Here is a 57671-nt window from a genome sequence, read left to right on the forward strand (position 1 = left end):
GGTGCGTGTGCCGCGCAAACACGGTGCCAGAGGGGTATTCGCGCAGCGTCACCAGCGCGTCGGGGCTGTCGGCATCAAAAGTCGGCATCATGGCCCGATTCTGTCAAAAGTTGACCTGACATAGCAAGCGGGCCATTGCCCTGCCGCCTAACATCGACGCCTTTGAAGCTGCACTCTGCCTAAAAGGAAACCCCATGCAGAAAAAACACCTGGTGCTTGCTGTGCTGGTTACGTTGGTCTGGGGGGTGAACTTCCCCCTGACAAAATTGGGCCTGCGTGCAATCGACCCCTTTGTCCTTACCGGCATACGCTTTGCCCTCGCCGCCCTGCCGCTGGTGTTTTTCATCAAGCGCCCCGCCGTGGGCTTCCACTATGTAGCGGCTTATGGGCTTATCTTCGGGCTGGGGATGTGGGGCGTGATCAACTATGGCATTCAGGTCGGTGTCAGCCCGGGAATCGCCTCGCTGATCATCCAACTCAGCGTGTTTTTCAGCATGGGTTGGGGCTATGTGCTGTTCCAGGAAAAAATCCGCAGGGCCCAAGTGCTCGGCGCCGTGCTCGCGGTGACCGGCTTGGCGGGGATTATCGCGACGCAACACGGCGACCACGCGCTGCTGGGTATTCTGTTGATCGTCTTCAGCGCGCTGGCCTGGAGTGTCGGCAACGTGATCATCAAGCAATCGGGCGTGAAAGAGATCTTCTCGTTCATGGTGTGGGCCAGTCTGTTCCCACCAATTCCGCTGTGGCTCATGGCCTGGTGGCTGCACGGCAGCGCAGCGTTCGCCAACGTGGGCGCCAACCTCGACCTGACGGCGGCGGGTTCCATCCTGTTCCAGGTCTACCTGGCCACGCACTTTGCCTACTGGGGCTGGAACTCACTGCTCAAGGCATACCCGGTATCCACCGTAGCGCCGCTGTCCCTGCTGATTCCGGTGTTCGGCATGACCAGTTCGATGCTGATCATCGGCGAGCGCATATCCACGCCCAACCTGCTCTCGATCGCACTCATCATCACCGGGCTGGCCGTGGGGTTGTACCGCGCGCCCGCCAGTGCGCCTGGAAAAACACTCAGCCAGTGAAAGACACGCCCGCGAGAACGCAGTCGCCCAGCAAAAAAAACCGCGCCCAGCACGATCCCACACTGCAAAAACACAATTATCGACATGTAAAAAGCGCTCTAATAGCCGCCTGTTGATTGGCTTTAAAGATTTTGGAGTTCGCAATGCCCCATGAAGGCAACCTGTTACAAGCAGCCGTGGTGTTCCTGCTCGCCGCCGTGCTGACCGTGCCCCTGGCCAAGCGCCTGCAGTTGGGCGCGGTGCTGGGCTATCTGTTCGCCGGTGTGATCATCGGCCCGTCGGTACTGGGCCTGATCGGCAACCCGCAAAGCGTCGCGCAGTTCTCGGAGTTGGGCGTGGTGCTGCTGCTGTTCATCATCGGCCTGGAGCTGTCGCCGAAACGTTTATGGGTGATGCGCAAGGCGGTATTCGGTGTCGGCCTGGCCCAGGTGCTGCTCACCGGCCTGGTGATGGGCGGGGTCGCGCTGTGGCTGTTTGGCCAGTCGTGGAACAGCGCAATCGTGCTGGGCCTGGGCCTGGCGCTGTCGTCCACCGCCTTTGGCCTGCAAAGCCTCGCCGAGCGCAAGGAGCTGAACCAGCCCCACGGGCGCCTGGCTTTTGCGATTCTGCTGTTCCAGGACATTGCGGCGATCCCGCTGATTGCCATGGTGCCGTTGCTGGCCGGGGGCGATCACCCAAGCACCCAGGCCCAGGGCGTGCAGCACGTGTTGCAGATCCTCGGCAGCATCGCCGTGGTGATCATCGGCGGGCGCTATCTGTTGCGCCCGGTGTTTCGCGTCGTCGCCAAGACCGGCCTGCGCGAAGTGTCCACGGCCACCGCGTTGCTGGTAGTGATCGGCACCGCCTGGCTGATGGAGTTGGTCGGCGTGTCCATGGCCCTGGGCGCGTTCCTGGCCGGCCTGCTGCTGGCGGACTCGGAATACCGCCACGAACTGGAATCCCAGATCGAACCGTTCAAGGGCCTGCTGCTCGGCCTGTTTTTCATCAGCGTGGGCATGGGCGCCAACCTCAGCCTGCTGCTCAGCTCGCCGCTGGTGGTGATCGGCCTGACCCTGCTGTTGATCGGTTTGAAACTGCCGCTGCTGTATGCCGTCGGCCGGCTGGTGGGCGATCTCAACCGCGAGAGCGCCTTGCGCCTGGGCGTGGTGCTGGCGGCAGGCGGTGAATTCGCCTTCGTGGTGTTCAAGATCGGCCGCGACCAGGGCCTGTTCGAACCGCACCTGTACGACATCCTGGTGCTGACCATCACCCTGTCGATGGCCGTGACGCCGCTGCTGTTGCTGGTCTGCCCGAAGCTGTTCAAGCCCAAGGTCAAACCCGTGGAAGTCCCCGAGGAATACCGCACCATCGAAAGCGATGCGCCGCGCGTGGTCATCGCCGGCATGGGCCGCATGGGGCAGATCGTCGCGCGAATCCTGCGCGCGCAGAACATTTCGTTTATCGCCCTGGACACCTCGGTCGAAACCATCGAGCTGACCCGCAGTTTCGGCGGCATGCCGGTGTTCTACGGCGACCCGCAACGTCCGGAGATCCTGCACGCGGCCAAGGTCGACCGGGCGGAGTTCTTCGTCATCGCGATGGATGACCCGGAGATCAACATCAAAACCGCCGAACTGGTGCGCAGCCTCTATCCGCACATGAAGATCATCGCCCGCGCCCGTAACCGCCAGCACGTCCACCGTTTGGTGGACCTCGACGCGTCACCGGTGCGCGAAACCTTCTATTCCAGCCTGGAAATGAGCCGCCGCACCCTGGTGGGTCTCGGCCTGAGCCAAGCCCAGGCCGACGCGCGCATCACCCGGTTCAAGAACCACGACCTGCAGGTCCTCGCCGCCCAGCACGCGGTGTACGACGACGCGGCCAAGGTCATGCAGACCGCCCAGGAAGCCCGTGCGGAACTGGCGCGGTTGTTTGAAATGGACCGTCTTGAGGAAGAGTCCGACAAGGTGTGATGGTGCGGATGAACGATCTTGCGAATTTTCTGACAGAATACGGCGCAATTTCGTTCATCTACCGGAGCGCTTCTTCATGGCCACTTTCACCAAGACCGCCGTCCTGCTGGCCCTGGCGCTTAGCGCCGGCAGCGTATTCGCCGCGGCCAAGCCGGCGGATCAGACCATCTCCACCTTGGGCGGCAAGTTCAGCTTCGACCTGCCCAAGGCCTATGTCGCCGACACCCTGCCAGCCGGCAAGGCAGCAGACGGCACCGGGGATACCCAAGGTACGATGTACGCGAACCAAACCACGAAAAGTGTGGTCATCGTCGCCGAAACCGTGCGCAACGACGGGGTGACCATTAAAGATAATGACCCGCAGTTTCTCGACGGCGCAGTCGCCGGCTTCGTCAAGGACCAGAGCGCCGCCCTGCCCGACTTCAAGAAACAGAACGAAAAGAAACTGACCTTCAAGGGCCTCGGCCTGCGCCAGGTGGACAGCACGGCCACCCAAGGCGGCGGCAAAACCTTGAACTCCACCTTCCTCGGCGGTTCCGGCAATCACTTACTGGTGATCCAGGCGATTTCGCGGGCGGATGATGTGAAGGGGCATGCACAGTTGGTGAAACTGATTACCGGCGGCAAGTAAACCGACCGTTAAAACCACACCGATCAACTGTGGGAGGGGGCTTGCATCCCGATGGCGGTGCATCAGTCATGCATGTGTTGGCTGACACACTGCTATCGGGAGCAAGCTCCCTCCCACATTTTTAGCGGTGTTCACTTCACATTGGTTTCCAGCCAGGCCTTCAAGTCCTGCACTTCCGCTGCGCTGATGGTGTGGTTCATGCCCGGATAAGTATGAAACTGCGGCTTGAGCCCCAACCCCGACAACACCTCGTTCGCCCGCGTCGCCGAGGCATACGGCAGCGCTTGGTCCAACGTGCCGTGGCCGATGAAAATCGCCAGCTGGCCCAATCGCTCATCCGGCTTGAGCTGCGCCTTGAGCACCGGCAACACGCTGCCACTGAGCGCCGCAATCCCGCGCACCAACTCAGGGTCACGTAACGCCACCTCGTAAGACATGATCGCGCCCTGGCTGAACCCCACCAGGAACACCCGGTCAGGCTGGGTGTGGTATTTGACGGTAGCCTTGGCGACAAACGCCTTGATCAGCGTGGCGCTGCTCTGCAGGTCGTCGGTCATCCCATCGTAATCGCCGTCACCCGGCGTCTTGGTGAACCAGCGGAACCCTTGGGCGTCCACCGGCATCGGCGCGCGCGCCGACAGGTAGGTCCAGGTGGACGGCAGCGCATCCTTGATGCCGAACAGGTCTTCCTCGTTGCTGCCAAAACCGTGCAGGAAAATCACCAGCGGCTGGTTGCGCGCATCGCCCTGGGTCTGTTCCAGGTACAACAACGGCAAGTCGGTGTGCAGGTCGGAATCGGCGTGGGCGGCACCGGCCACCAGGGTCAGCACCAGCGCGAACAGTTTGAACATGGAGATCGACCTCAGGGTTTGCGCAGCAAATAAGTGTCCATGATCCAGCCGTTGGCCAGACGCGCAGCCTTGCGCACCCGTTGGATGTCTTCAGCGACTTCACTCACCTTGCCGCTGATGAGGATTTCATCCGGCGTGCCGAGGTAGGCCCCCCAATAAATGTCCAGATCCTGATCGACCACGGTGCGGTAGGAATCTTCGGCGTCGAGCATCACCACCAGGGTGTCGGCATCGCTCGCCTGCCCCGCCGCCAAGCGGCGCCCGGTGGTGATCTCGATGGAGCGGCCGATGCGGTTCAGCGGCACTTTGTGCTGGGCCGCCAGGGCCTGCACGCTGGTGATGCCGGGGATCACTTCGAATTCAAAGACGCAGCGGCCACTGGCCAGGATCGCCTGCAGAATGCGGATGGTGCTGTCGTACAACGCCGGATCGCCCCAAGCCAGAAAAGCCCCCACTTCGCCGTCGGCCATTTCTTCATTGATCATGCGCTCGAAGGTCTGCTGCTTATCGCGGTTGAGGTCCTGCACGGCGCGGGTGTAGTCGATGTCCCCGCGCACCCGCTCGGGGCAATCGGCCTCGACGAAGCGGTAGCCGGGCTCGGTGATGTAGGTCGCGCAGATCTCACGGCGCAGGTCGATCAGCTTGTCTTTGCTCTGGCCCTTGTCCATCAGGAAAAACACGTCGGTGCGGTTCAGCGCCTTCACGGCCTGCATCGTGATGTAGTCAGGGTTGCCGGCGCCAATGCCGATGATCAGGATGCGTTTCATGGGTTGCTCTCATTGCGGGGCGTGGATTTTGCCATGTTCACGTACTCAGGCGTGAGTTTCCAGGCGCAGGCGCCAGACGCCGTTGAAACGCAGCTCCGTGCAAGACAGCGGCTCCACATCGATGCGATAGAACATCGCGACGGGAAACTGCATGACGTAGAGCAACGCGGCGCGGATGACAAACGGGTGGGTGATGGCCACGACATGGCCGGATTCGGTCTGCAGCGACTGCATCCACTGCGCGACGCGCGCGCAGAGCCGATCCACCGACTCGCCACCGTGGGGTGCGCTCGCGCTGTCGGTGAGCCAGGTCGTCAGTTCGGCGCTGTCGAGCGCGGCGATGTCCTGGCCTTTCCAGTGCCCGACATCGCCATCGCGCAAGGCCTCTTCGATCTGCGCCTGATCGCCGAACAAGCTCGCCGTCTGACGGGTTCGCGCCTCGGGCCCACAGCGCAGCCGCACGTTTTTCTTGAAGCGACCGGCCAGGGATAACGCCGCGTTTTGCCAATCCATCACCAACGATTCGTCATCGGCAAAGCAGCCGCGCTTTTGCAACGGCGTGACGGCATGGCAGATCAGAGTCAAACGGGTGGCTTGCATCGCGGATCGCAGCTACAGGAAGGATGAGGCCGCCAAGACTGGCGCAGTTGGGGCGATCACGCAACGTCCGGGGCCGGATCCTGCACTAATCAAACCACTCCCGCCGCCCCTCGAACGTACTGGTGATCAACTCGACGATCATCTGCACCGCCTCGGCATGCTGCACCTGCGCTTTCACCGCCAGCCACACCTGGCGCTGCATGGGCTCGGCGAGCAATCCCGGCAAGGCCACCAGGCCACGGTCGAAGCTGCCCATGTAGCGCGGCAGCAAACCGATGCAGGCGCCGCAGCGGATCATCTCGAGCATCAACGAATAGGCATGCACCTGCACGACCGCGGCCAGGCGCTGTGCCACCACCGTGTTCCATGGCTGCAAGGCGTTCACCTGCCCATCCGGCTGCCACTGCACCAGCATGTAGTCATCCAGGTCTTCGACACTGTCGGGGCGGGTTGTCAGCCGCGAGTAACGCTTGGCGATGTGCGGCAGGTACTCCAAGCGCGCCAGCACTTGAGGCGGCGCAGTGGGGAAACTCGGGCCGGGCGTGGGGCCATCGGCGTCGGAGAGCCACAGCACCACGTCAACGTCCACCGCTTGCAGGGACAATTGGCTGTCGATGGAGATGATTTCCAGGCGCACGCTGGCGTTGCGGCGCAGCAAGGCGATCAGGTCGCGCCCGAGGATGTCGTGCAGGATCGGCTCGGCCACGGCCAGGCGAATCAGCGGTTGCTCCACCACCGGCAGGCGCCGCGCATGGGCCAGGGCAATCAATTGCGCCTGCAGCAGTTGACCATCGCGGCTGAGTACCAGGCCGTTGCCCTGAAAACTGAACAACACATGGCGCAGCTGTTCCTCCAGTTGCGCCAGGCGTTTGCGCAGCAGCGTCGCCTTGATATTCAGGCTGCGCGCCGCCTGCATGAAACAGCCGCAGCGCGCACTCACCAGAAAGTAGCGCGCGACCTCCGGCTCGATGTCGTTGGCCAGGGCCAACCAGGCGCTACGGGACTGACTCGGCTCGCGATAGGGTGCAGGCCCCTGGGGGCCAGACGGTTCTAGAAATGCCATGGGAGACTCCCTGTCTTGTAGGTCTTGTGCATCCAATGCGGTTGACGCGGGTTACTCCAGCACCTGGTTCAACTGCGCGCCGTCGATGCTCAAGGTCGCGGTATTGAGCATGCCTTCCAGGTACGCCTTGGCGATCTGTTCCTGGCGTTGCGCGCGCAGGGCCTGGGTCAGGCGCTCGCGCAGTTCGTCGAGGGTGGCGGTGCGCGCCGGTTGCTGGGCGGTGAGTTTGAGCACATGGAACCCCGCCGGGCTTTGCACCACCTCCGAGACCGCGCCGACCTTGAGCCGCGACACCGCTTCGCGCACCGCTGGCACCAGTTGCCGCAACGGCTGCAAGCCCGAGTCGCCACCGCGCTGGGCGGTGTCCGGGTCTTGCGAGTATTGCGTGGCCAGGGCGGCAAAATCCCCCGGCGCGGCCTGGGCCTTGCGGCTCAGTTCCTGGGCCTGGCGACGTACCGCGTCGACACTTTGCGGGTCATTCAGCGCCAGGAAGATCTGGCTGACTCGGTACATCGGCGGCGTTATCCATTGTGCTTTGCCAGCGTCGTAGGCCTGCTGCAATTCAGCGGCGCTGGGGTAGTCGGCCGGCACCTGGCTGACCGAGAGCATGTAGTCGCGAAACACGATCTGTTCGGTGGCGGCGCGGGTCTGTTGCTCCACCTCCGGGCGCTGGCGCCAGCCCTGGGCGTCGGCCTGTTCGAGCACGGCCTTTTGCGCCAGGCGCGAACGCAGCCAGCTCTCCAGGGCGCCACGGTTGCCGCGCAGTTGCTCACGGGATTCGGCCGGCAGGCTCGCCAGCACGCTTTTCAGTTCAGGCACGTCGATCTGCTGGTTGCCCAGGCGTGCCACCGCCGGCGCGCCACGCTCGTCGGGCGAGGACGTGACGACAGGCGCCGGTTGCTGAGCGGCGACCGGGTCGCTGCCCGGTCGCAAGCTCAACCCCACCGCCACCACCAGCAACGTCAGCGCCCCCGCGCCGACAACCACGGTTCGCTTCTTCACAGCACCGGTACCTCTTCAGCCACAGGTTCAGCCGCCGCCTGGGCCTGCAACTGCGCGGCGTGCTGGCTGTACTCACGCAGGTAGACGATAAATTCCTGCAGCAGGCGGTCCCACAGTTCCAACTGGCTGCGCAGGTGCGTGGCGCCGACACCGGCCACCACCACGTCCATTTCCATCAGCAGAAATTCACCCTGCACCGACAGCCGCGCAAAACGGCGCGAGGCGTTCCACACCTGGGCCAGGCCTTCGGGCAGGTCGCCCTGCACGCGCAGCGCGCAGCTGTAGGTGAAATCCACGTAGCTGCCCGGCTCCGTCGCCGGGTTGCCGAAGCGCACGGCAAAGCCGATGCCCTGGCTGGCGCTGAGCAGTTGCACGATGCCGTTCTGCTCGCTCTGGTTGACCCGGTAGCCGGCCTCTTGCAGCAACTCGGTGAGGCTCTGGGCGGTGACGCTGATGATCAATTCGTTCATGGTCTGCTCTTCCTTGTGGATCAATGATTGACGCCCGCCTGGGGCGCATCGAAGCGGGTCTTGTACAGATCGTCACCAAAACCCTGGGCCAGTTCCTCGAACTTGACCCGCGCACCGCTGGCGAAGGGTTGGCGAATACTCATCACCTCGGCCACGTCGATTTTTTCGTAGGCCGCAAGCAACTGCTGAGCCACGCCGTACATCTGCTGATTCTTGGCTGAACATTGCTGCACTTGTGTGTCACGTTCGCTCAGTTGCGCCTGCAGGCGTGCGCGCTCGGTTTCTTTGCCCTTGGCCAACACCAGCAGTTCGTCATAAGCCTTCTTGAACTTGCCGATCTGCTCGTTGCTCGCCGCCGCCTGGGCTTGCGCCTGGCTGTGCAGGTTCTGTTGCTGGCCGGCGAGTTGCTCGGCCACGCCACGGGCCTTTTCCAGCTCGGCGGTCAATTGCTTGATTTGCGCCTGGGCCTGCTTGGCCTGGTTTTCCGCCGCCAGGCGCGCGGCACTGGCCTGGGCCTGCTCGCTTTGCAGCGCCTGCAACTGCTGGGTGGTGCTGCGCAGTTGCGTGCGCAGGCGCTCTTCCATGCCTTCGGCCGAAGCACCGGTGGTAACCAGCAGCAACAGCAGCGCGCATATTCGCGTGTTCATGGGGCATCTCCCTGCGCATCAGAAGCGCGTGTTGAGTTCCAGTTGCATCACATCGACTTCGAACGGCGCGCCATACACTTCCGACGCGCTCAACCAACGCGCACTGGCGTAGATGTTCTTGTCGATGCCGTAGTTGCCGCCAATGAAGTAGCCCTTGGCGTTGGTGCCGCCCAGGTGAAACGAGGAGTCGTTGAAACCATCGGGCAACGCATCAGGCTGGATGTACTTGTAGCCGGCCAACACATTCCAGTCGCCGCGCTTGTGCATCTCCAGCGCGCTACCGAGGGTGAACGAGACCATCATGGCATTGCCGCCACTTTCAAACTGGCCGTTGGAATTGATGTTGTTGACGATCTCGCCTTCGCTGCGCTTGAGCATCTCGCTCTTGTCGTAGGCCAGGTTGCGGATGTAGTTGGCTTGGGTGCGCAGCTTGAAGTCGCTCGGCAGTTCGCTGTCCCACACCAGGTTGAGGTCCAGCACATTGAACTTGGACGCCAGGCCTACGTATTGTGGGTCCGGGGTTTTGGCAGGATCCGTCGGGTTGGTGGTGTTGTTGCGCAGATTGAACACGCTGTTGCCTTTTTGCATAAAGGCCACACGTGTGCCGTCGGTGTCGCAACCGGGTGCGCCCTTCCACGGGGAGCAAGGGCTGGAGCGCTCGCCCTCGATATCCTGAAACTGATAGTAGGCAGCGGCAAGCTTGAGGCGGTTGCTGCGGTTGATCTTCCAATCCGCACCGATCTGCCCGCCGAACAGCCACTTGGTCTCACTGTCTTCCTTGTCGATGCCGTTGCTGCTGGCGGCATCCGAGGTGTATTCGACCGGGAATGCGCCGAGGGTGCCGAACAGGCCCCACTCGCTGCTGAGCTTATGGTTGAAGATCGCGGCCACGCCGTCGAAATTGAGCTCGTTGGAATACAACATGTCGGTGGCGTAGAACGGATTGGCGATTCGCCCGCCGGTCAAGGTCATGTAGTCGGTGGTTTTCCACCTCAGGTAACCCTGGTCGAGCCAGATGTCCTTCTTGCCGAAACCACCGCCCAGGGTCTGGGTAGTGGACACCGGGTTATTGTCAGAACCGGTGCCCAGGCGAATGCCAGCGGTCCATTCCGGCGAGATCACCGCTTTCATGCCCAGGCGTGCGCGCAGACGGAACAGGTTTTCGCGGTCCTGGGTGGTGTTGATCAACGGCGGGAACTTGGTGTTCGAGTTTTTGTTGACGTCATAAGGGCCAGTATCATTGAGCTTGGCGAAATCGGTGAACTCATTGCTGTTGTTACCCGAGAAATAGCGCGACTCGTCACGCAGGCGGATATCGCCATCGAAGCTGATGCGCGAGACCCAATCCGGGAAGGTATTGGGCTGGGCCCAGTTTTCCTGCTTGGCGGTGGCCATGACTTCGGCCTTGACCTGATCGCGGATCTGGTCGCGCACCGCTTGCGGCACATACTGCACGCGCACGTCGCCAGGCGCCGCCGTCGGGCCGCTGGCGACCACCGGCGCGGCATTGGCCTGGCGTGCCTGTTGGGCTTCTTTTTCTGCCTGGGCGATCAACCCATTGGCGGTGTCCTGGGTCAGCACGCCTTGCTGTACCAGCAGGCGGATCAGGTTGATCGTGACGTTTTCCGAAGGGGCGACCGGGGCGGCCGTCGCCTGACCGACCAGGGTCGCGATGACCATGCCGACCGCCAGGGTCAGGCGATTCACGGGGGAAATCATTCGTAAGCAACTCCTGTAAAAAACTGCAAAAAATGGGTTCGATCAATCCGGACGCCGCCCCTTGAGGGACAGGCGCACCGGCATGCTCACCGAGGCTGGAACGCGTTGCGCGGCATGCGGTACACGCAACGCCGCCAGCACCTGGGCGTCGGTCTCGCGGTCGCCGCTGGACTTGGCCAGCTCCACACGCGTGACCTGGCCCTCGGCGCTCAACCACACATCCGCCTGTACCGCGTAGGCCTTTTTGCGTAACTCCGGGTCTTCCCTCAGCAGGCGTTGAAACACCCCCGCCAGGTATTGCTTGTACGTGCCGGCACCCAGGCCACCGCCGCCGGAACCGGCCATGCCGCCGCCCTTGCCCGCGCCGATGTTGAAGCCGTCATTGCCGGACTGCGCATCGCCATCGATCTGCATCGGGTTGGCCAAGTCGTCGGCCGGCGAAGGCGGCGCTTCTTCCGCCGGTTTCACCTCTTCGGGCTCGGGCGTGGGCACCGGTTCGGGTACTTTTTCTTCCACCTGGGGCTCGGGTTCCTTGGGTTTTTCCGGCGGCGGTGGCGGTGGTGGCGGCAACGGGATAATGGTCGGCACCTTGGGTGCTTCGCGGCGTACCCCACTCATGTCATTGGCCCATTGCCAGAGAAACCAGGCGGCCACGGCGCCCAGCAGCAGGCCAGCGCCCCACTTCAGCGGGCGCAGCGGCGGCTTGTTTTTCACGGGCAACGGCGGCATCGGGATCTGTGCGGTCATGACTCAGCCCTGGCTCGGTTTGCCGGTGACCAGCCCGACCTGGGACAGCTCCAACCGCCGCAGCAGGTCGAGCACCTCGATCACCTTCTGGTACTGCACCGTGGCGTCGCCGCGCACGATCACCGGGAAATCCGGGTTCAGCGCTTTCTCGATGCGCAGGCGCTCCTCCAGCTCGCCGAGGGTGACCGGGTAGGCATCGAGGAACACCTGGCCGCCGTCGTTGACGGAGATGGCCTTGGTCTTGGCCTCCGACAGCGACACCGAGGCGCTGGCCTTGGGCAGATGAATCTGGATGCCCGAGACCTGGGCGGTGGCGGTGAGGATGAACATCACCAGCACCACCATCAGCACGTCCACCAGGGGCGTGATGTTGATGCTGTCGACGGCGGCATCGTCGTCATCGTCGTGGGAGGCATTTACGGAAGCCATGGCGATTCTCCTCAGGCCGAAACCGGCGCGTGGTGCGGCACGCGGTGCGCCGTTTCACTGAACTGGCTCTCGCCGTGCATCTCCGCCAGGCGTGTGATGAACTCGTCGACGAACACGCGCATGTCGGCGCTGACTTCCTTGTTGCGCGTGATCAGGCGGTTGTAGCCGAACAGCGCGGGGATCGCGACGAACAGGCCCATGGCCGTGGCCAGCAAGGCCGCCGCCATGCCCGGGGCGATCGCATTGATGTTCACGTCGCCGGCCATGGCCGTGCCGAGGAACACCACCATGATGCCCAGCACCGTACCCAGCAGGCCGATGTAGGGGCCGCCGGCGATGGCGTTGGACAGCGTCGACAGTTTGGAACTGAGCGCCTGGTTTTCGCGGGTACGCACGCCGTCCATGGAGCAACGGATGGCTTCGATGGTGGCCGCCGACACCGACGAGGTGTCGGCGCCCTGGGCGCGGCGGGTGCGGATCTCCTTGACCGCCACGCAGTACAGGCGCCACAGCGAAGAGTGGGTCAGGCGTTCGGCGAGTACGCTGTCGTCGTAGAACATTTCCAGGCGGGTGCCGATCTGCGCGAACTGCTCGCGAAACGCCTCGTTGGCACTGCTCACACGGCTGACCATGCGGTTCTTGCGAATCATGATGACCCACGACTGAAACATCATCGCCACCAGCACCAGGATGATCACCCAGGCATCCATCGGCACCGCGTTGAGCAGAAAGCCCAGGCTGCCGAAACCGTAGCCCGACTGTTCTTCATCCACGCCGTAAGCGACCAGTTTCGACTCGGCGCCCTGGGCACTCGCATCGGCCAGCAACACGGTCGCCGGGCGGGCCACCTTGGACAGGCGCAGCTCATCCATCGCCCCGGCAAACGGCAAGTGCGGGCCGGCTGCTTCCGGCAGATCGGCACCGATCGCCAGTTGTGTATTGAACGCCGGCATCGCCACCGCCAGGCTCGCGGTTTCGCGGCCGTTGACATACAGCGTGACTTTTTCACCCTCGGCAGTGAACGCCAGGTGCTGCCATTGGCCGGGGTTCAGCGGCTGGGTCGAGACGGCGCGCTGGCCGTCGATTTCCACGAACGGCATGCCTTGGTTCAACCCGAGCAACAGGCTATGCGGAGCCTCACGCCGGGCGAGGACGATCTGTTCGCCGCTGGCCTGGTCCAGGCGCAGCCAGGCGCTGAACGTGAAGGCACCACCGGCGGCATGTTGCAGCGACGGGCTGGCCGGCAACAGCAAGGGCTGGCCACTGAACTGCAAGGCCCGCCCGACCACACCGTCGATGCTGCTGCCGGTGGCATTCAGCGCAGTGTTGGCGTAGGCGGTGGTGTCCCGTGGCGGTGTGCCGCTGGCCCCGTCAAAGTGATACAGCGCAGTGTAATTCGGGTCGAAGGTCAGCTGGCCGTTGGCGGTGGCCGGGGCCTTCTGGTTGCCGTAGTACATCCACAGGTCCTGGCGCTGGCCGCCTTCGACCTTGGGCACATCGACCCAGATCAGCGCCATGCCCATCAGCGGGTCGAAGCTTTCGATCTGGTGGTTGAACACGGTCTTGTCATCGGCACCGACAAAGCGCAGGTCGCTGCCGTCATCCTTGACCCCGTCAAAGGTGAAGTTGCCGGTGTGCAGGCGCACCAGCAGCGCGGTGCGGCCCAGGGCCTGGTTGATCGCGGCGCCTTGGGCGGTGGTGTCCACGCTGATCTGTTTGCGGTAATGCCAATCGTCCTGCCACCAGGCATGGGCGGTGGCCGGGAGCGCGAAGCCCAGGCAGATCAACAGGCTCAGGAATAGGCGTTGCATGGGAAGAATCTCCGGGGAAAAAGGTCAGAAGGTCGCCTGCACACTGAAGTGCAGTCGCGAGTCCTGTTTCTGGGTGTTTGGTCCGTCGAGCAGCGGGTAGCCCCAATCCAGGCTGCCGGACAACCATTTGCTCAAACTGGCGCGGGTGCCAAGGCCGACACTGGCCAGGCTGTACTCGTCTTCCTGCTCGGGCAGCGGGTCGTGCAGACGCATGCGCGCGCCTTCGGCGAACGCGTAGAAGCGCCACTCCTGCACATAACTGCCGAGAAACTTGGCCAAAGACGGTGTGCGCAGCTCCTGGGAGAGCAGCAACCCCTCATCCCCGGTGCGCTCCGCCGCCAGGTAACCGCGCACCGAGGTGGCGCCGCCAGCGGAATACTGCTCGTTGGACACCAGCGGTCCCGAGGCCAACTGGAAGCCGGCCTTGGACGCCGACTGCCAGTCGTTGGCTAAGGTGTAGGTGTAATTCAGGTCGCCCTTGAGCACCGCAAAACTGGCGCTGGCCTTGTAGCGTTTGTAGTCGAATTCTTTGGCGTCGCTGCCATAGCCAAAGAATGCGCGGGTGCCGACGACCAGGTTCAAGCCCAGGCCCAGCTGGGATTTTTCGCTGTAGCGGTAGCCGTTGTAGCCAAAGGTGAACGGGGCATACTTGAGCGGCACCTGGTCGCTGCTGGCGCCGAATTTCAGTTGTTCGTCGAAGTCCTTGAAGTCGATGCCGAAGGAGAACGAGTTGGCCCAGTTCCCGTCCAGCGGCAGGTTGTAGATCGCCGACACCCCGTAGGAGTGGCCCTTGCCCAACACGTTGCTGCCGCCGATAGTGGCGATGTTGCTGTCGGACTGATAACCGGAAAACTGCACGGTCCAGCGCTCATCCAGCGGCGCGCTGTAGGAACCCGACCAGACCTTGGCATTCGAGCTGTCCTGGGGCGCGGTGAAATACGTCAGCGAGATGCTGTGGCCCAGTTGCCAGAGGTTGTCGTAGCCCAGGGTCGCGACCGAGCGCAGCTTCTCGGTGTCGGCGCTGTAGTCGTTGTTCAGGCCGATACTGGCGTGCCATGGGTTCTGGTCCTCCACCTGCAAGTCGACGTCCATCGTGCCGGGGCGCTGCCCCTCGCGGACCAGCGGCGTGACCTGGCGCCCGGCACTGCGGTTGAGCCCGGCCAGCTGGGTTTGCACGCTGGCGAAATCCGGCACGGCGCCTTCCTTGAGCGCCGGCACTTCCTCGCGGATTTCCACCGGCGAGTAATGCTTGGCCCCCACCACCCGCACGCGGCCGACCTTGGTTTCGCTGACTTGCAGGTAGACGATGCCGTCATCGACCTTCTGCTCCGGCAGCTCCACAAACACCGACTGGTAGCCACGCGCCTGGTAGATCTTCTGCAGCGCGTCGCGGGCGCCTTCGATATCGTTCAGGGTCTTTTGCGGGCCGAGAAACGGGTACACCGCCTCTTCGATCGTTGCCGCATCGAGCACGGTATTGCCGCGCACGAAGTACTCGTTGACATCCACCCGGCGCGCCGGGGCATCGCCCTCTTCGGCCAGCGCCGGCTGCACCAAGGTGCCCAGCGCCAGGCAACACAGCGCCAGCGTTGACTTGAACAGATGCTCCACACAGCCCCCTAAATATCTAAAATGTTGCGCCCTCGCCGATTGCACGGCGTTTGGCCTGCTCAATTGCGGGTTGTCGAAAGTTGGCTGTGCCGTGCCAGCCAGGTGTGCAACAAGGCGAAGTTCAACGAGAACTCCGGCATGTGCAGCAAGGCGCCACAAAACACTTCACCGATGACGGTCTGGATCAATTGCACCGCCCGCGGGTTGCTCAACAGGGTGGCGATATCGCGCTGCAGCACCTGGATGCCCCACACCTTCTGGTGCAGGTCGAGGCCGACGAACCAGCGGAACAGCAGGTTGTAATTGAGCTGTTCGTGCAGTTGCTGTTCGCTGGGCACGGAGTACAGCAATTGCAGCAGCAGGATCTGCAACACGGTGCGCGGCGCGATCTGCATCCCGGGTGCGGGCTGCAGCAGGTCGTGGTGCCGGTCGAACACCGCATCGATCTGCGGGCGCAACAACACCAGCGAATGGCCGGCGGGGATGTAGCTGGAGACTTCCTTCAAAGCGCCCTGCCAATCGTCCTGCGAAACGATCCACACCCAGGGCGCGCCGTAGCGGTACACCGAAACCGGCTTCTTGCGCGCGGCTTCGACGATCTTCGACAGGCGCTGATCGAGCTCCTGCATGCCGACTTTCGAGTAACGTTCCATAGTTCCCATGTGCCCCACTCCTGGCGTCCTGCTGACGGCTGGGGAGACGACTTGTGGCCGCCTCCAGCGCGTTACATAGGCAAGACGGGCGTGGCCGGGCACTACCGAACTTTTGTCACGAAAGCTTCATTTGGGATTGAGTGGGGGGCATTTTTTGGGGAGGGGGTGATCGGCTACATGTCCGGTTCTTTGGGTTCTGATCCATGGAGATATCTGATCTATGGAGATCAAAATGTGGGAGGGGGCTTGCCCCCGATGGCAGTGGATCAGTCATGCATGTAGTGACTGACACACTGCCATCGGGGGCAAGCCCCCTCCCACCCTTCCAGCCGAGTTAGCCATGAAACACCAGCCTGCTATTAGGCCGCCGCGCCAACAGCAAAAAAACGGGGCAATCACTGATTGCCCCAAACGTACATCGAGAGGTCCTTCCACCTACAACGTGATCTGCTTGCGCTCCTCATCCGTCAACCGCGCACGCGCCTGTTCGCTCAGCGGCCCGGCGCCCAGTACCTGCACCGGGCTGTTGGGGTTGTACCCCGAGGTCTTCGGCTGTTCCTGCGGTTCGCGCTGCACCGGCTCGGAGCCAAAGCTCAACACCTCCACCGTCACGATCGACGCCCTGCCCTGCTTGGCCGCCGCCTGCTGGCTGCGCGCCGCGTCTTCCGCCGCCTGGGACGCCGCCGCCCCCGCCGCGCTGGCCGAGCTCATGGCGCCGGTGTTGACGCTGGCGGTCACCGGCACCCCGGACGACTTGCCCTGGGTCTGGATGTTCGCCGCGTTGACCACATGCAAGGCGGCGATGTTGACGTTGCCCGATACCCGAATGCCCGCCTCGCCCGCGTCGATGGTGCCCAGTGGCGCGATCAGGTCGATGTCCCCCGCCGGCACTTCCGGGATCGGGTTCAGCGTGGCGATCCCCGCGCCGGTACTCGGCACCGCCGGCGACAGGCTCACGTTGCCCCAGTTGTCATAGACGCGCTTGGGCGGCGTGTACACCACGGTGGTCTTGGAACCGCGACCGGCGTTGATATCGCCCTGGGCGGTCCAGCCCATGATCGAACCGCCGAAGGTAGTCATGATGCGGCTCTGGCCAAGTAGGATGCTGCCCAGGGAATACAGCTGGATATCCCCCGAGCCCTGGGTGATCAGACCCGCTGTCGACGGCGGCGCCGCGCCTTCGATGCCGAAGGTCTGGCTGCCGCCTGGGGTGAGCATCTGGATCGAGCCACCGGCATTGGTGTGTACACCCGAGCCGTTGAACAACGTGATGTCACCTTGGTAGGTGATCGAGTTACCGGCCACGTCCTTGTCCGGGAACAGCGCCGCAATCGCCGCGCGACCGCGCAAGTAACTGCCCTGGCGCACGCCGCCGTCCTGGTTGTACTCGCGGCCGGCAGCCTTGAGTTCGGCGAAGTACACGTCACGAGCAAAGATCCGTCGCTGCTCGGCGGGCAGTGCCACGTAGTAAGCACGCGCCTGGTCGGTGTCGCCGACAAAACCGAAGCGCTCGGCGAGCCAGGTGACCAGTTCGTTTTCGTAAGTCTTGGCGACCTTGGCCCCCTGCAACGACTCGCCCGCTTGTGCCTGGTTGACAGGGTTCAGGTAGCGCTCGACAAACCGCTGGAAATCCGGCCCGTTGGCGCCGACACCGGCCTGCATCACGATGCTCGCCCCAGAGCGGTTGTCACCCGGCAATACCCCGCCGAGGCTGGTCACGCTGTACTCGCCCGCAGGTCCCGTCATCAGGATATTGCGGCCCGCCGACACGTCCAGCAGGCCAGGCCCGGCCACCTCGAAGTTGCTGTAGAGGATGTCGCGACCGGCCGACACGATGGAAATGTCGTTGGCGTTTTTGTGAAGGAACAGATTATTGATCGAAGGCGCGTCAGTCCTGCCCACACCAAAACTACGCCCACTGCTGACGATATCCCGCCCGGCCATCATCCGGACCGCGCCATTCCCTTCATACCAGGTCTCACCTTCATGCAACCATCCAGGGGTACTACTGAACGTGATTATCCGGCCACTGCTCACCCCGACCAGGTCCCCATCTATCGCATAAAAACGCGCCGGCTCAGCACTGCCAGCGGATGACGCGGCTGCCGTTCCGGAACCGAATGCCAACAGCGACTGGCTGACCAGGCTACCACTGGGCGACAGGTTGCTGACCACCACAGCATTGCCAATACGGGCCTGGTACGCAGGGTTCCAGGGGGTTGCCATCGCACTCATTGCCGCCCCGGACTGGCTCACGGCCATGCCACCGGCGTAGATCGAGCCCTGAGCGAGGAACTGCAACTGGCCGGCCGGCCCGGGAGCCAACATCAAGGGATATGTGTATTTCCCATCAGAGCCACTGTCCTGCGCGGCCGCTCCGTAATACAGATTGCCGCCAGCCGCCGTTGCCCTGACGATTGACGGGTAAGCCACGGCCAGGTCACCCGGCATGCCGGGTAGGCTGACGGGGGTCAGGTTACCGCCCAAGGAAAACAGATCAATGGCCGTGTCCTTGGTCCACAGCGTAAACCAGCTGGTGCCGGTGCCGAGGGTGGTGCCTTGTGCAAAAGGCGAAGAATGGCTAACCGGCACCCGGCCCGGGTCTTCAACATTGTTCACCACCTGATCGCCCAGGGTCTGCACGTTGAACGTGGCATCCCCCGGCACCAGGGTCAGCCCACCGCGCGCCACGCCACGGGTCGACACCAGCGGGTCGAAGGCACGGGCCTCGCCCGGGCTCTGTTCGAAAGACGTTGCCCCGTACAGCAAATCGACGTTGCCCACGCTGGCACTGCGCAACTGCACGTCACCGCGAAGATTGACCAGCATGCCGTCACGATGGTCCGCATTAGCAACGACAACACTGGCAGGGTTCATGCTGCCACCGATGCGTACCCGCAAATCGCCTCCGCCGGTCAACTGCAGGCTGCCATCGCTGGCGACCCTGCCCGTGCTGCCCACTGCCAGGACCAGGCCTTGGCTATGGGGGTTTACGGCACCGTTGCTGAAGCCATAACCCAGCGTGTTCAAGACGCCTGCGTCGCCACCGACATTGACATCCAGATCGCCCCCGCCCAAGGTGCCGAAGCCGGTGAAACCCAGCATTTTGTCTGCACCTGTGGTTGCGGTGTAACTGCCGAAATTGATCCACCAGGCGGTCGGTTGAGCCTGCCCACCCGTCGCCACATCGCCGCTGCCCTGGCGCCATAGCCAGTTGCCGACGCTCGCCGAGTCGACCCCGTTATCCTTGGGGTTGGGTCGCCCGATGTTGCTCTGGGCGAAACTGGTGATATCACCGGTCAGGTCACCCCCGGCATTAATGGTCAGATTGCCCCCGGCCTCTGGATACCAGGCTCGGTAGAGGCTGGTGGACGAGCCGTTGACGAATTTTTCGAACAGGCTGCCAGTATCGCCCAGTACGGTTTTAACCAACTGGGTCGCGGCTCCCTGCTTCGCCTTGGGCTGGTTGTAGGGATCGCCTTCAAAAGTAGCGGTAGACGACGTACCGGCGGTGTACACCCCATACAACGAGTCCATGCTCAGGTTGCCCGCGCTCAGCAACTCCAGATCGCCGGTACCGGTGCGGATCACGCTGAAGCGCGTGCTTGCCGGCGCAGCCGCGTATTCCTGAGGGTTTTTCATCTGGCAATACGTGGGGCCGGCGCACAGTTGCGCCACGGTAATTTGATTGAAACTGAACGCAAGCGCCTCGGTGACCTCGTCCCCCGCCTTTACGATGATGCCCTTCCTCGCGAATCGAGCGACTGCCGCCGGAGTGAATATATAAGCACCCGTGGTCTTGCAGAATTGCGGGGATGCACCGCAGAAATCATCGATTGAGCCCTTATTCAGACCGTCGAGCACATGCTGATCAATCGGATCACCGGCCTTGACGGTCACCCCGACGCCCGCCAGGTACGTGACCCCAGCAGCCGTCCAGGTTTCCACGCCACGGGGCGGTAATGCCTTGGCGAACATGCCGTAGTGAGTGTCCGCCAGATGCAGGTCGCCGCTGCGCGGGTGGGCCTGCAGGATGCGACTGTCGGCAGCCTCGGTATCGGCGCCCGCGACCAGGCGCAGCGACCACGACTGGGTGCCTTCGGCGAGCATCGGCGAGATCGCCCAAAGCTGCCCGGCCGCACCGGCGCGCAACGCGACCGACTTGACCCCAGCAGGCAACTTGACATCCGTGCCGGCAGGGATCAACGCACCTTTGGGCAAGTCCTTGAGGCCATCGAGCAGCACAATGTTAGTGGTCAGGCTTGCCTGGTCCACGGTTGGCAGCGGTACGCCCTTTGGCCAGGTCATGCCTTGCAGCAGGGTACCCTCGGTCAACAGCGTACCGGCGCCCAGTTGCGTACCCGCCACCAAGGTCTGCGCCTCGCTGAGCAAGGTGCCAGCGGCAAACAACAGAGTGCCGCCGGCATCGCGCACATCAGCCGCGACGACGCTGCCCGCAGGCAATACCAGGTCCTGGCCCAACGTCGCGGCCACAGGCAAACGCGTATTGGCGGCGACAGTCAGGCCCTTGATCGGCACGTCATAGTTAAGGGTCGCGCCGGCCGGGAAGGCAGTGCCATCGGCCAGGGTCACGCCGTTGCCAGGCACCACCACCGTGCCGCCACGGTAGTCGATACCCGGCAGCAGCACCCAGCCCTTGTCATCGGCAGACGGCGGCGGCGCTTCGAAGCCGTCGTTGATGCTGCCGTAGATATTCAAGTCACCGCCGGCGCGCAGGGTCAGGCTGCCGGATTCGCCGGAACCCTTAACGTTGTCCTCCTTGCGGCTGTGGGGGTTGAGACTGGCGTAGCGGAAACCGGACAGGTCCAGGTCGCCCTGCACGACCAGGTCGCCGTCGGGGGCCTTGCTGATGATTTCCACGCCAGGCCGCAGGTGAAAAGCATCTGCGTAGGTCGCGTTGTTCAGACCGGCGAGCTTGTTTTGCAGCAGGTTGGTGTTAAGCCGTGCCGCGTCGATGAACTTGACGCTGAGCTCGTCCTTTTTCTTCAGGTAATCCTGGGTGATTTCCTGATACGGCTTGCCACTGGCGGTAGGGTCGGTTTTTTCCGGGGCATCGTCGTAGGTGGCCATGCCGTTGAGGGTGATCGAGCGCGCGCCCTGGATGCTCAAGCGCCCACTGGCGTCGATGGCAATGTCATTGCTGCTGCCGTCGGGATTGAACAGGCGCGGCGCATTCAGCTCCAGGGTGCCGCGATTGCGCCCGTCGTTACCGGCAGCGCCATCGGTGCCGTGGCGCAGGTCGATGCGCACGCCATCGGCGAGGGTCAGTTGGCCGTCGCCGGAGCCCAGCACCACCATGGCACGGTTGGGCGAGTCGATGATCTTGCCGTAGCTGTCCACCCGCAGTTTGCTGCCATGGGCGTCGAGCACCGCCGTGCCGTCGAGGGTCAAGCCGTGCTTGCCGGCCAGGTTGATGCTGCCCACCCGCTCACCGCTGGCGTCCACCAGGCCGTTCACGCGCAGACTGCCGTTATCCATGGACACGCTGATGGTGCTGGCCTTGAGCCCGTTGCCGATGGTCAAGTCGCCCTGCTTGAGCTGGAAGCTGCGGGCACCGAAGACCGCGCCCTGGTTGAGGCGCTGGTTAAGGTCGGCGAACTGCTGGTCAAGGGAACCGCTGCCACCCAGGTGCTGGGCCTGGAGTTCCATGGTGGCGGCCTGGTAGGGCATCGAGGTGCCGCCAGCCGCGTAATAACCGCTGCTGCTGCCAAGGATCTTGCCTTGCAGGTCGACAGTCCCGGCCGCCGCATCCGTGGCCACCGCACGCAATTTACCGGCCTGGTTGTGCTGGGCCGACAGGTCGATGGTCGAGCCCGCCGCCTGGCGGATATTGCCGCTGCGGCTGTCCAGCAACACGTCGCCGCCCCAGCCGTATTGGGTTACATCGTTGAAGGCAATGGCGCGGCCGGCCACGTCGATCAAGGCGTCATCGGTCAAGACCACATCGCCCCGGGCGCTGAGGCTGACCTTGCCACTGGGCAACACCACCGCAGCGGCCACGCGAATGCTGTCGCCTTGCAGGGACAGCTCGGCCCCCTGGCCGTTGGCCGTGCCACGGGGGCCTGCCGACGCGCCGATATCAATCGCACCGCCGGCTTTGATCGTGTTCACCGAGCCGGCCTCACCGGTCATCAGCGGTGTACGGATCGTCAGGTTGCCGCCGCTGTACTGGAAGCCGTTGACCGGGTCATACGCGCCCTGGCGCTGGTAGACCGACAGGCTGCCCTTGTGGTTGGCGGTGATGCGTTCGCTGGCGTTGAGGTTGACGTTGGCGAACCCCAAGGCCAGGCGGTCGAAACTTTTCACATTGCTCGGCTGGCTGAACTCGCCATAGCCAAATTCGATACGCTCGGCGTTGATGTCCAGGCGTCCGCTGCCGGTGCCAGCCCCGCCCATCACCACCGCGCCAGGGGTGTTCGTGGCGCCCAGCCAGATCAGGTTGGCGGTATGGATCGTCGCCACATCGTTGGCCGCCCCGGCGCCATACATCGCCGGGGTGGACAGCATCAGGTTGTTCAGCAGCGATTTGCCGGTGACGGGGTCATAGGTGTCCAGGGACGTGGTGCCGTAGAAATTGAAACTGTCACGGGCCGACAGTTGCAGGGTTTCCAGGGCCGGCGCGCCGAATTGCGTGTCACCGCGCAGCAGGCGGTCGAGCAGCGTTTGGGTCAGGGTCAGGCCGGCCGGCACGCGGTTTCCGGCAGCGGCGAGGGCTTCGGCGCTGCCCAGGTTGATGGTGCTGACACCCAGGTTGAGGTGACGCGTGCCATAGCGCACCTGGTCGCCCAGTTGGAAGGTACTGTTGGTCAGCGCCACGATGCTGCCATCGGAGTACAGGCCGGTCTGGCCGCTGCACGTGCCGCCGTCGCAGGCGCCGATGTTAATCCCCTGACTCAACGTCCCGTCCAATACACGCGCGCTGATCACATTGAGCAGCCCGTTGGACACCGCCAGCATGTTGGCAACCTGATAGATAAACCCGTCACGTGCGTCGTAACTGGCCTTGCCGCGTCCCAGGGTGTTGATCGAGGCGCCCTGCTCCACCACGATCGCGCCGGTGTCGCTCACCAGAAATACTTCAGGGGCCGCCAGTGTTGCCCCTTCGCGCAACGTCACCGTGCTGTTGGCACCATTCAAACCGGATGCCAGGTTGATAAAGTTACCGGACTGGCCGTACTCCACCACCGTCATGCCGCCCACCACCAGCCGCGATGCGCCCAAGGCATTGAGGGTGTCGGCCTTGAGAGTGATGCCGGCGAAGTCCGCAGTGGCGGACTTGCCCGCGCCGACCACTTCGATACCCTGCCGGGTTGGGTTCAGCACTGCCACCGTACCGCCGTAGCCGCCTGGCGCGGCATCGAAACGGCCGATGCCCTCGAACGAGAAGGCATCCGCACCCGCACCGGGGCGCAGCCACAGTTTCAAGGTTTTGGCATCGGCTTCCAGCATTGGCCGTGGCACGCCGATCCGGGCCGCATCGGCCCTGGCGAACTGGGCGTAGCTGGTTTCGTTGTATTGGGAATAACGGCGCAGGGTATCGGCCGAGGTCAGGATCAATTGGCTGGCGACACTGTTGCTGATCCCCGTGTGGGCAATCGACAGCTGCCCGGAGGTGGCCCACGAGCCATTGCGCATCAGCGTGGTCGCACCATCGCCGCCAAGCCCGGCCAGCCCATTGATCTCGACGCGAAAGGCCCCCGGCATCAGGGCGTAGGTCGACGGCATCAGGGTGTAGGTGCCCGCCGGCAACCCCGGCACACCAGCGCCGATGGTGATCTGCTGGCCGATCAATGGCGCCACGGCACCGCCCTCCGCCGCCACTGGCGCCGCACCTGGCTGTACCCCGGGCACAATTGCATAGATCGGGTTAGTGGACAGGCCCGGCAGGACAAACCCGCCGTTGGCGCCGAACTGCACCAGCGGGTTGTAGCGCGCATCGGTGGAACCGCCGCGCCCGGAAATGAAGCCGGCGCCCAGCAGTTCGCCAGCGCCGGAGAGGTCAAGCGTCGCATCCGGCTGCACAGCGACGGTCGTACCGCCCAGAATGACGCCGACGCTCAAGTCTCTGTTCACGCTGACCACCCCGCCCTGGCCGATAAACGTCACCTTTTGACCGTTGTAGCGGTACTCCTGGCCATCCAGCGTGCCGCCATAGGGCAGCACCAGCCCCTTGCCACTGACCGAGGTGATACTGCCCGGCAACAGTTGCACCAGGTTGCTGCCCATGCTGCCGATATCGATCAGCCCCAGCGGCGCCCGCACCACACCGCCCTGGCGAACCGTGGCTGCGCCCAGTTGCAGGCGGCCGAACGCCGAATAGGGAATGGCGGCGTCGGCAGTGCCGGTACGGCCAATGGTCAGCGTACGCAACGGGTCGAACAGGATATCGTTGTTAATTTCCCCCCCAAGGCCCAGGTAACCCGCGATCACCCGCGCGCCGACCTGTGTGCCGGGGTACAACTGCGCCGCGCGCAAGGTCATGTCGCCCTGGGTCAGCAATTGGGTGCTGATACCCGTGGAGACTCCGTTCTCATTGGCCCCGGCCAGAAACCGCAGGTCGCCATCGCTGGTCAGGTTGACCTGGTCAAACCCACGCCGTTCGACATCCAGCAGGCTGCCATCCGCCTGACTCAGGCTACCCTTGACGCCAAACAACACACTGTCGCGCACATCGATCAGGTTAGCGCGGGCGTTGAACTGAGCGGCGGTTTCACGCTGGGACGGGACAGGCAGCACGATCACCGGACGCACATATCCGTCCCGGCCTGACGTGTTGACGCCAGCCAGCAATAGATACGGTGCAGCCAGGTTGACCCGGGAGTTGTCAGCGGCATTTTCACTGAGGCCGAAGGCCGTACCGAACAACCGCAGGCTTTGGCCCATATTCAGTGAGACGTCACCGTCAAAACTCATGACCCCGTTGCTCATCAGCGCCAGGTTGTCAAAACCACCCGCGCTGACTTGATCCACACCCAACCGCCCGTGGCCGTATTCCAAGCTGTCAGCAGCCTCTTGCGCAGTCGCCGCCAAGTCGTGGCGCTGATGGACCTGGCTGATCAGCAATTCACGGCCCTTGAGCACCCGATCAACGGCGATAAAGCGGTCATAGTCGGGGCTCTCCAACGCGACAGCCAGACTACCGCCCGCAGCCCCTGCGCCCCCTGCCCGGGCCACAAAGCTACCGTCCAGGTACAGGCCGTTATTGGACGCCAGGCTGATACTGCCGCCATTGCTGGCCTGGCGTACCATGCCCTGCCCCGGAATATTCAGCAGGGCCTGGGTGCCGGAGGCGTCCAGCCGCGCCCCTTCACGCACCACCACAAACAAATCACTGGCCGTAGCAACCCCGGTCCGCAGATCGAGCGTGCCGCCGATATTGATGCTGCCGCCATCGCGTACCAGGCCATAAGTGCGGCCAAGGACGTCAACCGCCGTGGCAGCCCGCGCCGCGACATCGATCAGCGCATGTTCGCCGACCCAGATCGAGCGACCATGCCCGATGGGATTCACGTCTTTTGAAGAACCCGCCGTCACCCCACCCAGGGCGACGCTGCCACCCCAGGCGTTCAGCGTGCCGTCCATGTTCAGTTGGCCGACGCTGCGCAGGTTGATGGCCTGGCCTGGGTCGACGTTGATCACCGCGCCTCGGCCCACGGTCAGGGCGGTGGTTGCCAACTGTTCGGCGGTGGCATTGACGTCGCCGGCGTTCAGGCTCAAGCCGGCGCCACGGCGCTGGGTCAGCAGGCTCTTGGTCGGATCTTCCTGATAGAGCATGGGCGTCCAGCGTTCCAGCGCACTGGCCGGGTCGCTGCCGGTGACGATCGACGACGCCTGCGCACCAAACCGATACACCGGGACCGTGACATCGACTTGCGTACCGTCGGTAACGATCAACCCCTCGTTGCCGGTGATGTCGTAGGCCGAAAAGCCTTTATTGAAGAAGCCGCCGGCCAGTTTCAGGGTGTCGTCATCCGCCACGACGGGGCTGTCGCCGATCTGCACCTTGCGTGCCTGCAACGCCAGGGTGCCGCCGCCGGTGACGCCATAGCCGCGCACCTCGCCGTCCAGCCCCAGGGCGCGGAGCGCGCCCAGGGTCACGTTGCCGCCCTTGCCGCCTGTGAGCCGGCCATCCACGCCGAGGGTGCCGCCGGAAGAGGCGTCCACCACGCTGCCAGCCATCAGGTTCACATTGACCGTGCTGCGCAGCGACACATTGCCACCGTTCACATAGGCCACGCCTGTGTTGTTGGCCGCGTCCAGCAGCAGGTTATTCCAGCGCCCGCTGGCATCCAGCTTGACCCCGGCGGCGACTGTCACACTGCCGCCGCCCGGCAGGTACGTATCCTCCACCGCGCCATCTTTCAGCGGATCGACCTGGCTGAGGATGTTGCCTGCATGAATACTGCCGCCGTGGGCCGTAAGGTTGGCGTTGACCTCCACGCCGGGCCCGAACAGGGTGATGTTGCCGCCGTCGGTCACATTGAGCGCACCGTTGACGCTGACCTGCTGGTTGGCGGCGACCTTGATTGCGCCCAACTGGAAACCGTTGAGCGAGTCGCTGTCGAGCACGATCTGGCCTTGGCGATCCGTCGGCAGCACAGTCGTGAGGTCCAGGCCATCGGCGATTTTCTGGGTGTTGCTGTCGATCAGCACCTGGTCGGCATTGCCGGTCAGGGCATAGCGCAGGGTGCCGGTGGTCTTGTTATAGACCGGCGTGTAGCCGCCAATGATCAACTGCGCGCGCTGGGCCATGGCCTTCTGCGACTGCTGGTAACCGTCAAGGTTGATGTTTGGCGCCTGGGTCTGGCGATCGCCCTGGAACACATCGCTGATCAGTTGGCCTTCCAGCACCGCACTGGTGGTACCGACCACCAGCTTGCCGGCATCGCGGCCCACGGTGTAACCGCTCTCGTAACGGCGCTGCTTGGCGATCATCGGGTTGTAGTAGTAATCGGTCTGGCCCCAACGCTTGCTGGTGTCTTCATAACCTTTGTAGAACCCGGAATAGAGGATGTCGCCCGGCGCGTTAGACAGCTCATACAAGCGCCCATCCGGGCCCTTGAGCCAGGTCTGCTGGATATAACCGTCCTGCACGTCCACGGTACCGCCCGACAGGTTGATCTGTGCGCCCTTCTGCGTCACCACATCCTTGCCGGTAAAGGTCACGGTCCCGCCCTGAGCCATCCACTCGCCTACCGAGTGACCTTGAGTGCCGAGGTAACCGCCGACCTCCAACAAGCCGCCGGCGGTGTACCAGCGATCCGTGGCATAGCCGTTGGTGCCTGCAGGCACGAACACCAGCTCGCGCAAGTCGACCCACACATCGTTGTTGATCAGCTTGCCGCCATCGCGGTTGACCGGCGCATCACGCTGCTCGTTGCCCTGCACGTTGATCTTGATGTTGTTGGATTCCATCGACACCTTGACGCCAACCGCGCCGGACACGTCGATCATCGCCCCATCGCGTACCAGGCTGCGCCCAGCGGCGCTGACGGCGACCTGCCCGCCAGTGGCCAGGGTGATCGAGCCCTTCTGGAAATCCACGGTGCCGCCGCTGACGATCTCGATACGCGACTGGTCGGTACGGTCGGCCACAGCGCTCAAGTGGTTGAATTGCTCGGTGATCAGGTTGGCGGGCTTGCCATCGAGGGCGATCAGGCCATTGTTTTTCTGGGTATTGAGGGCGGTGCTGCCGCTGGCGTCCAACAGGATCGCGCTGGTGCTGCCCTCGCCCAGCGTGACGCTGCCGGTAGTGTCGCTGGCCGCGTTGAGCAAGTGGAGGGTGCCGCGCGTGTCGACCGAGGTACTGGTCAGGGCCACGCCGTTTTGCTGTACCTGGTGGCCGGTCAGGGTGATGTCGCCGGTGGATGCCATGATCAGGCCGCTGTTGGTGACCTTGCCCGCAGTGCTGTCGGCGTTGAGGGCTGTGGCGACTTCATTGCCACGGGTGGTGGAGCGTTCGTTGCCCGCTGTGCCCACGCCTTTACGGATGTAGAAACTGTCGCCGGCCGCCAAAGTCGTCTGGCCCTTGGCGGTGACGATGGTGCCGGCGTTTTCAACCTCTGTGCCGAGCAGCAAGGCATAGCCGCCGGCATCGGTGGAGGTGGCGGCGTTGTGGGTCTGGATCAGGGCACCGCGTTGCACTTCGACCTTGCCTGCCGCGTCGGTGAAGGTCGGTTGCGTACCGGTGGTATCAACGTAGAGGCCACGCTGGGTGAATTGTTCATCGGTGATGTTCGCCGCTGCTGCCACCAGGTTGCGCACATTGACCTGGCTGGTGCCGCTGAAGACCACACCGTTGCGGTTCATGATCATCACCGTGCCGGCGCCGTTGATCTGGCCCTGGATCTGGCTGGGCCGCGCATCGGGGTCGTTGACGCGGTTGAGCACGGCCCAGTTGGATTGCTGTTGGAAATCCACCGTGGTGTTGCGTCCGACGTTAAACGTCTCCCAGTTGAGGATCGCCTTGTCAGCGGTCTGCTCGATACTCACCGTGGTCTTGCCGCCTGCCTGGATCTGGGTCGGCGCCTTGGCGTTGGTCCAGCCTTGGGTGAGGCTGTTGTCGACTTGCAGGCCGCCTTTGCCCAAACCATCGGGAATCGTCGACACCTGGCCGAACGCCGCCTGACGCCCCGCCGCTTGTGCTGCCTGCTGCGCCGCAATCGCCGCGACGCTGGTGTTCAAGGTGCTGATGGAACGCGCCAACCGCTGGTTGACCTGCGCCTGCTGGTTCAACGTCGGAATCCCCGGCACCTGCCCGGCACTGATCCGCGCCGCCGTCGCCGCCTGGGTCGCGCCCTTGTCGGCAAACCAACTGGAACTGAACGCCGTAGCGGCATGGGCATTGCCCGCCACCATCAACAGGGCAATGGCCTGGGCCAGGGGCTTGAGGCGCAGGATCGTCTCTTGGGCTTTCAGGTTAACCGGCGATTTGCAGCGGACCATCGGGGATCTTCCTTCTTTGTTATCACGCAGGGAGCAAGACGCGCTCACGTATGAGGGTTAGGCGGTTGGCGAGGGGCGCGACTGAACTTCTGTCATGCAAAGTTCATAAAGGACTGGTAACAGCCCGATAAGGACGACGCACAGTTTCTGTAGGAGCGAGCTTGCTCGCGAAAAACATGAGGACGCCGCAGGCATTCAGCAAGCCCGCGTCATCGTTGACGACCTTCGCGAGCAAGCTCGCTCCTACAGAAGAAATCGCAATGCAAAAAAAATCAGCAACGGCACAGGCCGTTGCTGATCGGGTGTTGCGGGTCGTTGAAAGCGTGGGTTACAGCGGACGACCGATACCGTTGCAGACGCTGGTGTTGCCGATGCCTTGAGCGCTGGAAACGGTAGCGAAGGTGTCGGTGATCGCTTGTTTCCAGTTGCTTGGCAGCGGTACGAAGCGGTTGTCGTTGATGGCGGCGTCGTTGTTATCAGCACTGTCGTAGTGGCGCAGGAAGAAGTCCTGCACTTGGGTGGTCTGGGTTGCGTTGGCGTAGCACTGGCTGAAGATCAGGTTGGTGAAGCCCAGGATCGGGTAGCCGGTCGTTGGGTAAGCGAAGGTGGCTGAACCGCTTGCGGTGCCCGCAAATACCGGCACCCAGTTGTCCTGGTTGGTGGCATCGATGAACGAGCCATCGGCGCGGGCTTCGGTTGGCGCAGGGATCTGACCGATAGCGGCCGACACATTGGCAGGCGCAGGCGAAACACCAGCGACCTTGGCGACTTTGGTGGCGTCATCCAGACCGGCCAAAGTAGTCGCGGCGTAGTCCGGGCTCATGTAGGTGATACCACCGTCCGTAGCGTTCAGCGCAGTCATCACGCCTTGGCTACCGGTCGCGGCAACGGCACCGGCCGGTACGCTATTGGCCACGTTGCCGTAGCTCGACGAGAAGGTGGTGGTGATGGCGAACGCTTTGGCTTCGCTGCACTTTGCGTTCAGGAAGCGGGTGAAGAGTTCAGTGGTACCGCTGGATTCACTGCGGTAAACGACTTTGATCGCACCCGTGCGGCCGGAACCGGTGATCTGGTTCCAGTTGGTCAGTCGACCGGAGAACACGCCGCACAGTTGGTTAACGCTCAGGTTAACGGCAGCGGTGCCGGCCTTGTTGAACGGAATGGCAACCGAAGTAGCCACCGATGGCACCTGGATCAATTTGCCCCAGGTCGGTTGTTTGTTAGTGGCGTAGGTCGACAGTTCAGTCGCGCTCAGCTTGGAATCGCTACCGGCCCAGTGCACGTTCTTGTTGCTCACACCGGCCACGAACTTGGTGTAGTCGTTGGTCAGGAAGGCTGCCTTGCCATTACCGCTGCCCACGCCAATGTATTGGGCGAAACCGGCAGTCAGTACACCGGGAGTCTGATACAGCTGCTGAGGCAGGGTTGCACCACCGCCGTTGATGTCAGCCATTGCAGCCTGTGCCGAGCACAGTGCGGCGAGGGTCATGGATACCGCGAGAACGTTGCGCTTAAACATGAAGAATCTCCTTTCGTCGTGTTTGTACGTTTGAGGTAGATGGCTCTTGCATGACGCCATGGCTCCGGTCCCAAGCCGTGTCTCGGGGGTGACTGGGGTGAGGCCATGGCTAGAGAATTTCGCAGTTTCCGATGACAGCAATGGGAAAAAACCTCGGGAGGAAGAGCTTGATTTTTAAAAAGATTCTCGGGTGTTTTGGTCATGGTTTTGAGCGGTTTGGAGGCAGGTGACAGCGCGGTTTCAGTGGGGGTTTCGTCAAGGCGGCGTAGGCTGCGGCGAGGGGCTTGGCTGTGACGAAACGATGAACCCGAGGTTGCGGGCTGGCGGTATCGGCCCACCCCAAAATCAACTGAACAGGTAGGGTCCAATGTGGGAGGGGGCTTGCCCCCGATGAGGGAGTGTCAGCCAAAGACGCATAGACTGACCCATCGCAATCGGGGGCAAGCCCCCTCCCACATTCAGGTCACCAGTTGGTTGATCTCGATGATCGGCAACAGCACCGCCATCACGATCACCAGCACCACGGCGCCCATCACTACGATCATCAGTGGCTCGAGCAGCGCGGTCATGCCCATGGCACGGCGTTCGATGTCCCGCGACAGGGTCTGCGCCGCGCGTTCGAGCATCGGCGGTAGTGAGCCGGTTTTTTCACCGCTGGCGATCAGGTGGATCAGCACCGGTGGGAACACCTTCTCCACCGCCAGCGCCGGAGCGAGGTTGACGCCCTCGCGCACTTTGGCGGTGGCGTCGTTGACGCACTGGCTCAGACGCTCGTTGGACAAGGTCTGGCGCGCCGCTTCGAGGGCGCGCAACAGCGGCACGCCAGCACCGCCGAGGATCGCCAGGGTCGAGGCAAATCGCGCGGTGTTCAGGCCCAGCACAAAGCGCCCGATCAGCGGCAAGCGCAGCACGCGGCTGTGCCAGTTCAAGCGCGCCACGGGGTTGCGCAGGTACAGGCGCCAGCCCCAGAAGCTGCCGACGATCCCGGCAAAACACAGCCAACCCCAGGCGCGGATAAAGTCGCTGGCGTTGAGCATCGCCAGGGTCAGCCCCGGCAGGTCCTGGCGCGCCTGGGAGAACGCGCTGACCACCTGGGGCACTACGTAGCTGAGCAGGAAAATCACGATGCCGATGGACACCAGCCCCACCACGCCGGGGTAGATGAATGCGGTGAGGATCTTGCCGCGCAGGTTGTTGCGCTCCTCGATGTAGTCGGCCAGGCGCTCCATCACCTGGGCCAGGTCGCCGGACTCCTCCCCCGCCGCGATCAGCGCACGGTAGATCGACGGAAAGTCCCGTGGCCGTGCCGCCAGGGCATCGGCCAGGCGCATGCCGCCGCGCACATCGGCGCGCACGGCGGCCAGGGTCTGGGCGATGTGTTTTTTCTCGGCCTGTTCCACCGTCGCGCTCAGCGCCGCTTCCAACGGCAGGCTGGCGCCGAGCAGGCTCGCCAGTTGCCGCGTGGCCCAGGCCAGGTCGTTGTCCGACAGCTTGGCGCTGAATAGGCTGCTGCCGCCCGCGGCCTGTTGACCGCCTTCGACCTGCACCAGAAGCGCGGTCAGGCCACGGCTGCGCAACGCGGCAAACGCCGCGCTCTGGCTGTCCGCCTCCAGGTGCCCGGCCTCGACCTTGCCGCTGGCGTCGGCGGCTTCATAGCGATAGCGATTCATCAGGCGTCCCGTGTTACGCGCAGGATTTCTTCGGCCGCGGTGGTGCCGCTGCGCACCCAGCGCTCGCCGTCTTCACGCATGCTGAACATGCCGGCGCGGCGTGCGGCCAGACGCAGTTCCTGCTCGCCGGCGCCCTGGTGGATCAGGCTGCGCACCTCGTCGTCGACGCAGAACAATTCATGGATACCGGTACGCCCGCTGTAGCCGATCTGGTTGCACTGCGCGCAGCCCACCGGGCGCCAGGTGCCCGGCACGGCCGGGTCTGCCTGCTTGCAGTGCGGGCACAGGCGCCGCACCAGGCGCTGGGCCAACACGCCCAACAGTGAAGACGCCAGCAGGAACGGTTCGACGCCCATATCGATCAGGCGGTTGACCGCCGACACCGCGTCGTTGGTGTGCAGGGTGGCGAGCACCAGGTGGCCGGTGAGCGAGGCTTGCACGGCGATCTGGGCGGTCTCCAGGTCGCGGATTTCGCCGATCATGATGATGTCCGGGTCCTGGCGCAGAATCGCACGCAAAGCCAGGCCGAAGGTCATGTCGATCTTGGCATTGACCTGGATCTGGCTGATGCCCGGCAAGTCGTACTCCACCGGGTCTTCGACGGTGAGGATATTGCTGGTGCTCGCATCCAGCCGCGCCAGCGCGGCGTAGAGGCTGGTGGTCTTGCCGCTGCCGGTGGGCCCGGTGACCAACACGATGCCGTGGGGCTGGCGGATCAGCGTGTCGAGGCGCGCCAGCAGTTGCGGCTCCATGCCCAGGGTCTCCAGTTGCAGGCGCCCGGCCTGCTTGTCCAGCAAGCGCATCACTACGCGCTCGCCATGCCCGGTGGGCACTGTCGACACGCGGATATCAATCGGCCGCCCGGCCACGCGCAGGGCGATGCGGCCGTCCTGGGGCAGGCGTTTTTCGGCGATGTCGAGCTGGGCCATGATCTTGATCCGCGACACCAGCGCGCCATGCAGCGCCTTGCGCGGCGAGACCACGTCGCGCAGGGTGCCGTCGACGCGGTAGCGCACCACGGAGTGGGTTTCGTAGGGTTCGATATGGATGTCACTGGCCTCATCGCGGGCGGCCTGGGTCAGCAAGGCGTTGATCATGCGGATCACCGGCGCGCCGTCCTGAGTGTCGAGCAGGTCGGTGATCTCGGGCATGTCCTGCATCAGGCGGTCGAGGTCGACTTCGTTTTCGGCGGCACCGACCACCGCAGCGGCGCTGCCGGTGTCGGCATAGGCGCTGGCGAGCAGGCCGTCGAGTTCATCATCGCGCACCTGTTCAAGGCGGCTCTGGCCGAACTGACGTTGCACTTCGCTGATCGACCAGCCGGGGGTCGACGGGCAGACCGTCAGCAGCAGGCCGGCCTCGCCGGGACGCAGGAGGATGCGTTGGGATTTGGCCCAGGCGTAGGGCAGCAGGCTCATGGGGTTGACCCTTTTGGATTGAGTACATATCCGTTGCTGCGGTAACGGCGGCTTATGGTTCCGCCCTCACGGCGGGCCGCCGCGCACTGTAAATGTGGGAGGGGGCTTGCCCCCGATAGCGGTGTGTCAGTCAATTCATCTGTAACTGAACCACCGCTATCGGGGGCAAGCCCCCTCCCACATTTTGAAGCGGTGAGTGCCCAGGAATTCTCAGTCAAATCCGACTGCACCCGTCTGGGCACTGCATTGATTGCAGCGGGGTTGTGGCACAAATCCAGGCCATGAAAAAACACCGCCCCCCCGCGTAAACACGATGCGAAGCGAGCCGCTTTTGATCTTAAACCACGCAAGCCTGCGTTCGGGCACACCGAGCCCAAGCGAGGTGCCGAGTGGTGGGGCAAGGGCCCTTTGGTTACTTTGGGGCTTTTCCAAAGTGACCCGCCGTAAGGGCGGAACCATAAGCCGCCGTTACCGAAGCCCCGGATATGCACTCGCTCAACATCAATCACGAGCCGGCACCGCCCTGATCACCGCCCTCGGCCCAGCCCCCGGAATCGCCTTCTCCACCGACGGCAACTGCGGCGCCTGCACATCCGGCATTGCCCAACTGCGCTCCGGCTGCAAGCCTCCCTGGGCGCGGCGCATGAACTCATAGCGGTTCAACGTGATACTGCGCCCCGCGCCACTGTCGCGAATGATGTAAGGGCGCAAAAACACCATCAGGTTGGTCTTGTTCACACTGCGCTTTTCATTGCGAAACAACGCGCCCAACCCCGGGATATCCGACAGCCACGGCACCGCGTCATTGCTCTGGCTGTAGCCGTCCTGCAACAACCCGCCGAGCACCATGATCTGCCCGTCGTCCAACAGGATGCTGGTATCGATCGCCCGCTTGTTGGTCACCGTGCCCGCGTCCACCGACGCCCGCGCGTCCACGCTGCTGACTTCCTGGTAGATATCCAGCTTCACCGTGCCGCCTTCGGAAATCTGCGGGCGCACGTTGAGCTTGAGCCCCACTTCTTCGCGCTGCACGGTCTGGAACGGGTTGTTGCTGGTGCCGCCGCCGCCCGTCACATAGCTGCCGGTGACGAACGGAATGGTCTGCCCGACAAAAATGCTCGCGGCTTCGTTGTCCAGGGTCAACAGGTTCGGTGTCGACAGCACGTTGGTGCCGCCCTTGCTCTTCAAGGCGCGGGCCAGCACTTTGAGGTCGAGCACCTTGCCGATCCCGGGGATGTCGACGCTGCCATCGACCAGGCCGATATTCAGGCCCTTGGGCAGCACATCGATGCTGGTCTTGCTGGTCGACGTGCCATTCACCCCGCTGCCCCCCAGGTTCACCCCGCCAAAACCGCCCTTGCCGCCGAGGTTGCCGGCCTGCCACTGCACGCCGAACTCGCTGGCGTCGTCTTCGTTGACTTCGACGATCAGGCTTTCGATCACCACCTGGGCGCGGCGCTGGTCAAGCATGTCGATCACTTCGCGCAGGTTGCGGTACAGCGGGTCCGGCGCGGAGATCAGCAAGGTGTTGGTGGTGGCGTCGGCCTGGATCGTCACGCCGCCGGCGCTGAACGCGGTGTTCTGATCGCTGGGGCTGCTGCCGGTCGCCGGTTTGTCCTGGCCATACCCGGCCTGCACGCCGCTGCCGGTGGGCGTGCCGCTGCTGTTCTGCGCGGTGCTGTTGCCCTGGGTGCTCTGGGCATTGCCGCCCATGGCACTGAGCTTGCCCCGCGCCTCGTCGCTGACGCCGGACTCGCTCTCGCCGGTGAGCAAGCCGCGCAGCGACTGCGCCAGCTTGCCGGCCTGGGCGTTGCGCAGGTAGACCACGTGCATGTTGCTCGGGTTGCTCTGGGCATTGTCGAGTTTGTAGATCAGGTTGCGCGCCAGCTCGGTACGCTCGGGGCTGCCGGAACGGATGATGATCGAGTTGGAGCGCGGGTCACCGATCACGTTGATCTTCTGGGTCTGGTCGGCGCCCTGGGTTTCCAGGAGTTCGCTGACCATGGCGGCGATGTCCACGGCGATGCCGTTCTGCACCATCACCACGTCGGTGTCGATGGCGCTGGGGGTGTCGATGCTGTCGATGATCTGCGCCACCCGCGCAAGGTTTTCCGCGTAGTCGGTGATGACGATGCTGTTGTTGCCCGGGTAGGCGTTGATCGGGTTGTTCGGCGACACGATCGGGCGCAGCACCGGGATCAGGTTCACCGCGTTTTCATATTGCAGGCGAAAGGTGCGGGTCTGCATGCCGCTGCTGCCGGCGCTGTAGATCGGCCCGCCGAGCAACTTCGCATCGGCCTCCGGCACCACCTGGGCCACGCCGCCGACGTCGACCACGCTGAAGCCCTGCATGCGCAGCGCAGCCAGCAGCATGTCGTAGGCTTGATGCGCCGGCACCTGGCCTTCGCTGACCAGGGTCAGGTTGCCTTTGACTCGAGGGTCGACCAGAAACTGCTGGCCGGTGGCACGGGACAGCGCGCGCACCACCGCCTGGATATCGGCATCGACAAAATTCAACTGCACCGGCTGATCGCCCAGCGGGTTGCGCGTCTTGACCGCAGCCGGCGCGTGGCCACGGGCGCTGTTGGTCAGCGGGTGCTGGACGCGGGGCTTGGGCGCCGGCTCGCGCTGGCGCTCCAGCACGCTCTCGCTGCTGCGCCGGGTGTCGGCCAGGGGCTGGCCGAGTTCGCTGTCCACCTGCAACGGCTTGGTCGGCGACGGGGTGTTGCTGCACGCGCTCAAGGCCAGTAACAGCAGCGGCGCGACCTTGCGAAAAGGCGCAGGGTTGGGGACTGACCACTTCATGAAGCTTCCTTAGCGCCAAGCGCCTGATCCATGCGAACGGTCCCGGACACAGTGCCGGCCGAGTTGTCGATAGCGTCCGCGCTACGCTGCAAGCGCGCCTCGGACACCTCCAGGGAAAACGAACGGGGATTGCCCAGTAACCAGTCCATCACCGCATCGGCCGGCGCGTTGTCGAAGCTCAGGCGCCAGGCGCCGGCATCCAGCGCCTGCAACTGGTAACGACCTTGCAGGCCGGCGCTGTCCAGGGCCTGTTGCAGCGTGGCGGCATCGGCGGGCCGCGGCGCCGCGACACCCTGCAACAGCGCGTGCAAGGTGGCGGCCTGGGTGCGCAACTTGGGGGTTTCGGCCTGCCAATACGCGATCGTCTTCAAGGGCGGCTGAATCAGCACCAGCCAGGTCAACAGACCTGCCAGCACCAGGCCGGCGCCGCTGAGCATGCGTTGTTCGCGCAGGGCCAGGCCGCTCCAGAACGCCTGGGCCTGGCTGCGTAGACGGCGCCACTTATTCATCGGCGGCTCCCGGTTTTTCGGCGGTTTCCACCGGGCCCAACGTCCAGCCATGCTCATCGCGGGTCGCGCTAAACCCGGCCTGGGCCAGCGCCGCTTGCCCATCGCCCGGCGCCGTCGGGCTACGGCCGTCGGCCAGCAAGCCCACGTGCAAGCGGCCCTGTTCGAAGCTCAGGTTGTCGACGTTGCCGACCATGAACGGCAGGCTGCTGCCGGCTACTTGCAGCAGGCTGCCAAAGCGCTGGGCGGGGTCGGCGGCGGCGCCGGTTTGGCGGGCGGCCAACTGTTGGCGGGCCTGCTGCAAGGGGTTGAGGATCACCGGTAATTCGGGGAAGGCCTGGCGCACCTGCTGGCTCAGCAGCGCCTTGAGCTGCTGGCCTTCGCCCGCCTGGCGCGCGGCGTACAGGTTCAGGCCCAGGGTCCAGACGGCAGTGGCCAGGGCGACAGCGGCCAGCGCCCTGCCCCAGCCACCGCTCGCCGGTGGGTTGAGGCGGCCGTGCAAGCCCCAGCCAGGCACGGCGCCACTCCAGCGTTGCGCCTCCGGCGCCAGCGGCACCTCCAGCCCTTGATCCAACACCTGTTGCCCGAGCGGATGCACCGCCGCTTGGTGAAGGCTATGGCGTGTCAGCAAATAACCGTCGTGCATGGCCGCGGCGCCGAGCGGCAAGGCATACGGCGCCGGGTACAAGCCGCGCAACCTGAACTGGCCCTGCGCCAACACCTGGCCCAGGCGCTCCAACCCGGCCGTGGACACCCAGGCCACCTGCACGCGCCCATCGCTGTCGCGCGGGCCGTGGGCCACCTGCATCTGCTCCACCGGCCCGAGGATCAACGCCTGTGCGGCACAGGCCACGGCGGCGGCGGTTTTGGCGGCGGCCAGCGGCGGCAGCTCGAGGCTGGTCGACAGGCTGTCGGCGGGGTGCAGAAAGCACTCCACCGACGGCTTGGACCGGCCCAACTGCAACAGGCTTTCGCAACCCTCGCTCACCACGGCGCCACGCTCCAGCCAGGCAAATTGCACCTGGCTGTCGACCGTCAGTTGATCGAGTGGCGGCAAGCCGATCCGCAGGCGTTTCATGCGCCCACCCGCGACCAGATCACCTGGGGCCGGCGGTCTTCGGGGCGATGCAACAACGCGTCGATCGTTACCCGGCGCTGTTCACGGCGTACCTGGCCCTGCAGGCGAAACCACTCGCTGGTAATGCCCACCTGCACGCTGTCCACCGCCACTTGGGGCAGGTGCAGGCGGTTGACGAAATCGCCACGGTTGATAAACCAGCGCCCGCTGTCGCGCTCGGCCACCAATGCCTGGGCCTGGGCCAGGCTGAGTTCCGGCACCACCGCGCTGAGCACTTCGGCACTGGCGGTGTTGCCGTTGACCCAGGTATTGCCGGGCAGCACGCCGACGAAGGTCTGCAGGCGTCGCAGCAGCAGCGGGTCGAGCCCTTCGATACCGCTCAGGTCATCCAGGCTGCGCAGCATCGGGTAGCGCGCCGGCAACAGCGTCTTGTCGGTACGTTGATCATAGGAGGCGATCACTCGCCGGCTGATACGTCGGCTCACGGCCGGGTCGATGTCGATCAGGCGGCACAGGCGCTCGAAAGCTTGCAGTTGTTCGGCGTCCAGCCGCTGGTGATTGACCAGATTGCGCAGGTTGAACTTGCCCTGCTCGTCCTCCAGGCGCCCTTCAAACGCCCCGCCCTGGGGCCGCGCCCACGGCTGATCGAGGCGCGTCAGCACGTCCTTCTGGCGCGCCTCCCACAGCAACAGGCGGCTGTGTTCCAGGCGACCTTGCAACAGCCACTGACCCTGAATGCGCAATTGCTCGGCCTCCACGCTGCGGGTGAATACGCTCTGGCGCGTGAGCATGGCGCCGGCGATCACCGCCACCACCGCCGCGATCAGCAACGCGCTGATAATCGCCATGCCGCGCTGCTTCGCCGCTGCGGGCGAATCCCGTTTCATCGCGCGCCTTACAGCTGCCAGGAGCCGATATCGGCATTCACGCCGTCGCCATCCGGTTGGCCGTCGGCGCCCAGGGAGAACACATCGACCTCGCCGTTGGCGCCTGGGTTGAGATAGTGATAAGGACGGCCCCACGGGTCATTGGGCAGGCGGTCGAGGTAGGCGCGCCAGTTGCTGTTTTTCGCATCCGCCGGGCGTTCCACCAGCACTTTGAGGCCCTGGTTCATCGTCGGGTAAGTGCCGTGGTCGAGGCGATAGAGTTTCAGCGCCTGCATCAACCCGCCGATGTCCTGTTTCGCCGCGGTGGCCCGCGCCTGGTCCGGGCGGTCGAGTACCTTGGGCACCACCATCGCCGCCAGAATCCCGAGAATGACCACCACCACCATGATCTCGATCAGAGTGAAGCCACGCTGGCCGCGAGGGCCTGGCAGTGGGGATGTTAGGCGTGCGATATCCATCTCGACATTCCTTGGCTTGAGTGCATTTCGGGGCGCAGTGTTGCAAGAACACATGTCAGTCGTATTGAAAATCCTCGGGAGTTTCGGTCGCCAATCGGTCAACTGCCAGCGCTAGGCTGCGCACCTGTTTCCAGGCTTTGAGAACGCCATGCGCAGGCACCGCAACGAGCGAGGTTTTACCCTGATTGAAGTGCTGGTGGCGCTGGCGATCATCGCGGTGGCCATGGCCGCGGCCGTGCGCGTGGCCGGGTTGATGACCCAGAGCAACGGCCTGCTGCGCGACAAGTCGATGGCGATGCTGGCGGCGCAAAGCCGGCTGGCGGAGTTGCAGTTGGAGGGGCGTTTGAGCAGCGGTAAGAAGACCTTCGCGTGCGATCAGGGCCGCTTGAAACTGCGTTGCGAGCAGACCCTCAGCAACAGCCCCGACAGTCAGTTGGTGCAGGTCGATGTGCAGGTGCGGGACGCCAGCCGCGAGGCGCCGCCGTTGGCGCGCCTGGCGACGACCCTGGCCAGGCCGCAGGTCAAGGCCGAGTGAGGCGTGGCAATGCGGGCGCCTGCGGCAACGTGTCGAGCTGCACGCGCACCTTCTCGCCGCCGCGTTCGATCTCGACACCGTCACCCGCGATGGCCGTCAAGCGCACGCCGGGGCTGAGGCGCTCGCCGAGCAGAAAACTGCGCGGCGGGCCATCGTTGAGGCTGAGGATCGCCACCGCGCCCCGCGCTCCGGCCAAGACCCCCGAGACCTTGACCTGCAATGCCGTCGGCGCCGTGGAAAACCACTGCAACGCCGGGTTATCGCTGCGCGCCGCCAACACCTCGGCGGCCGCCGGCGGCGTGTGGGATTCGGCGGAAGTGAGCAGCAACGGCGTCCAGACCGCCACGCCGGCCAACGCGGCAACCACGGCCAGTGCCTGCACGCCGAGGGCGGGAGAAAAACGAAGGGCAAGTGCCATGGGTGGACCTCCTGTTTGTCCGTGGCATCAGCCTACAGGCCAATTCGCACGTTTTTATTTCATAACCTCGCCAGCTTTCCAGGTGCCGCCCCATGAAACAGCAAGGTTTCACCCTGATCGAACTGATGGTGGTGCTGGTGATCATCGGCATTGCCAGCGCCGCCATCAGCCTGACCATCAAGCCCGACCCGCTGCACCTGCTGCGCAAGGATGCCGAGCGTTTGAGTCAGTTGCTGCAAGTAGCCCAGGCCGAAGCCCGCGCCGATGGGCGGCCGATCACCTGGCGCGCGGACGCCAAGGGTTTCCGCTTCAACCGTCGCAGCGATGACGGCCTCGGCGTGGAGTCATTCCAGGGCGACGCCCAACTGCGCCCGCGCCTATGGGAGAGCACGCCGATGCAGGTCACGATCGAGCCCCGGCAAACCTTGGTGCTCGACGCCGAATGGATCAACCCGCCAGTGCGGGTCGAGCTGTCCGACGGGCAACACCACCTCAGCCTGCAACGTGATGCCGCCGGTTTGATGCGCGTGGTGAGCCAGCCATGAGTGCCTCGCAGAAAGGCTTCACGCTGATTGAGGTGATGGTGGCGATCATGCTGATGGCGCTGGTCAGCCTCATCGCCTGGCGCGGCCTCGACAGCGTGACCCGTGCGGATCAGCACTTGCAGGCCAGCACGGAACAGACCGAGGCGTTGTTGCGGGCGCTGAACCAGTTGCAGCGCGATCTCAACATGCGCGCCAGCGTGGAGCTGAGCGTGCCGGCTTCTCTGCAAGCCGATAAAACCAAGCCCAGCGGGTTGGCGGCGGTGACGGTGCGCAGTTCCGACAGCAAGGGCTTTCGCCTGGACGTGATCCGCAGCGCGCCGGTCGCGGCGGATGGGCTGCAACGGGTGCGGTGGTGGCTCAAGGGCGACAGCCTGTACCGCGCAGCCGCACCGGCGCGGGATCGCTTTCCGTTGCCGGCGGCTAAGGATGGGGTGGTGGTGTTGACCGGGGTCAGTGATCTGCAGGTGCGGGTGTGGGAGGCGGACAAGGGCTGGCGGCAGTTGAGCGGGAATCGGCGGGAAGATCCGCTGGGGCTGGAGGTGAGCCTGGTGCGGCAGACGGCGCAGGGGGTGGAGCGGTATCGGCAGGTGGTGGGGCCGCTTTGGTAGGGGTGGGTGATGGGGGCATATTCGTTTTTTCGGTAATGGTGGCGGTTGAGTGCATATTCGTTTTTTTGGTAATGGCTGCTTAGGGTTCCGCTCTTACAGCGGGTCACTTTGGAAAAGCCCCAAAGTAACCAAAGGGCTCTTGCCCCACCACTCGGCACCTCGCCTAGGCTCGGTGTGCCCGAACGCAGGCATTACTCCGCGGGCCGCCGTCACGGGCCATCCATGGCCCGGGACGGCTAAACCGGCATCCCTGCCGGTTTACCCGCTGCGTAATACCTGCGTTCGGCCAGCGTGGTTTTACGGGGCGCCTAAGATCAAGATCAAGAACAGAGCAAAAGCAGATCAAGAGCAAAGCAAGGTCTATCTGATCTATGGAGATCCAAATGTGGGAGGGGGCTTGCCCCCGATAGCGGTGGGTCAGTCATGCATGAAGTGGCTGACATATTGCTATCGGGGGCAAGCCCCCTCCCACATTTTTGACCCGGTTCGGCTTCCAGGATCAGGTCGGCTATAAGGCCGCCTCGCTTTGGCTTTTGATCTTAGGCGAGGCACCGAGTGGTTTTACGGGGCGCCTAAGATCAAGATCAAGATCAAGAGCAGATCAAAAGCAGAGCAAGGTCTATCTGATCTATGGAGATCCAAATGTGGGAGGGGGCTTGCCCCCGATAGCGGTGGGTCAGTCATGCATGTAGTGGCTGACATATTGCTATCGGGGCAAGCCCCCTCCCACATTTTTGACCCGGTTCGGCTTCCAGGATCAGGTCGACTATAAGGCCGCCTCGCTTTGGCTTTTGATCTTAGGCGAGGCACCAAGTGGTTTTACGGGGCGCCTAAGATCAAGATCAAGATCAAGAGCAGATCAAAAGCAGAGCAAGGTCTATCTGATCTATGGAGATCCAAATGTGGGAGGGGGCTTGCCCCCGATAGCGGTGGGTCAGTCATGCATGTAGTGGCTGACATATTGCTATCGGGGGCAAGCCCCCTCCCACATTTTTGACCCGGTTCGGCTTCCAGGATCAGGTCAGCTATAAGGCCGCCTCGCTTTGGCTTTTGATCTTAGGCGAGGCACCGAGTGGTTTTACGGGGCGCCTAAGATCAAGATCAAGATCAAGAGCAGATCAAGAGCAGAGCAAGGTCTATCTGATCTATGAGATCCAAATGTGGGAGGGGGCTTGCCCCCGATAGCGGTGGGTCAGTCATGCATGTAGTGGCTGACATATTGCTATCGGGGGCAAGCCCCCTCCCACATTTTTGACCCGGTTCGGCTTCCAGGATCAGGTCGGCTATAAGGCCGCCTCGCTTTGGCTTTTGATCTTAGGCGAGGCACCAAGTGGTGGGGCAAGAGCCCTTTGGTTACTTTGGGGCTTTTTGTACGGACCGGAACCATAAGCCGCCGTAACCTAAATAACGGATATGTACTCAATCCAACCCAATCCAAAAAAAATGCCCGGTCAACCTAACTCAACAACACCACCCCCCCCGGCAATTCCGTACACTTCGCCCCATACGCATCACGAATCAACAACGCCACCCCCGCCAACTGCTGCAAACTGAACCGCGCCTGCACCCGGCGCTGGCCCAGTTGTTTGTTCAATAACACCAGCATCCCCGGCCGGTAGCGATTGATCTCGTCCACCACCGTCGCCAGCGTCGCGTTGTTGAACACCAGCACCTGCTCGCGCCAAGCCACCACCGCCTGGGCGTCCACCGTCTCCACCGCGCCGATCCCGGCGGCGCCATAGGTGAGTTGCCGGCCACTCTCCATGTGTACAGTGCGTCCGGCGACATCCACCGACAGCCACCCTTCGATACAGGTGACGCACACGTTGCGATCGGTATGCCGCACATTGAACCGCGCCTGCGCCGCACTGACCCAGCCGGCGCCGGCCTGGACCTTGAGCGGCTGGGCCACATGGGCGAGCACTTCGACTTCGCCTTCGAGCAATTCGATCCCCTGCCCCACCCGGCTGATGCGCGTCTGGGTATTGAGTTCCAGGCTCACGCCGTCGCTCAACAGTACCTGGCGTTGCTCGCCGACCGCGGTGCGATAGTCCGCGGTCAAGCCGGCCAGCCCACCTGGGGCGCCGACGCCCACCATCACCAACGCCGCCGACGCCGCTATCGCGCCGCCGAGGAAGGCTCGCCGGCCAAAATGGCGCGGGGGCTGCGCCTGTTCAACCGCCGTGCCCACTTGCCGCCATAACGTCTTGGCCTGCTCGAACGCCTGGGCATGCTCCGGGCTCTGGGCGCACCACGCTTTCAGGGCCTTGGCATCGGCTACGGTGGCCCGGCCCGAGGTCAGCAGAAGCAGCCAGTCGCGGGCTTCATCGTGCAATGGGCTGGCGGGGGTTGCCCGGGCGGTGGAGAGGCTAAAAATGTTCAAGCGCGCAAATACTCACGGATTTATCAGGGACTCAACACTAAGACGGTTTTCCGGCCCCGGGACCGAACCGCTGGATCACTTTTCTTTCCAGGCGCTTGGCACAGTGGCCCAGGGCGGCCTTGATTTCCTTTTCGACCATGCGCGTGGAAATGCCGAAACGTTGGGAGATTTCCAGGTGCGGCGCTTCTTCCAGGCGCGCGGCGATGAGGATCTTGCGACGGCGCGCCGGCAGTTCGTAGAGCGCCTTGACCAGGGACTGGATTTCTTTCTGCCCGCCCACTACCCGCGAGGGGTCCTGGGCTTCGTCGGCGCTTTGCAGCAGCTCTTCGACTTCGCTGCCGGTCAACAGCCGGGCGTCGGCTTCGCGGCGATCGGCGGCGATGTTCAAGGCCATGCGGTACAGGTAGGCATTGGGCTGCGCCAGGTTCGGCGGCATGTCCATGCGATCGACGCGCAGGTAGGTTTCGTGCAGCACATCGTTGGCCAGGTCCTCCGAGCCCAGGCGCTTGCGCAGACGCACCTTGAACTCCTCGTAGGACGCCAGGAACAGGCTGACCATCGTGCTGTGCCCGGAATCTTTCATCCGCCCCAGGCTCCTTTCCCTGCTGTGCATTCCATGCGCGTTCCTGTTGTGTCGGGCATCAAAAGTAAAGTCACCGGCTGGCGCAGCGAGCTCGGCGCCGGGCGTTCGACCCGGGCAGCGCCCAGGCTGCGCACCAGGGCTTCATCGCGTTGTTCATCGCCGGTGGAACTGACCAACCGGCTGTATTCGATCAACCCCTGAGGGCTGACCCAGACCTGCACCAGCGCTCTGAAGCTGCCGGGGTGGGTCAACGGCGAACGGCACAGGCTGGTTTCGATCGCCTGTTGCAACGCCGCGGCATAGCTGTTGTTGATCCGTGCTGCGTTGCGTGCCGATGCACCACGGGTGGCAGGGGGTTGGCTGACCTCGGGCAGTTGCAAGGTGAACGCGTCACTGCGTGCATAGCGCGCCATCAGGCCACTCCCCGTCAGCAACATCGCCAAAGCCTCCTGCGCCGTGAAGCGCCCGCGCACGCTGATGGAGCGCCGGCCCCGCGTCAGTTCACGGTCGACCAGCACCGCCATGCCGGTGGCGCGGCTGTACGCTTGCAGTGCGTGTTCCAGATCTTGTGCCGGCAGGTCCAGTATCAACAGCGGCGGCTCTGCCCTCGCAGGGGTACCCAGCGCCAGCAGCAACAGCAAGGCCAGGGCACCGATGGCGCGCCGCAAGCCCCACTGTTCCCCCCCCGCTCTGCATCGCTGCACGGCCGACGTGTCCTTGAAAACCGTCATCCTGAGGCCAGTTTATGAACCTGATGTTACGGTGATAGCAAAAAAAACATCACGGTGATGGGAAACCCGCTGCACTACACTTTCAAGCCTTATCGGCCCAATTCCCCAGGCCCGCCAGGAGGCCCCATGAAGCGACTCCCCACCCTCGCCAGCTTGTTGCTGTGTACCGCGCTGCCCCTGCTCGCCCACGCCGAAACCGCCGCCAAAGGCTGCACCGAGGTGACGGTGGATGGCTATAAGGCTCCCGACTATGGCTGCCTGGGCCAGCAGATGGGCAACAACGCGGACGCGGCCAAGGCGGCGCAGAAAAACCGCGAGGCGCAGAACGTACCGGTGCAGAAGCGGCCGCCGAATCAGGTGGGACTGTCCACCCCGGCGGCGACCAGCATTCGCATGGGCAATACGTTCGGGACGTCGGTCAAACCGCAACGGCCTTGAACCTCTGACAGGCCATCAAGGCTGAACCGCTCAACCGAGCACGCCCATACAATTCGCTTGGCTGCCCTACCCCCTAATCTCCTGACTTTCCAAAAAGGCGGGAGAGTAGGCATGTACAAAAAAGTGAGAACGGTATCGCTGGCATTGACGCTGTTGACCGGCGCGATGATGAACTGCGCCTTTGCGGCGACGCCAGCGGTCGCCGTGGCACCGCAATATGACACTAGCCATGTGTACGTCGCCCCGGCCGATGTGGACCGTTTCACCCAGAGCTTCCTCGCCACTTTCGGCGGCAGGAGCACGCCCCAGGTGGTGGTGAATGTGCTGCCGGTGCCCAGCAGCACCACCTCGCAGTTGCTGCAGACGCCTGTAGGCACGGTGTCGCTGTTTGGCTTCACCACCCCCATCCCGCATCCGTTCGGCCAGGAACGCAACGGCTATCTGGTCAAGGACATGGACGCAGCGCTCAAAGCCGCCCGGGACAACGGTGCGGCGGTGATCGTCAGCGACTTTCCCGACCCGATTGGCCGGGACGCGGTGATCCAATGGCCAGGTGGTGTGAACATGCAGCTCTACTGGCACACCAAGACCCCAGACTACGCGGCGTTCCAGACCCTACCGGAAAACCGCGTTTACCTCTCCGCCGATCGCGCCGACACGTTCATCCGGTCGTTCCTGGGCTTCTCCCATGGCAAGGTGCTGGCCGATGACAAGCACGCATCCGCGGTCGATGTGGGCCAGGTCAGCGGCACCTACCGGCGCGTCGAGATCGAATCGCCGTTCGGACGCATGACGGTGCTGGTCACTAACGGCCAACTGCCCTACCCGTTTGGGCATGAAACCACCGGCTACCAAGTGACGGACCTGACCGCCACGCTCGGTAAAGCCACCGGCTCGGGTGCCAAAGTGCTGGTGCCGGCCTTCACCAGTAAAAACCGGCGCAGCGCGCTGGTTGAATTCCCGGGCGGCTATATCGCGGAAATTCACCAGCTCAATACGGTGCACTGAGCCCATGCCAATGACTCGACGCACCGGCTGGGGCCTGGCTGTGCTGTGGCCGCTGCTCGCCAGCAGTGGCCATGCAGACGAGTTGGCCACACGACCGGCGATCAAGACCAACCGCTGGCAGGAAGACTGGTCCGTACTCAGCGATCCGGCGCTGCGCACGCAGCCACTGGACAGCTTGAAGTACCTCCCGCTGTCCAGCGCCAACCCATTCACCTACCTGTCCCTCGGCGCAACATTGCGCGAGCGCTTCGAGATGAACGATGCCAGCGGTTTTGGCGTACACAATGTGGCCCGTGATAGCTACTTGCTCCAACGCTTCCAGGTCCATGCCGACCTGCACTTGAATGAAAACTGGCGTGTGTTCACCCAACTCGAAGATGTGCGGGCCTACGACAAGACCACGATCGGCGGCGCCGATCAGAACCGCGTGGACCTGCGCCTGGCCTTCGCCGAATACATCAACACCTTCGACGCCGGCACCTTCAAGAGCCGTATCGGCCGCCAGGACTTTGCCTTTGACTTGCAGCGTTTCATCTCGTCGCGGGACGGCCCGAATGTGCGGCAATCCTTTGATGCGCTGTGGGCCGACTGGGAGACCCGTCAGTGGCGCTTTATCGGCATCGCCAGCCAGCCGGTGCAGTATCAGGACGGGCGGCACTTCGACGACACATCCAACAGCGATGCGCGCTTTCATCTGCTGCGGGTCGAGCGACTGGTAGGCGGCAAGAATGAACTGTCAGCCTACTACGGCGTGTATGAGCGCAGCGCCGCGCACTATCTGGATGCGGACGGCGATGAAACCCGGCATTTCGTCGACGCACGCCTGGGCGGGGCGGCCCAGGGTTTCGACTGGGACATCGAAGCCATGCTGCAAAGCGGCTCGGTAGGCCACAAGGACATTCGCGCCTGGGCCGGCGGCAGCCGCACCGGATACACCTTCGATAGCCTGGCGTGGAAACCGCGCATCGGCCTGCAATTGGATATTGCCTCGGGCGACCGTAAAGCCGGCGACGGCACCCTCGGCACTTTCAACCCGCTGTTTCCCAACGGCTACTATTTTTCCCTGGCGGGCTATACGGGCTACAGCAACCTGATTCACGTCAAGCCCTCGATCACCGTTCAGCCTGTCGACAAGCTGAGCGTGCAGACCGCCGTCGGCCTGCTCTGGCGGCAGACCACCAGCGACGCGGTCTACACCCAGCCGAACTTGCCGGTCGCCGGCACCGCAGGCCAGGGTGATCGCTGGACCGGCGCTTACGCTCAACTGCGTACCGACTATGTGTTTACGCCAAACCTCAGCGGCGCGGTTGAAGCGGTGCATTACGCAGTCGGCCGGACCTTGCGCGATGCCGGAGGCGACGACAGTAATTATTTGGGGGTAGAGCTCAAGTTCAGTTGGTGAACCCAAGCAAGCACACCCATACAAGCCCGTTGCCCGGTTTGGGGCAATAGTGATCCTGATGTTTTTCGTTCCTCAACCAAGGAGTTTTCCATGAGCACATTCGTTACCAAAGACGGTACCCAGATCTACTTCAAGGACTGGGGCAGCGGTAAACCCGTGTTGTTCAGCCATGGCTGGCCGCTGGACGCCGACATGTGGGAATACCAGATGGAATACCTGAGCAGCCGCGGCTTTCGCACCATCGCGTTTGACCGCCGGGGTTTCGGGCGCTCGGATCAGCCGTGGAGCGGTAACGACTACAACACCTTTGCCGACGATATCGCCCAACTGATCGAACACCTGGACCTCAAGAACGTGACCCTGGTCGGCTTTTCCATGGGTGGCGGCGACGTCGCGCGCTACATCGCCCGCCACGGCAGTGCCCGTGTCGCCGGCCTGGTGCTGCTGGGCGCGGTGACGCCGCTGTTCGGTCAGAAACCGGACTACCCGCAGGGTGTGCCCACCGATGTGTTCGACGGTATCAAGGCCGGCCTGCTGAAGGATCGGGCGCAGTTCATTGCTGATTTCAACCTGCCGTTCTTCGGCATCAACAAAGGCCAGAAAGTCTCCGACGGCGTACTGACGCAAACCCTGCAGATCGCCCTGCTGGCATCGCTCAAGTCGACCGTGGATTGCGTCACCGCCTTCTCCGAGACCGATTTCCGCCCGGACATGGCCAAGATCGACGTGCCGACCCTGGTGATCCACGGCGATGGCGACCAGATCGTACCGTTCGAAACCACCGGCAAGGTAGCGGCCGAGATGATCAAGGGTGCCGAGCTGAAGGTCTACAAAGACGCGCCGCACGGGTTTGCAGTGACCCACGCCCAGGCATTGAACGAAGACCTGCTGGCGTTCCTGAACCGCTGAACCGCTTAGATCCCGCTCTCCTTATTTGGCCGGGCTTGCCCGGCCTTTTTTTGCTCAGGCAAAACGCTGACCGAGGGTGAAGCGACCCGGCCCGGCGATCAGCACGCTGGTGAAAATGATCAACAGCAGCCAGCCGAACTGCCCTTCCAGCAACGTCCACTCCGGGTGCACCACCAGCATCGCGATCAACAGCACCGCGAGGATCGGCAGGCAGGCCAGGCGCACCAGCACCCCGGCGATGATCAACAGCGGGCACAGCACTTCGGCGCCAATCGCCAGCAGCAACGTGACGTGGGCGCCGAGGTGAAACGGGTCTTCGATCAGTTTCAATTGCTCGCTGTAATTGAGCAGTTTGGGCATGCCATGCACCCAACACAGGAACAGCGCGCCGCTGACCCGCAGAAACAGCAGACCCACATCCTGATTTCTTGATTCGTTCATAAGCGAGCTGTCCGTGAGATGACTGCCGCCGATTGTGTGCGCAAAGACACCGGCGAGCTTGCAAGCGTGTGCTGACCTCACTCCCCGGTGCCGGCAAACCCCGCGACGATTTCATCGATCACCACCCGCACCCGCGCGGTGTGGCGCAGGTCGGCGTGGGTCACCAGCCAGACGTCGTAAGGCATCGGCCGAGTGCGCTCCGGCCAGAGACGCACCAGCCCGTCGCGTTCGCCGGTACACACCGGCATCTCACCGATACCGATGCCGGCGGCAATGGAACGGCGCACCAGCAGGCCGGAGCTCAGGGTCGCCGCGATGCGGCCGCGGCCCAGGGGTTCGCAGACCAGGGTCATGTCCTTCTGGCTCTGCAGATAGGCGTGGTACACCACCAGATCATGGCCTTCGAACAGGCTGCCGGGCTCCGGTGCGCCGTGGCGGTCGATATAAGCCTGGGAGGCAAACAACCCAACCGGCCAACGTGCGATACGCCGCGCGATCAGGTCAGGGCTATCCGGGCGCATGTTACGCACGGCGATGTCGGTTTCGCGCTTGGCCAGGCTGAGAAACTGGGTGGACGCGTCCAGATGCACGCGCACGTCGGGGTGCTGCTCGTGCAAGCGGGCAATCGCCGGGATCAGGAAATCGATGGCCAACGAGTCGGTGGTACTGACCCGCACGGTGCCGGTCAGGCGTTCGTCCAAGCCTTGTATCTGGCGCTCCAGCTCGAGGGCCGAGCGCTCCATTTTTTCCACGCTGCGCAGGGCGGCTTCGCCGACGGCGGTCAGCGCGTAGCCTTCGGAGGTGCGCAGGAACAGAGTGGCGCTCAAGGACTTTTCCAGCGCGTTGATCCGTCGGCCGACGGTGGCCTGGTCAACCCCCAGCACCCGCGCCGCGCCACGTAAGGTCGACTCGCGGCACACCGCCAGGAAGACCCGTGCATCGTCCCAATTCATGCCCTCTCCTTATGCTGCATATATGCATCGATGTGCCGCATACTCGCAGCGTTATTGCATCATGCAACGGGGCTATGCTGAGCGCCAGAGAAAACCCTCAGGACCGCCGTCATGCCCGACACTCACACCCCGCCCCGCCGCGCACTGTGGTTACCGATCTTCGCCGGCCTGTGCGCCAGCCTGGTCAGCATCGGCCTGGCGCGCTTCGCCTATACCCCGCTGATCCCCTCGCTGATCCAGGCTCACTGGTTTGCCGCCAGTGACGTGGTGTACCTCGGCGCCGCCAACCTGGTGGGCTACCTGGTCGGCGCCCTGATCGGACGGCCCCTCGCCCGACGCACCTCGAACACGGCCGCCTTGCGACTGATGATGGTGGCCGTGACCCTGGCGTTCTTTGCCTGTGGCTTTCCCTTGTCGTTGCTCTGGTTCTTCGCCTGGCGCCTGCTGTCGGGCATCGCCGGGGGCGCGATCATGGTGCTGGTGGCGGCGACGGTGTTGCCCCACGTACCCGCGGCGCGTCGGGGCCTGGCCAGCGGCGCGATCTTCCTCGGCATCGGCCTGGGCATTGCAGGCTCCGGGACGATTGTGCCGCCGTTGTTGAGCCTGGGTTTGCAACAGACGTGGTTCGGCCTGGGCCTGTTGGCGCTGGTATTGACGGCAGCGAGCTGGTTCGGCTGGCCTTCGGGCACCCTGCATGAAGCGGCACCGCAAGCCAACGCATCCGTCGCGACCCCGCCGGGCGTATACCTGCTGTTTGGGCAATACGCGTTCATGGCCGCCGGGCTGGTGCCGGCCATGGTGTTCCTGGTGGACTACGTCGCCCGTGGCCTGGGGGCCGGGCCGCACGTCGGGGCGATGATCTGGGTAATGTACGGCCTGGGGGCGATTGTCGGCCCGGTCACGTATGGATTTCTCGCCGACAAGCTCGGTGCGCGCCTGAGCATCCGCCTGGTGCTGGCGGTGCAGGCGATTACGATCGGCCTGCTGCCGGTCTCCAGTTCGTTCACCGCGTTGGCGCTGCTGGCGGTGATCCTCGGTTCGTTCCCGCCGGGTATCGTGCCGCTGGCATTGGCGCGGGTTCATGAGCTGGTGCCCAACCATCACCATCAACAGCTCGCCTGGAGCCGCGCTACGGTATCTTTCGCCACTTTCCAGGCGCTGGCAGGCTTTGCCTACTCGGCGCTGTTCAACGGCAGCGGCGGCCAGCATGCCCTGTTGTTCATGATCGCGGCCGGGGCCATCGTGGTCGCGCTGCTGCTGGAACTGGGCATGATCCTGCTGAACCGCCGCCCGTCAGAGGCGGTCCCAACCCATACGCTCATCGCCACAGGAACTCTCGAATGACGCTCCCGCACGAAATGACCCTGATCGAAATCACCCAGCCCGGCGGCCCCGACGTCCTGCAACCGCGGCGGGTCGCCATACCGGTGGCGGGCCCCGGCGAGATCCTGATCCGTGTGCAGGCGGCCGGGGTCAATCGCCCGGACGCCTTGCAACGCGCCGGTAAATACCCGCTGAAACCCGGCATGAGCCTGATTCCGGGGCTGGAAGTGGCCGGTGAAGTGGTGGCGCTCGGCGACGGCGTCAGCGCATACGCCATTGGCGACAAGGTGTGCGCCCTGACCAATGGCGGCGGCTATGCGCAGTTTTGCGCGGTGCCCGCCAGCCAGGCGTTGCCGATCCCCGAGGGCATGGACTGGATTCAAGCCGCCGCCGTGCCGGAAACGTTCTTCACGGTATGGTCCAACCTGTTCGGCCTCGCCGGCGCGCATAAAGGCCAGCGCGTGTTGATCCACGGCGGCACCAGTGGCATCGGCACCACCGCGCTGATGCTCTGCCGCGAATTCGGTATCGAGGCCTTCGCCACCGCCGGCAGCGCCGACAAATGCGCCGCCATCGCCAAGCTGGGCGCCGAACCGATCAACTACCGCGAGCAGGACTTCGCCGACGTCATCGCGCAGAAGACCGCCGATCAGGGGGTTGATGTAATCCTCGACATCATGGGGGCCTCGTACCTGAACAATAACCTCAAGGCCCTGGCCATGGACGGTCACCTGGTCATGCTCGGCTTTCTCGGCGGCGGCAAGGCGCATGACGTCGACCTGCTGACCATCCTCGGCAAACGCGCGGTGATAACCGGTTCACTGTTGCGCCCCCGCACCCGCGAGGAAAAGGCCGTGATCGCCGAACAGCTGCGCGAACAGGTATGGCCTATGCTGGCCGCCGGGCGTTGCCTGCCGATCATCGACAAGGTCTACGCCTACACCGACGCCGCCCAGGCCCATGCCCGGATGGAAGGTGGGGATCATATCGGCAAGATTGTGTTGCAGGTGGCGTGACGCCTGATGCAGTCACTGTCGGGCCTTGGCAGGGCCCGACAGCTCGCACGAGAAATGACCTATTGGGCATGCACCGGGTAATCGATATAGCCCACTTCATTGCCACCATACATCCCCTCCGCCCGCAGCGGATTCAACGGCCAGCCATTGAAGAGCCGTTGCGGTAAGTCCGGGTTGGCAATGAAGGGCCGCCCGAACGCAATCAGGTCGGCCAACCCCGCGTCGACCAACCGCGCACCGCGCTCGGCGGTGTAACGCCCGGCGTAGATAATCCGCCCGGTGAAGGTGTCACGCACGGCCTGACGGAACGTGTCGGGCAGGTCGGGAGCGTTGTCCCAGTCGGCTTCGGCAATCGAGACATAGGCGATGCCCGCCGCTTGCAGCACCTTGATCGCTTCCAGGTAGGTGTGGTGCGGGTCGTCTTCCACCAGGCCGATGTACACGCGGTCCTGATCGGTGCCGCTGAACAACGGCGAAAAGCGCACGCCCAGGCGTTGCGGGCCGACCACCTGGCTCACAGCCTCGACAATCTCCCGCAAAAAACGCAGACGGTTGTGCAGCGAACCACCGTACTCGTCGTCGCGCTGGTTGGCGTGGGCCGAGATGAACTGGTTGACCAGGTAACCGTTGGCCGCATGGATCTCCACCCCGTCAAACCCGGCGTCCAACGCATTGCGTGCCGCCTGTGCGTAGTGCCCGACCAATGCCTTGACCTCAAGGGTGGTCAAGGCACGGGGCACGGGCGGTTGGACCAGTTCACCCTGGCCAGGCCCGGTGGCGATGAACGCCTTCGCCTGTTCGGCCTGGAGCGCGGACGGTGCGACGGGCGCGGCGCCGTCAGGCTGCAACGCATTGTGGGACACCCGGCCCACATGCCAGAGCTGGGCGAAGATCACCCCGCCTTCGGCATGCACCGCGTCGGTGACGGTGCGCCAACCGTCGATCTGCGCCGGGGTGTAGATGCCCGGCGTCCAGGCGTAACCCTGGCCACGCGGCTCGATCTGGGTGCCCTCGCTGACCATGAAACCGGCCGAGGCGCGTTGACGGTAATACTCGGCCATCAGCTCGGTGGCGACATCGCCGGGTTGCGCGCTGCGTTGACGCGTCAGCGGTGGCAGGACGACGCGGTTGGCCAAGGTGTGATGCCCGAGTTTTATCGGGGTACTTAAAACACTGTGGGTCATTTGAAAGATTCCAAATTCAGGACGAGCGAAACCGTTGGCGGCTCTTGAGAGCCGCCAATCCATGCAGGTTTAAAACCGTTGATTAACTTATGCGGTGAGCTTCAGCAGGGCCTTGGCAACAGCGCTGGAACTGGCAGGGTTCTGCCCGGTGACCAGCAAACCGTCTTCAAGCACAAAGGATTGCCAATCGGCGCCCTTCTCATACTTGCCGCCCAGTGCCTTGAAATCGTTTTCGATCAGGAACGGCACCACATCGGTCAGGCCGACCGCGGCTTCTTCCGCGTTGGAAAAGCCAGTGACGCGACGGCCCTTGACCAGCGGCTCACCATTGACCGCCTTGACGTGGCGCAAGGCACCCGGTGCGTGGCAGACAAAACCGATGGGCTTGCCGGCCCGCTCGAACGCCTCGATCAGGGCGATGGACACCGGCGACTCCGCCAGGTCCCACAGTGGGCCGTGGCCACCTGGATAGAACACGGTGTCGAAGTCGGCGGTGTTGATCGTGTCCAGCTTGACGGTGTTGGCCAGGGCCTGCTGCGCGGCCGGGTCGGCGGCAAAGCGGCGGGTCTGTTCGGTCTGCGCATCCGCTTGATCGCTCGCCGGGTCCAGTGGCGGCTGGCCGCCGGCCGGGGACGCCAGCACCACATCCGCGCCGGCGTCCTTGAACACGTAGTACGGTGCGGCAAATTCTTCGAGCCAGAAACCGGTCTTGCGCCCGGTATCGCCCAGCTGGTCGTGAGAGGTCAGTACCATTAATACTTTCATGTTCCAGTGCCTCGATAGGGTTAAGGTCAGTGTGTGTCAGGGCAACCCAACAGCTGTCGGGTCAGCAGCAGCGCCTGATCAAACGGCGCGGATGTACGGGTGATCTTGCTCATGACGCTGCTCCCCAGCCACAACGCATACAGGCTCCGGGCCAGGCTTTGCGGGGCTTGCGCCACTGTCAGCGAACCGTCTTCGACGCCGCACCCGATCGCGCCGGCAAGCAAGGCGATGGTCCTCGACGTGCCGCGATCCAGGGCCAAGCGCATGGGTTCTGAAAGGTCTGACACTTCCGCACCGAGTTTGACGGCAAGGCATTTGCCCGCGTCGGTGCAGCCGGTCTGGTTGTCGATCCAGCCTTGCCAATAGCGCATCAACTTGGCGCGCGGGGACAACCCGGGCTGCTCGAACAGTTGCGTCATGCCCTCTACGTAGTGATCGAAGTAGTGGTCGAGCAATACCACACCGAATGCATCTTTGGAGTGGAAGTAGTGATAGAACGAACCTTTGGGCACATCGGCGGCTTGCAGGATTTCGTTCAACCCCACCGCAGAAAACCCTTTGGCGCCGACAATCGATTGCGCCGCGTCGAGAATGGTCTGCCGTGGACGTTTGCTGGCGCTGTGCATGCTTCACTCCGTCCGATTAGACCAGTCGTCTAGTGCATGGGGTGAATGTTAGGAGCCGGGCCGGGCGCCCACAATGTCATATCCGCAAGGATTGCGGACATGCGCCGAACCCGGTTGCCGTTTTCCCGGCACGCGCCGACAATCGCCCCTCCCGCCCGCGTTGGAGTATGGCGATGCATAGCGTTGCGCTGATGGTTTACCCGAACTTCCAGTCCCTGAGCCTCAGCCTGGGCTCGGTGTTCGAGTGCGCGAACCTGCTGCGCGGCGAGCCGGCCTACGAGTTTCACCTGGTGTCGGAAAGCGGCGGCGCGGTGATGACGTCCCAGGGGTTCTCGGTGAACACCACGCCGATCCGGCCGCAGGGCTATGACACCCTGATCGTCAGCGGCCACCTGGAATTTCGCCTGCCGGAGGCCAACCTGCTGGCGCTGGTCAAGGCCGCGTCCGCTCAATCGCGGCGTGTCGCCTCGCTGTGCATGGGCATCTTCGTGCTGGCCGAGGCCGGGTTATTGGCGGGCAAGCGCACCACCACTCACTGGATTCACGCTCCGGCGTTTCGCAAGCGCTACCCGGATATTCAGTTGGAAGAAGACAAACTGTTCATCGTCGACGGCCAGATCTGGACCGGCGCCGGCATGAGCGCCGGGGTCGACCTGGCGCTGGCAATGGTGGAGAACGACCTGGGCAGCGACCTCGCCCGGCGTATCGCGCGCAAGCTGGTGATTGCCCAGCGCCGGGGCAGCGAACAGTCGCAGTTGTCGGCGTTGCTGGAATTGGACCCCAAGTCCGACCGCATCCAACTGGCCCTGGCCTATGCCCGCGAGAACCTGACCCACGACCTGTCGGTGGAAGCCCTGGCCGATGTCGCCCGGCTCAGCCCGCGCCAGTTCAGCCGGGTGTTTCGCGAAGAAACCGGGCAGACACCGGCCAAGGCCATCGAATCCCTGCGGGTGGAAGCGGCGCGGGCGATGATGGAAACCAGCCGCCACCCGGTCGAGGTGGTCGCCCGCGAAACCGGCTTCGGCGACCGCGAGCGCATGCGCCAGGCGTTTCTGCGTGCCTTCGGGCAGCCGCCCCAGGCCATGCAGCAGGCTTTTTTCAGCGAGCGCAGCGTTTAGTGCAACGACGCCCGCGTGATCAGGTAACTGGTCAGTTGCGGATCATCGTCCAGTTCGAGGGTCTGCACCGGGCGTGGCAGGTTATCCAGCACGGTGCGCCAGAACGCCTGGGACACTTCATCCTGGTCATAGAAACGCACCAGCCAGTTGGCCGCGCCGCTGCATAGCACCTGGGTGGCGATCGCGCTGCCGATGCCCTTGCGCCGATAGCGCTTGAGGATGAACAGGTCGGCCAGTTCCAGGGCATCGATGCCCGGCAATTCACTGCCTTCGATCAGCAGGAAGCCAGCGATATAACCGTCGACCAGCAGCAGGTTGGCGCTCCACTGCGGGTCGTGCCAATAGCGGTTCAGGTGTTCGTCATGGATGTAGAAACGGCCGTCCGCCTCGACATCTTCCTGCTCCCAGTCCGAGGATTCATAGGCGTAGTACTGGTACAGATTGCGGATCAGCTCGGACGCTTCCGGGCCGGTCTGGATCAATTCGACGGTGGTTTCAGGCATGAGGCTCTCGGTGAAAAAACGCAGGGCGCCATTGTTCACAAAACGCTGCCCCAGTCCAATAGCGGCATGAACCTTTCTACTTGCTGAATCGATTGCAGATAGCTGCCACCTCGCCCGAACCTTCGAAACATTTCGAATAAACTTCGCCGGCTGCCTCTTTTTTTCTCAAGGACATGTACTTTGACCAACGTCTGTTCCGCCGGCCTGGATGTGGGCTTCGCCTCCCTGGATTACCTGCAGATTTTCATCCTGGGCGTGATCCAGGGCATTACCGAGTTGTTGCCGGTGTCGTCCACCGCCCATATGCGTGTGGTACCCGCCCTGCTCGGCTGGCAAGACCCGGGCTCGGCGTTTTCGGCGGCGATGCAACTGGCGGCGCTGGCGGCGGTGGTCAGTTACTTCTGGCGCGATGTGCGCCAGGTGGTCACCGGCAGCATTGGCGCGGTGCGCCAGGGTGACTACAACAATCAGTGGTTCAAGCTGGCGGTGGCGATTGTGCTGGCGACCATTCCGATCTGCATTGCCGGCCTGGCGTTGTCGTCGACCTTGAATGCCTGTAACTCGCCGCTGCGCGGGTTGATGGTGATCGGCATTGCCTGCGTGGTGATGGCAGTGTTGCTGGCGGCGGCCGAACTGCGTGCGCGGCATACGCGGGAGGTGAGCGAAATGCGCCTGCGCGATGCGTTGATCGTCGGTATCGCACAGATTGGCGCCTTGATTCCCGGGGTCTCGCGTTCCGGTTCCACACTGACCGCCGCGCTGTTCCTCAATTTCAAGCGTGAAGAGGCTGCGCGTTTCTCCTTCCTGCTGGGCCTGCCGGCGATCGCCCTCGCCGGCTTGAAG

47 protein-coding genes (2 of these 47 only partly in view) are annotated in these 57671 nt (G+C 63.7%); 14 read left to right on the top strand and 33 right to left on the bottom strand.

Going from position 1 to position 57671, the window contains the following annotated elements; all coding sequences use genetic code 11:
- On the bottom strand, window positions 1-91 hold the 5' portion of the coding sequence (locus PverR02_RS18845; protein ID WP_079444134.1) for an AraC family transcriptional regulator. It extends 692 nt beyond the left edge of the window; 91 of the gene's 783 nt are visible here — the first part of the coding sequence; its start codon is at window positions 89-91; its stop codon lies off the left edge, out of view.
- 103 nt (window positions 92-194) lie between these two features.
- On the opposite strand from PverR02_RS18845, the gene PverR02_RS18850 reads away from it, so the two are divergent.
- From PverR02_RS18850 to PverR02_RS18860, 3 genes are all read left to right on the top strand, one after another.
- Window positions 195-1079 (top strand): EamA family transporter, encoded by an 885-nt coding sequence (locus tag PverR02_RS18850; RefSeq protein ID WP_079444135.1) that lies wholly within the window; start codon window positions 195-197, stop codon window positions 1077-1079.
- 143 nt (window positions 1080-1222) lie between these two features.
- On the top strand, window positions 1223-3031 hold the full coding sequence (locus PverR02_RS18855) for a monovalent cation:proton antiporter-2 (CPA2) family protein (protein ID WP_046383058.1): 1809 nt from the start codon (window positions 1223-1225) through the stop codon (window positions 3029-3031).
- A gap of 76 nt (window positions 3032-3107) precedes the next feature.
- The gene (locus PverR02_RS18860) at window positions 3108-3662 is read left to right on the top strand and encodes a DcrB/PsbP domain-containing protein (RefSeq protein ID WP_017849157.1); all 555 of its coding nucleotides are present in this window, start codon (window positions 3108-3110) and stop codon (window positions 3660-3662) included.
- A gap of 131 nt (window positions 3663-3793) precedes the next feature.
- Here PverR02_RS18860 and PverR02_RS18865 read toward each other — a convergent pair whose 3' ends face one another.
- The 22 genes from PverR02_RS18865 to gspG all read right to left on the bottom strand — a co-directional run bounded on the left by PverR02_RS18865 (window position 3794) and on the right by gspG (window position 39339).
- Window positions 3794-4513 carry an alpha/beta hydrolase gene (locus tag PverR02_RS18865; RefSeq protein ID WP_057004365.1) on the bottom strand — a complete coding sequence of 240 codons (720 nt, stop codon included), beginning with the start codon at window positions 4511-4513 and terminating at the stop codon, window positions 3794-3796.
- Between the two features lie 11 nt (window positions 4514-4524).
- On the bottom strand, window positions 4525-5280 hold the full coding sequence (gene cobF / locus PverR02_RS18870) for a precorrin-6A synthase (deacetylating) (RefSeq protein ID WP_079444136.1): 756 nt from the start codon (window positions 5278-5280) through the stop codon (window positions 4525-4527).
- A 45-nt stretch (window positions 5281-5325) separates the two neighbouring features.
- Window positions 5326-5880, bottom strand: a complete 555-nt coding sequence (locus tag PverR02_RS18875; protein WP_079444137.1) for a histidine phosphatase family protein — start codon at window positions 5878-5880, stop codon at window positions 5326-5328.
- Between the two features lie 85 nt (window positions 5881-5965).
- Window positions 5966-6943, bottom strand: coding sequence for a LysR family transcriptional regulator (locus PverR02_RS18880; RefSeq protein ID WP_046383054.1), 978 nt, complete (start codon window positions 6941-6943; stop codon window positions 5966-5968).
- Between the two features lie 51 nt (window positions 6944-6994).
- The gene (locus PverR02_RS18885; protein WP_079444138.1) at window positions 6995-7945 is read right to left on the bottom strand and encodes a peptidylprolyl isomerase; all 951 of its coding nucleotides are present in this window, start codon (window positions 7943-7945) and stop codon (window positions 6995-6997) included.
- Window positions 7942-8415 (bottom strand): YbjN domain-containing protein, encoded by a 474-nt coding sequence (locus tag PverR02_RS18890; protein ID WP_079444139.1) that lies wholly within the window; start codon window positions 8413-8415, stop codon window positions 7942-7944. The genes PverR02_RS18885 and PverR02_RS18890 overlap by 4 nt, the downstream gene beginning before the upstream one ends.
- A gap of 20 nt (window positions 8416-8435) precedes the next feature.
- On the bottom strand, window positions 8436-9062 hold the full coding sequence (locus PverR02_RS18895) for a hypothetical protein (protein ID WP_017849150.1): 627 nt from the start codon (window positions 9060-9062) through the stop codon (window positions 8436-8438).
- 18 nt (window positions 9063-9080) lie between these two features.
- The gene (locus tag PverR02_RS18900; protein ID WP_079444140.1) at window positions 9081-10781 is read right to left on the bottom strand and encodes a putative porin; all 1701 of its coding nucleotides are present in this window, start codon (window positions 10779-10781) and stop codon (window positions 9081-9083) included.
- 42 nt (window positions 10782-10823) lie between these two features.
- On the bottom strand, window positions 10824-11528 hold the full coding sequence (locus tag PverR02_RS18905) for an energy transducer TonB family protein (RefSeq protein WP_017849148.1): 705 nt from the start codon (window positions 11526-11528) through the stop codon (window positions 10824-10826).
- Window positions 11529-11531: 3 nt separating this feature from the next.
- Window positions 11532-11957, bottom strand: a complete 426-nt coding sequence (locus PverR02_RS18910; protein ID WP_017849147.1) for an ExbD/TolR family protein — start codon at window positions 11955-11957, stop codon at window positions 11532-11534.
- A gap of 11 nt (window positions 11958-11968) precedes the next feature.
- Complete coding sequence (locus tag PverR02_RS18915) at window positions 11969-13768, bottom strand: DUF2341 domain-containing protein (protein ID WP_079444141.1); 1800 nt, start codon at window positions 13766-13768, stop codon at window positions 11969-11971.
- Window positions 13769-13792: 24 nt separating this feature from the next.
- Window positions 13793-15379: a ShlB/FhaC/HecB family hemolysin secretion/activation protein gene (locus PverR02_RS18920; RefSeq protein WP_079444142.1), complete on the bottom strand. Its 1587-nt coding sequence runs from the start codon at window positions 15377-15379 to the stop codon at window positions 13793-13795.
- Between the two features lie 59 nt (window positions 15380-15438).
- The gene (locus tag PverR02_RS18925; RefSeq protein WP_017849144.1) at window positions 15439-16032 is read right to left on the bottom strand and encodes a transposase; all 594 of its coding nucleotides are present in this window, start codon (window positions 16030-16032) and stop codon (window positions 15439-15441) included.
- Window positions 16033-16467: 435 nt separating this feature from the next.
- The gene (locus PverR02_RS18930) at window positions 16468-28998 is read right to left on the bottom strand and encodes a filamentous haemagglutinin family protein (RefSeq protein ID WP_079444143.1); all 12531 of its coding nucleotides are present in this window, start codon (window positions 28996-28998) and stop codon (window positions 16468-16470) included.
- A 328-nt stretch (window positions 28999-29326) separates the two neighbouring features.
- Window positions 29327-30517: a substrate-binding domain-containing protein gene (locus PverR02_RS18935; RefSeq protein WP_079444144.1), complete on the bottom strand. Its 1191-nt coding sequence runs from the start codon at window positions 30515-30517 to the stop codon at window positions 29327-29329.
- 458 nt (window positions 30518-30975) lie between these two features.
- Window positions 30976-32187 carry a type II secretion system inner membrane protein GspF gene (gspF, locus tag PverR02_RS18940; protein ID WP_079444145.1) on the bottom strand — a complete coding sequence of 404 codons (1212 nt, stop codon included), beginning with the start codon at window positions 32185-32187 and terminating at the stop codon, window positions 30976-30978.
- A complete protein-coding gene (gspE, locus tag PverR02_RS18945; protein ID WP_057004372.1) occupies window positions 32187-33605 on the bottom strand; it encodes a type II secretion system ATPase GspE in 1419 nt (472 codons plus the stop codon). Before gspE ends, gspF begins: the two co-directional genes overlap by 1 nt.
- A gap of 501 nt (window positions 33606-34106) precedes the next feature.
- A complete protein-coding gene (gspD, locus tag PverR02_RS18950) occupies window positions 34107-36410 on the bottom strand; it encodes a type II secretion system secretin GspD (protein WP_079444146.1) in 2304 nt (767 codons plus the stop codon).
- A complete protein-coding gene (gspM, locus tag PverR02_RS18955) occupies window positions 36407-36919 on the bottom strand; it encodes a type II secretion system protein GspM (protein WP_017849138.1) in 513 nt (170 codons plus the stop codon). The genes gspD and gspM overlap by 4 nt, the downstream gene beginning before the upstream one ends.
- Window positions 36912-37994: a type II secretion system protein GspL gene (gspL, locus tag PverR02_RS18960; protein ID WP_079444147.1), complete on the bottom strand. Its 1083-nt coding sequence runs from the start codon at window positions 37992-37994 to the stop codon at window positions 36912-36914. The genes gspM and gspL overlap by 8 nt, the downstream gene beginning before the upstream one ends.
- Entirely contained in the window at window positions 37991-38881 is an 891-nt protein-coding gene (gspK, locus tag PverR02_RS18965) for a type II secretion system minor pseudopilin GspK (protein ID WP_161493727.1), read from the bottom strand. The genes gspL and gspK overlap by 4 nt, the downstream gene beginning before the upstream one ends.
- Window positions 38882-38889: 8 nt before the next feature.
- Complete coding sequence (gene gspG / locus PverR02_RS18970) at window positions 38890-39339, bottom strand: type II secretion system major pseudopilin GspG (protein ID WP_057004376.1); 450 nt, start codon at window positions 39337-39339, stop codon at window positions 38890-38892.
- 148 nt (window positions 39340-39487) lie between these two features.
- Here gspG and gspI point away from each other — a divergent pair, with 148 nt between their 5' ends.
- Window positions 39488-39874, top strand: a complete 387-nt coding sequence (gene gspI, locus PverR02_RS18975; protein WP_017849134.1) for a type II secretion system minor pseudopilin GspI — start codon at window positions 39488-39490, stop codon at window positions 39872-39874.
- Here the strand turns inward: gspI and PverR02_RS18980 are convergent.
- Window positions 39861-40292 (bottom strand): type II secretion system protein N, encoded by a 432-nt coding sequence (locus PverR02_RS18980; protein WP_079444148.1) that lies wholly within the window; start codon window positions 40290-40292, stop codon window positions 39861-39863. The genes gspI and PverR02_RS18980 overlap by 14 nt on opposite strands.
- Before the next feature lie 92 nt (window positions 40293-40384).
- On the opposite strand from PverR02_RS18980, the gene gspH reads away from it, so the two are divergent.
- The gene (gspH, locus tag PverR02_RS18985; protein ID WP_079444149.1) at window positions 40385-40837 is read left to right on the top strand and encodes a type II secretion system minor pseudopilin GspH; all 453 of its coding nucleotides are present in this window, start codon (window positions 40385-40387) and stop codon (window positions 40835-40837) included.
- The gene (locus tag PverR02_RS18990) at window positions 40834-41445 is read left to right on the top strand and encodes a type II secretion system protein GspJ (protein WP_046383039.1); all 612 of its coding nucleotides are present in this window, start codon (window positions 40834-40836) and stop codon (window positions 41443-41445) included. Before gspH ends, PverR02_RS18990 begins: the two co-directional genes overlap by 4 nt.
- 1456 nt (window positions 41446-42901) lie before the next feature.
- Here the strand turns inward: PverR02_RS18990 and PverR02_RS18995 are convergent.
- From PverR02_RS18995 to PverR02_RS19005, 3 genes are read right to left on the bottom strand one after another with little or no spacing between them, the layout of a single operon-like run.
- Window positions 42902-43828 carry a FecR family protein gene (locus PverR02_RS18995; protein WP_017846681.1) on the bottom strand — a complete coding sequence of 309 codons (927 nt, stop codon included), beginning with the start codon at window positions 43826-43828 and terminating at the stop codon, window positions 42902-42904.
- A 37-nt stretch (window positions 43829-43865) separates the two neighbouring features.
- Entirely contained in the window at window positions 43866-44411 is a 546-nt protein-coding gene (locus tag PverR02_RS19000) for an RNA polymerase sigma factor (RefSeq protein ID WP_017846682.1), read from the bottom strand.
- Window positions 44408-45052: a secretin and TonB N-terminal domain-containing protein gene (locus PverR02_RS19005; protein WP_046385246.1), complete on the bottom strand. Its 645-nt coding sequence runs from the start codon at window positions 45050-45052 to the stop codon at window positions 44408-44410. The genes PverR02_RS19000 and PverR02_RS19005 overlap by 4 nt, the downstream gene beginning before the upstream one ends.
- A 216-nt stretch (window positions 45053-45268) precedes the next feature.
- On the opposite strand from PverR02_RS19005, the gene PverR02_RS19010 reads away from it, so the two are divergent.
- The 4 genes from PverR02_RS19010 (at window position 45269) to PverR02_RS19025 (ending at window position 48899) form a co-directional block, all read left to right on the top strand.
- On the top strand, window positions 45269-45580 hold the full coding sequence (locus PverR02_RS19010; protein ID WP_046383038.1) for a hypothetical protein: 312 nt from the start codon (window positions 45269-45271) through the stop codon (window positions 45578-45580).
- A gap of 111 nt (window positions 45581-45691) precedes the next feature.
- Complete coding sequence (locus PverR02_RS19015) at window positions 45692-46588, top strand: glyoxalase (protein ID WP_079444150.1); 897 nt, start codon at window positions 45692-45694, stop codon at window positions 46586-46588.
- Window positions 46589-46598: 10 nt separating this feature from the next.
- The gene (locus PverR02_RS19020) at window positions 46599-47990 is read left to right on the top strand and encodes an alginate export family protein (protein ID WP_079444151.1); all 1392 of its coding nucleotides are present in this window, start codon (window positions 46599-46601) and stop codon (window positions 47988-47990) included.
- A 90-nt stretch (window positions 47991-48080) separates the two neighbouring features.
- A complete protein-coding gene (locus PverR02_RS19025) occupies window positions 48081-48899 on the top strand; it encodes an alpha/beta fold hydrolase (RefSeq protein ID WP_079444152.1) in 819 nt (272 codons plus the stop codon).
- 54 nt (window positions 48900-48953) lie between these two features.
- Here the strand turns inward: PverR02_RS19025 and PverR02_RS19030 are convergent, their stop codons facing one another.
- Together PverR02_RS19030 and PverR02_RS19035 are read right to left on the bottom strand one after the other, a co-directional pair.
- The gene (locus tag PverR02_RS19030) at window positions 48954-49340 is read right to left on the bottom strand and encodes a DoxX family protein (protein ID WP_026139987.1); all 387 of its coding nucleotides are present in this window, start codon (window positions 49338-49340) and stop codon (window positions 48954-48956) included.
- Between the two features lie 77 nt (window positions 49341-49417).
- On the bottom strand, window positions 49418-50293 hold the full coding sequence (locus PverR02_RS19035; RefSeq protein ID WP_017846689.1) for a LysR family transcriptional regulator: 876 nt from the start codon (window positions 50291-50293) through the stop codon (window positions 49418-49420).
- Window positions 50294-50404: 111 nt separating this feature from the next.
- Between PverR02_RS19035 and PverR02_RS19040 the strand changes: the two genes are divergently transcribed.
- Both PverR02_RS19040 and PverR02_RS19045 read left to right on the top strand, forming a co-directional pair.
- Window positions 50405-51637 (top strand): YbfB/YjiJ family MFS transporter, encoded by a 1233-nt coding sequence (locus PverR02_RS19040; RefSeq protein WP_079444153.1) that lies wholly within the window; start codon window positions 50405-50407, stop codon window positions 51635-51637.
- Complete coding sequence (locus PverR02_RS19045; RefSeq protein ID WP_079444154.1) at window positions 51634-52632, top strand: NAD(P)H-quinone oxidoreductase; 999 nt, start codon at window positions 51634-51636, stop codon at window positions 52630-52632. The genes PverR02_RS19040 and PverR02_RS19045 overlap by 4 nt, the downstream gene beginning before the upstream one ends.
- Before the next feature lie 59 nt (window positions 52633-52691).
- Here PverR02_RS19045 and PverR02_RS19050 read toward each other — a convergent pair whose 3' ends face one another.
- From PverR02_RS19050 to PverR02_RS19060, 3 genes are all read right to left on the bottom strand, one after another.
- Window positions 52692-53816, bottom strand: a complete 1125-nt coding sequence (locus PverR02_RS19050) for an alkene reductase (RefSeq protein ID WP_017846692.1) — start codon at window positions 53814-53816, stop codon at window positions 52692-52694.
- 87 nt (window positions 53817-53903) lie between these two features.
- Window positions 53904-54581 carry a type 1 glutamine amidotransferase domain-containing protein gene (locus PverR02_RS19055; protein WP_057004385.1) on the bottom strand — a complete coding sequence of 226 codons (678 nt, stop codon included), beginning with the start codon at window positions 54579-54581 and terminating at the stop codon, window positions 53904-53906.
- Window positions 54582-54607: 26 nt separating this feature from the next.
- The gene (locus tag PverR02_RS19060) at window positions 54608-55207 is read right to left on the bottom strand and encodes a TetR/AcrR family transcriptional regulator (RefSeq protein WP_079444155.1); all 600 of its coding nucleotides are present in this window, start codon (window positions 55205-55207) and stop codon (window positions 54608-54610) included.
- Window positions 55208-55380: 173 nt separating this feature from the next.
- On the opposite strand from PverR02_RS19060, the gene PverR02_RS19065 reads away from it, so the two are divergent.
- The gene (locus PverR02_RS19065) at window positions 55381-56325 is read left to right on the top strand and encodes a GlxA family transcriptional regulator (RefSeq protein ID WP_079444156.1); all 945 of its coding nucleotides are present in this window, start codon (window positions 55381-55383) and stop codon (window positions 56323-56325) included.
- On the opposite strand, the gene PverR02_RS19070 is transcribed toward PverR02_RS19065, so the two are convergent.
- A complete protein-coding gene (locus tag PverR02_RS19070) occupies window positions 56322-56828 on the bottom strand; it encodes a GNAT family N-acetyltransferase (RefSeq protein ID WP_026139989.1) in 507 nt (168 codons plus the stop codon). The genes PverR02_RS19065 and PverR02_RS19070 overlap by 4 nt on opposite strands.
- A 180-nt stretch (window positions 56829-57008) precedes the next feature.
- On the opposite strand from PverR02_RS19070, the gene PverR02_RS19075 reads away from it, so the two are divergent.
- A protein-coding gene (locus tag PverR02_RS19075; protein WP_017846697.1) for an undecaprenyl-diphosphate phosphatase crosses the window boundary here: on the top strand, window positions 57009-57671 show its 5' portion. The gene runs 210 nt beyond the window's last position; the window shows 663 of its 873 coding nt (coding positions 1-663); the start codon lies at window positions 57009-57011; the stop codon falls past the right edge of the window.

This window comes from Pseudomonas veronii (assembly GCF_002028325.1).
Lineage (GTDB): Bacteria > Pseudomonadota > Gammaproteobacteria > Pseudomonadales > Pseudomonadaceae > Aquipseudomonas > Aquipseudomonas veronii.

What these genes read in the sequence shown, in the direction of transcription:
- PverR02_RS19070 (WP_026139989.1), bottom strand. Translation starts at nt 56,828, where the DNA reads ATGCCTGAAACCACCGTCGAATTGATCCAGACCGGCCCGGAAGCGTCC.
- PverR02_RS18860 (WP_017849157.1), top strand. Translation starts at nt 3,108, where the DNA reads ATGGCCACTTTCACCAAGACCGCCGTCCTGCTGGCCCTGGCGCTTAGC.
- PverR02_RS19045 (WP_079444154.1), top strand. Translation starts at nt 51,634, where the DNA reads ATGACGCTCCCGCACGAAATGACCCTGATCGAAATCACCCAGCCCGGC.
- PverR02_RS19000 (WP_017846682.1), bottom strand. Translation starts at nt 44,411, where the DNA reads ATGAAAGATTCCGGGCACAGCACGATGGTCAGCCTGTTCCTGGCGTCC.
- PverR02_RS19015 (WP_079444150.1), top strand. Translation starts at nt 45,692, where the DNA reads ATGTACAAAAAAGTGAGAACGGTATCGCTGGCATTGACGCTGTTGACC.
- PverR02_RS19040 (WP_079444153.1), top strand. Translation starts at nt 50,405, where the DNA reads ATGCCCGACACTCACACCCCGCCCCGCCGCGCACTGTGGTTACCGATC.
- PverR02_RS18925 (WP_017849144.1), bottom strand. Translation starts at nt 16,032, where the DNA reads ATGGAACGTTACTCGAAAGTCGGCATGCAGGAGCTCGATCAGCGCCTG.
- gspM (WP_017849138.1), bottom strand. Translation starts at nt 36,919, where the DNA reads ATGAATAAGTGGCGCCGTCTACGCAGCCAGGCCCAGGCGTTCTGGAGC.
- PverR02_RS19035 (WP_017846689.1), bottom strand. Translation starts at nt 50,293, where the DNA reads ATGAATTGGGACGATGCACGGGTCTTCCTGGCGGTGTGCCGCGAGTCG.
- gspD (WP_079444146.1), bottom strand. Translation starts at nt 36,410, where the DNA reads ATGAAGTGGTCAGTCCCCAACCCTGCGCCTTTTCGCAAGGTCGCGCCG.
- gspL (WP_079444147.1), bottom strand. Translation starts at nt 37,994, where the DNA reads ATGAAACGCCTGCGGATCGGCTTGCCGCCACTCGATCAACTGACGGTC.
- PverR02_RS18855 (WP_046383058.1), top strand. Translation starts at nt 1,223, where the DNA reads ATGCCCCATGAAGGCAACCTGTTACAAGCAGCCGTGGTGTTCCTGCTC.
- gspG (WP_057004376.1), bottom strand. Translation starts at nt 39,339, where the DNA reads ATGGATATCGCACGCCTAACATCCCCACTGCCAGGCCCTCGCGGCCAG.
- PverR02_RS18915 (WP_079444141.1), bottom strand. Translation starts at nt 13,768, where the DNA reads ATGCAACGCCTATTCCTGAGCCTGTTGATCTGCCTGGGCTTCGCGCTC.
- PverR02_RS18850 (WP_079444135.1), top strand. Translation starts at nt 195, where the DNA reads ATGCAGAAAAAACACCTGGTGCTTGCTGTGCTGGTTACGTTGGTCTGG.
- PverR02_RS18905 (WP_017849148.1), bottom strand. Translation starts at nt 11,528, where the DNA reads ATGACCGCACAGATCCCGATGCCGCCGTTGCCCGTGAAAAACAAGCCG.
- PverR02_RS18895 (WP_017849150.1), bottom strand. Translation starts at nt 9,062, where the DNA reads ATGAACACGCGAATATGCGCGCTGCTGTTGCTGCTGGTTACCACCGGT.
- gspF (WP_079444145.1), bottom strand. Translation starts at nt 32,187, where the DNA reads ATGAATCGCTATCGCTATGAAGCCGCCGACGCCAGCGGCAAGGTCGAG.
- cobF (WP_079444136.1), bottom strand. Translation starts at nt 5,280, where the DNA reads ATGAAACGCATCCTGATCATCGGCATTGGCGCCGGCAACCCTGACTAC.
- PverR02_RS18875 (WP_079444137.1), bottom strand. Translation starts at nt 5,880, where the DNA reads ATGCAAGCCACCCGTTTGACTCTGATCTGCCATGCCGTCACGCCGTTG.
- PverR02_RS18935 (WP_079444144.1), bottom strand. Translation starts at nt 30,517, where the DNA reads ATGTTTAAGCGCAACGTTCTCGCGGTATCCATGACCCTCGCCGCACTG.
- PverR02_RS18990 (WP_046383039.1), top strand. Translation starts at nt 40,834, where the DNA reads ATGAGTGCCTCGCAGAAAGGCTTCACGCTGATTGAGGTGATGGTGGCG.
- gspH (WP_079444149.1), top strand. Translation starts at nt 40,385, where the DNA reads ATGAAACAGCAAGGTTTCACCCTGATCGAACTGATGGTGGTGCTGGTG.
- PverR02_RS19065 (WP_079444156.1), top strand. Translation starts at nt 55,381, where the DNA reads ATGCATAGCGTTGCGCTGATGGTTTACCCGAACTTCCAGTCCCTGAGC.
- PverR02_RS18890 (WP_079444139.1), bottom strand. Translation starts at nt 8,415, where the DNA reads ATGAACGAATTGATCATCAGCGTCACCGCCCAGAGCCTCACCGAGTTG.
- gspI (WP_017849134.1), top strand. Translation starts at nt 39,488, where the DNA reads ATGCGCAGGCACCGCAACGAGCGAGGTTTTACCCTGATTGAAGTGCTG.
- PverR02_RS18910 (WP_017849147.1), bottom strand. Translation starts at nt 11,957, where the DNA reads ATGGCTTCCGTAAATGCCTCCCACGACGATGACGACGATGCCGCCGTC.
- PverR02_RS18880 (WP_046383054.1), bottom strand. Translation starts at nt 6,943, where the DNA reads ATGGCATTTCTAGAACCGTCTGGCCCCCAGGGGCCTGCACCCTATCGC.
- PverR02_RS19025 (WP_079444152.1), top strand. Translation starts at nt 48,081, where the DNA reads ATGAGCACATTCGTTACCAAAGACGGTACCCAGATCTACTTCAAGGAC.
- gspE (WP_057004372.1), bottom strand. Translation starts at nt 33,605, where the DNA reads ATGAGCCTGCTGCCCTACGCCTGGGCCAAATCCCAACGCATCCTCCTG.
- PverR02_RS19010 (WP_046383038.1), top strand. Translation starts at nt 45,269, where the DNA reads ATGAAGCGACTCCCCACCCTCGCCAGCTTGTTGCTGTGTACCGCGCTG.
- PverR02_RS19055 (WP_057004385.1), bottom strand. Translation starts at nt 54,581, where the DNA reads ATGAAAGTATTAATGGTACTGACCTCTCACGACCAGCTGGGCGATACC.
- PverR02_RS18865 (WP_057004365.1), bottom strand. Translation starts at nt 4,513, where the DNA reads ATGTTCAAACTGTTCGCGCTGGTGCTGACCCTGGTGGCCGGTGCCGCC.
- PverR02_RS18980 (WP_079444148.1), bottom strand. Translation starts at nt 40,292, where the DNA reads ATGGCACTTGCCCTTCGTTTTTCTCCCGCCCTCGGCGTGCAGGCACTG.
- PverR02_RS19060 (WP_079444155.1), bottom strand. Translation starts at nt 55,207, where the DNA reads ATGCACAGCGCCAGCAAACGTCCACGGCAGACCATTCTCGACGCGGCG.
- PverR02_RS18900 (WP_079444140.1), bottom strand. Translation starts at nt 10,781, where the DNA reads ATGATTTCCCCCGTGAATCGCCTGACCCTGGCGGTCGGCATGGTCATC.
- gspK (WP_161493727.1), bottom strand. Translation starts at nt 38,881, where the DNA reads ATGAAACGGGATTCGCCCGCAGCGGCGAAGCAGCGCGGCATGGCGATT.
- PverR02_RS19050 (WP_017846692.1), bottom strand. Translation starts at nt 53,816, where the DNA reads ATGACCCACAGTGTTTTAAGTACCCCGATAAAACTCGGGCATCACACC.
- PverR02_RS18930 (WP_079444143.1), bottom strand. Translation starts at nt 28,998, where the DNA reads ATGGTCCGCTGCAAATCGCCGGTTAACCTGAAAGCCCAAGAGACGATC.
- PverR02_RS19030 (WP_026139987.1), bottom strand. Translation starts at nt 49,340, where the DNA reads ATGAACGAATCAAGAAATCAGGATGTGGGTCTGCTGTTTCTGCGGGTC.
- PverR02_RS19020 (WP_079444151.1), top strand. Translation starts at nt 46,599, where the DNA reads ATGACTCGACGCACCGGCTGGGGCCTGGCTGTGCTGTGGCCGCTGCTC.